The organism is Bacillus hominis, assembly GCF_018332515.1.
GTDB lineage: Bacteria > Bacillota > Bacilli > Bacillales > Bacillaceae_G > Bacillus_A > Bacillus_A hominis.
This window is the reverse complement of sequence record NZ_BOQD01000120.1, coordinates 1-57671: the sequence shown is the minus strand read 5'-3', so window position 1 is coordinate 57671 and position 57671 is coordinate 1. Positions and strand designations below refer to the sequence as shown.

Below are 57671 nucleotides of genomic sequence, written 5' to 3'. Positions count from 1 at the left end.
CCACTCAGCTAACGGTTCTAATCCCTTTTCTTTAGCAATTGTAGCTTTCGTTCTTCTTTTTTCTTTATATGGACGATATAAATCTTCTACTTCCTGAAGTTTTGTTGCAGCAACAATATGACGACGCAACTCTTCGGTTAGTTTACCCTTTTCACCAATAAGGCGAAGAACCTCTTCTTTCCTATCTTCTAGTTGCATCATATATTGCCATCTTTCTAAGATTGCACGAATTTGCACCTCATCTAAAGAGCCTGTCCATTCTTTTCGGTAACGAGCGATAAATGGAACTGTGTTACCTTCTTCTGTTAATTGAATAACATGACGAACTTGCTTTTCTGTAAAGCCTAATTCTTTCACTAACATTTTCATTAACCCTTGTCGATTATCTACCATTTCCATATCCAACCGTAACCTCCTCTATAATAAAAAAAAGTTGCCCTGTAAAGAGAGCAACTTAAACTGCCGATTTAAAAATCTATTAGTCCTAAACTAATTTGTAACGCTTCATCTACACGACTCATCATCACTTCATCCAAATGAGTGATTTTGTCCGTTAAGCGTTGCTTATCGATTGTTCGAATCTGCTCAAGTAAAATAACAGAATCTCTCTCAAAACCATACTTTTTCGCATCAATTTCCACATGAGTGGGTAATTTCGCTTTTTGAATCTGTGCAGTAATAGCCGCTACAATCACAGTCGGACTAAAACGATTTCCGATGTCATTTTGAATGACAAGAACCGGACGAACGCCTCCTTGCTCAGAACCAACAACTGGGGAAAGGTCTGCAAAATACACGTCGCCGCGTTTTACAATCAAAATATTACCCCCCGCTAACTAAGCGTTCTACTGTATGAGCTGCTTCATACTCTGCTAAGAAAGCTTCAGATGCAATACCAAGATTAATTTTTCCCATTTCAATGTACCCACGTCGCATTGATTCATGTTGGTAGCGTTTCTTCGTCTTATGTTGACGCAATAACAGTTGTGTTGCCTGGCAAATTAGTTCATGGCGATTCTTATTCTCTTGTTTTCCAATTCCGTCCAATTCCGTTACCATTTGCTTTGGTAACCGAACCACGATTTCAGTAGTTACACTTGATTCGGACACAAAAATACACCTCCACCGTCAACTACACACCCAAATATATATATGACACCTATTGTAATAATACCATTGTATGGAGCCTGTTGCAAAGACTTCCTTATTCCTTGCTTATGTTTTCCAATTCATAAACAAAACATTCATCTTCCTTTACTTTTTATCTCTTTCAAACAAGAAATACAGCAATCCTTTCAGCAACATTTCATTGTAATTTATATTAATAACAATTATAAAAAGAAGCTCCCTAGCAAAAAAGAACCTATTTTCCATTAGTGAAAATCCCCTAAATGGCGAGATGCTGAGCAATAATACCTTCTTCTATATATCGTTCAAATAATTGATTACTTCCACAACTTTACCATGCCGTATAAATATTCTCGGTACACGGAAACTTATCGTTGCGATAATTTCATAATTAATAGTCCCGGAATATTCAGCGACCTCGGTAGCACTAATATACTCATCACCTTGTCTCCCAATGAGTGTAACTTTCGTACCAAGCGGCACTTTACAAGGAAGATGTATCATGAATTGATCCATTGTTACTCGCCCTACAATCGGTACTCTTTCACCGTTTACAAGTACTTTAAACCCTTGCAATCTTCTAAGCCAGCCATCTGCATATCCAATTGCAACTGTCGCAATCCATTCTTCTGTTCTCGTTCGGTATGTGACATTGTAACTAATCCCATCCCCTTTAATCACTTGCTTAATATGAGCAACTTTCGTATGAAGTGACAACGCCGGTTCCAATTTAAATGGTAAAAAAGGACGTATTTCTACGGATGGGGATAATCCATACATCGCAATACCAACTCGCACCGCATTAAATGTAATCCCTTGAAACCTTAACGTTGCAGCGCTATTGGCTGTATGGACAAATTTAGGATTCACTCCAAATTCTTTCAACCAACTTAACTGCTGCAAGAATGTATTATATTGCTTATCAAAGTAAGAAGTCTCAACCTCATCCGCCGATGCAAAATGCGTATATACTCCTTCTAACTCTAAAAATGGCGCACCTTCTAAACTCTTTAAGAAGCCTTTTAATTCTTTTCGTTCACGTATCCCGATTCTCCCCATACCACTATCAAAATTAATATGGAATTTCATTATTGATGAACCATCCCAGAGCTTTATCGCTTCTTCCACCCATTCTTTTTGAAAAACAGTTAATGCTACATCATTTTCAGCAGCTACATTTACATCACGGGGCGGGGAAGGGCCTAACACTAAAATCGGTGCAGTAATACCAGCCCTCCGAAGCACTAAAGCTTCATCTAAAAAAGCAACTGCTAATCTTGTTGCTCCTGCTTCTAATGCAGTTTTAGCCACTGGTACATAATCGTGCCCATATGCATTCGCTTTAACTACAGCAAAAATCTCTACATCACTTGGAATGAACTCTTTAATATGTGTAACATTGTTATAGATCGCATCTAAATCCACTTCCACCCAAGTGTCACGGTAAAACGGCGCTTCTTCCATAAATACACTTCCTTATACACGATATGCGAAGCTTATTCTTTTATATGCTTCTTTTATGAAATCCACCTTCAAACTAAGAAAAGACGTGGTGCACATATATCACCACGTCTAAGAAGTTTACTTCACTTGCTTCGCTGTAACCGAACGAGCAACCATCAACAACTCATTCGGCTCTAAACCTTTAGACACGAGCATATATTCTACTCCGTTATGCGACCACGTTACAGAGTCTTTCGTCAATGCACCAATCGTGAAGCCAAGATCAACTGGCTCTCCACTTACACTTACCGCCGCTGAGGCCTCTGCAACTTTTGCCTTTTCTTGTATTAAAGTAAAGGATTTCTTATTTCCAGTGTATGTGAGTATCGTACGCTTGCCACTGTCTGTCTTCAACTCTTTTTCGTCTTTCAGAGTCATGCCTTGCGGCGTATCACGCGGATACAAAATAGCAAATGGTTTGTCTTCTTTTGCTGTCGTTTGAACGTCCACTTGTGCTCTAGACATGTTTTGTTTCGTATCAAATGCACCTTTATCAAACTTTGCATCGAACTTTACTTTAGTGAAATCTACTTTTACAAGGACATTTTGATCATTATCCATCAGTTTCACAGAGACTGGTGTTAAATCACTTTTATTCAACTTAATTTCTTGTTTCGGCAACATATTTTGATGTTGATAATTTGTTTTTGTTTTAAACACATAATATTTATCTGTTTTCTCGAAAGAGAGATTTTTCTTATCTTGCAAAATATCTCTTACAAGTGATTCATATAAATAAGCCTGGCTACTATTTTGCGGCCAATCACTTTGAAAACGGAAGCTTTTATTTAGTGCAGGTGTTAATACAAATACACCTTCATCATTTCTTAAAATAATTTGACTCTGATCCTTTTTCGCATTCTGCAAATTCACACGATAATACGAAGGTTCTTTATGCCAAATTTCTACGTTATACTCCTGAGGTTCATTTCCTGTTTTAATAGATAATTTCGCTTCAGCTTGATAACTCTTCATACTTTTAACTTTCGATTCTAAATCCCTCACAACATCTTCCTGTTTCTTTTCCACACAACCCGCCAACACAAAAACGGTCAATAAACCGACAAGAACTAAAAACAGACGCCTTTTCATCACTTCAGCCCCTTTGCCCCTATAAATGAATGGAAGATATGCCTTCCTTATCGCTACCTCAAATATATGAGACAAAGATATAAAATATGCAGACTAGCGTGACGAGCTTTCTAAAACAACTTGAGCAACAGCAAATTCTTTACTATGACTAATTGATAAATGAACAATATGCTCTGTATTTGTAATGATAATCGGCTTACCTCTATCATCATTCCTTACTTCAATATCTAAAAAACTCACTTCTTTCCCGATACCGGTCCCTACCGCTTTAGAATACGCCTCTTTTGCTGCAAATCTTCCAGCTACGAATTCTGTAAGACGACTTCCTTTCAGCCCCTCGGCAACACCACGTTCTCTTTCAGTTAAAATACGTTCCATAAATTTAAGCTTTCCATCTAGCATTTTTTCAATTCGATTTAACTCAATAATATCGATTCCAATCCCTACAATCATTTCAAAATCCCCTTCTTCTATTTAGCTTTCTTCATTCATATTGTAAGAATAACAGAGAATCTTTCTGATGCAAAAGGAGTGATACTAACAACATGCTAATACCATCCACTCGCATTTCCTTACAACCGATTATCATCTCTTTACTTCTTATACAATTAGTCATGATTATATTGAGCGACTTTTCCCTCTTTCACCTGGCAGCCTACAATGAATATATCGCTAAAGGAGAATGGTGGCGTGTCATAACTTCCTTACTTGTACACGTAGACTTACAACATTTTCTTTCTAATAGTATTTGTTTATTTGTACTTGGTTCTTCTATTGAAAAACAACTAGGACACTTTTCTTTCACCATTATTTTTTTCCTTTCCGGCATTCTCGGGAATATTTCTTCTTATATTATTATGCCTCTTGAATATATTCACGCCGGAGCATCTGGTGGTATTTTCGGATTACTAGGCGCCCAATTATTTTTATTGTATAGTCGATATCGTTCTTCAAAACCAAAAGACATCGCTATTTTTTCAATAATGATACTTATATTACTGCTATTTACTTTCTTTAATCCCTCTGCCAATCCTATAAGCCATTTAACAGGTTTGATAATCGGTGGTATTTGCACCCCTTTTTTAATAAAGCGAAACTTTAATCAGTGGGGGTTTGGTCCATCCCCCACTGATTATTAGCCCTCACCAATCGGGCTGCCCGCAAATAACGGGACAAAAAAACGATGGCGCAGAGCTTATTTAATATAGAAGCTCGCACCATCGACAATTTCCACATCTGTTTGTTTACTTAAATCTCTCATTAGTTGAAATAAAGACTCGTCCTTTTTCTTCGCCTCAATCATACAATCAATTTGCGGAACACTCCCCTTTATCTTTTTCAAAAAAGATACGAAGGTATCTACATCAATAAAATCCGCATGTGCTCTCGGGTCTTTTCCATCTCTAGGACTAGAGATGTGCATTTTAACTGGTAACAAAGACGATTCCCATGTATGTACAACACGCGCCCAATCTTCATGCCAATCTTCCTGGTCATTATTCATCATATGATGGTGCAAATCAAACACAACTGGAATGTCTAATTTTTCTCCTAAATACAATGTTTCTTCTAGGGTAAAGGTTGTATCATCATTTTCCAATATAATCATTTCTTGAATACCTCTTGGAACATTAGACCAATTCTCGATAAAGCGTTCTAATGCAAGTTCTTTATCCTTATATCCTCCGCCCACATGTAGTACACATCGTTGCTTGTGTTCAATTCCCATACCCGCAAGCAATTTTTTGTGCATCTGCAATGTCTTTACAGATTGTTTAAAGATACTTTCCTCAGGTGAATTTAGTACAACAAAATGATCTGGATGGAAATCAATTCGCATATTCATACGAATTGCATATTCACCTAATTCTTTCAGATTTTCTTTTAAAGGACGAATATAGTTCCACTCTAACAACTCCTCATGATTTGCTAAAGGAATAAGCTTGGAACTAAGTCGAAAGAAAGATATATCATGTCCTTTATTATGCTTTAATAACCGTAAGCAATTTTCCAAATTCGAATTAGCGATTCTTTCGAGTTTACGAATCGCAGCCTCTCGATTATCAATCCGCTGAAACTGTGCATATGTCATCGTTTGAGATGGAGATGCATTCTTCAAATGCACACTCATCGCAACATACCCAAGTCTTACAAGCATATAGCACCTCATTTCTATACGAGTTATTATGTAGTATGCACAATTACAGAAATAAAAAAAGAGAATGCCAGCAAAGGGCATTCTCTTTTTTATTAAGCTTGTGGACGGCTATGATGTTTTCTTTCGCCGCGTCCAGTTGAAGAAGATCCAGGGCGACCTTGACCTTCACCTCTACGACCACGGTTACCATCACGGCTACCACCATCACGATTGCGATCACGGTTACGACCATCGCCACTTCCGCGTCCATCACGATTGCGATCACGGTTACGACCATCGCCACCGCCGCGTCCATCACGACTACGATTACGGTTACCATCACGGTATCCGCCTCCGTTACCACCGCGTTTTTTAGAACCGCCACCTCTTGAAACAACTGGTGGTTCTGATGTTAAAGCGATTGGTGTTGTATCTGGCTCTTTTGTCATCATTTTTAAAGCAGCAGCTACTACTGTTACAGAGTCATTCTCTTCTAACATTTCTTCTGCAATACGCTTGTAGTATGATAAGTTATCATTTTCAATTGTGCTTTGAAGTTTTTCAGCGATTAAACGTTGTTGACCTTCTAATGCCTCGTCAAGTGTCGGTGCTTCCATACGATCAACTTTACGTTTTGTTGTACGCTCGATATTTTTTAATTGTCCTGATTCACGTGGTGTTACAAATAACATTGCAATACCTTTTTTACCTGCACGGCCAGTACGACCGATACGGTGAACATATGATTCTGGATCTTGTGGGATATCGAAGTTGTATACGTGTGTTACACCTGAAATATCAAGACCACGTGCAGCAACGTCTGTTGCAACAAGAACTTCAATAGCACCTTCTTTAAATTTACGTAATACAGACATACGCTTCGCTTGTGTTAAGTCACCGTGAATACCTTCTGCTGCATAACCACGTAAGTTTAATGCTTCTGATAATTCATCAACACGACGCTTTGTACGACCGAATACGATTGCAAGCTCTGGAGATTGAATATCTAGTAAGCGTGTTAACACGTCAAACTTTTTCTTTTCTTGCACTTCTAAATAGAACTGCTGAATGTTTGGCATTGTTACTTCTTTTGCTTTTACTTTAATGTGTTGAGGCTCAGTCATGAAACGCTCAGCAATACGACGGATTGGATCTGGCATTGTCGCTGAGAATAATAATGTTTGATGTGTTTCTGGCACATCTGTTAAAATCGCTTCAATATCTTCAATGAAGCCCATGTTTAACATTTCATCCGCTTCGTCAAGAACAACAGTCTCTACGTTTTGTAAGCGAAGTGTTTTACGGTTAATATGATCTAAAATACGACCCGGCGTACCAACAATAATGTGTGGGTATTTTTTTAGAGCACGAATTTGGCGGTTAATATCTTGACCACCATAAATTGGTAGGATACGAACACGTTTATGTTTACCAATTTTGTATAGCTCTTCTCCAACTTGAATTGCTAATTCACGCGTTGGCGCGATAACAATACCTTGAACTGCTTCTTTATTTGTATCCACTTTATCTAATAGTGGTAATCCGAATGCTGCTGTTTTCCCTGTACCTGTTTGCGCTTGTCCAATAATATCCTTACCTTGCAATGCATGTGGAATTGTTTCAGCTTGAATCGGCGTAGCCTCTTCAAAGCCCATACTTTCAACAGATTGCAGTAAAGACTCACTTAATCCTAATTCTCGAAATGTTGTCAATGTTACTTCTCCTTTTCTATCCTATACTTATCATTTAAAAAAAGGCGTTTTCCGAACTTGCGGAAAAGCCCTTTTCCTGAATACTCACGTATATAACCGGGCGTATATTCTTCACGAAAATACTTCTAAACGTTATTCACTTTATCAATTATATGTTTTGTATGTGTAAAAAGCAAACCCCAACTGTTACCTTATTTCATATTCAGAGCTTTTTTCTTTACTTTTATTTTTTTATCATTTACTGTAAGCGCTTATTATAAGTTTCCACTATTTTCGTGGCTATCATCCCTATTTATATACACCAATTATTTCAACATCGCTATAACTTCTTCTAATTTCATACCGCGAGACGCCTTTACTAGCACGACATCTTTTGCATCAACTACTGCTTGTAAGTCTTTTACAAGTTCTTCTTTGTTTTCATACGCTGTTACACGTTCTTTAGGGAAATTAATTTTTGCTCCTTCAGCAATTTGAGCCCCTAATTTACCATATGTGAATACATATGAAATTTTTGCTGGATCAATTAATTTACCTACTTCATAATGAAATTGCACTTCTTGATTACCAAGTTCTAACATATCACCAAGCACAACAATTTTTTTAGCAAATCCATCTAATCCATTCATTAGGTGGAACGCAGCTTCCATAGCCGTCGGACTTGCATTATAGGCATCATTGATAATTGTTAAACCACTATCTGTTTTTACAATTTCCATACGCATACCTGTCATTTGAAGTGTTACTAAACCTTTTTTCATTTCTTCCCACGTTACACCAAAATGTTTCGCAATTGCCATTGAAGCAAGTGTATTATATACATTATGCTTTCCTAGCACTGGTAGATAGAATGACAAAGTTTCATCCCTGTTCATCTTAAAGTGTGTTCCAGTTGCCTGTAATGTTACAGTAGTTGGATAGTAATCATTTGCTCTCGCATCACCAAATGTAACTGTTTCTGCTGCTAAATTCATTTCTGGAACACGATTCGTTAATAGCGGCTCATCTCCATTATATACGAACACGCCACCCTTTTGTAAACCTGTAACAATTTCTAACTTCGCTTCAGCAATCGCCTCACGAGAGCCTAAATCCATTAAGTGCGCCTCACCAATGTTCGTGATAATAGCTGCATTAGGACGAGCTAACTTAGATAGAAATTCAATTTCTCCTTGGCTTGACATGCCCATTTCTAATACAGCTACTTCTGTATTTTCCTCTAAATTTAAAATAGTAAGGGGTAAACCGATATGGTTATTGAAATTACCTTCTGTTTTTTGAACTTTAAATTTAGTCGCAAGAAGACTCGTTACAATATCTTTCGTAGATGTTTTACCATTACTACCCGTTACACCAACAACTTTTACATCCAATTGATCACGATAGTTTTTCGCTAACATTTGCAATGCTGCTAGTGTATCTTCTACAAAAATAACTGGAAGATTTTCAGGCGGATTTTCTACATCTTTCATCCATAATGTAGCAATCGCCCCGTTTTCAACAGCTTTATCTACAAAAGCATGTCCATCGAAACGTTCACCTTGAATCGGAACATATAAATTTCCTTTTTCAATTTTCCTCGTATCAATAGACACTCCTTGTATAGTAATTCCCTCATACTGCTCTGCTAATCCAGTACCATTTATCATCTGCTCTACTTGTTTTAACGTTCGATTTATCATGAAAACACTCCTTACATAGAGGAAGCACTATTCCTCCGAATAGTGCTTCCTCCTTTTTTGTTAGATTGTATATTTAATTTTTTGTTTTTCTTCGTGACGCTCAATCGCTAAACTAATTAGCTCTTCAATTAATTCCGGATACGGTAACCCTGTATGTTGCCATAATAGAGGGAACATACTAAACGGCGTGAATCCTGGCATTGTGTTCACTTCGTTAATATATACTTCTCCATCTTTCGTTAAGAAGAAATCAGCTCGTGTTAAGCCCGCACCATCTAATGATTGGAATGCAATAATTGCATCTCGCTTAATTACATTAGACTCTTCTTCTGTCATTTCAGCTGGGATAATTAATGCTGTATCGCCATCGATGTATTTCGATTTGTAATCATAAAAATCTTTTTTCGGTACAATTTCACCTACAACTGAACATTTCGGCTCATCATTACCTAATACACCAACTTCTACTTCACGACCTACAATATTTTCTTCTACAATAATTTTACGGTCAAATTGGAATGCCTCTTCGAATGCATTCTCAAGCTCTTCACGATCGTTACACTTATTAATACCAACACTTGAACCAAGGTTTGCTGGTTTTACGAAGCAAGGATATCCTAATACTTCTTCTACTTTTTCATACGCTGTTTCACGATCTTTTTCCCAGGCGCTACGAATGAAAGATGCATATTTCGCTTGTTTCAATCCAGCTTCTGCAAAGATGTTTTTCATAACAACTTTATCCATACCAGCAGATGATGCTAATACACCGTTACCTACATATGGAATGTTCAATAATTCTAATAATCCTTGTACTGTTCCATCTTCACCATTCGGTCCATGTAATAACGGGAAAATAACATCAATTGCATCTTCTTGTTTAGAATTTGCAGTTGGGATAATTTCTGTACTTAATGATACAGGAGAGATTGTATTTTCTTCTCCACTCATTTGTAATGCTTCAACAGTTGTTACTTCGCCTTCAATACGCTCACCGCGCATCCACTGACCTTGTTCTGTAATATAAATTGGATGAATCTCGAATTTATCTTGATTTAATGCTTTAATAGCAGCAAGAGCCGTCTGTAACGAAACTTGATGCTCAGCTGATTTTCCACCATATAATAAACCTAATTTAATTTTTGTCAATGAAATCACCCTAACCAATCGTTTTCATTTTTCTATTTTAGCACTTTTTATAAAAATAGGTAGTTCCTATTTGAAATAAAATGTAACTTTCACAAATAATTAAAAGACACCACTTATTGGTTTTCTACATGACTAAACAAAATTAAACTTTAAAGTAAGATTGCAATCTGATCTAGTTATGTACCTAAAATATGTAGAAATCCCCTTTTGGTGTATGTCACCTATATTATCCCACTATTTGCGAAGGATGAAAAAACAATGATTAGAGTTTCACTTTATCAAGAAGACTGTTTCGTAAGCGTATCCTTTTGCCTCTGCTCAACAAGACGGTCTAAAGAAATGTATATACAACCCGCAACTACACATCCCACACCTAAAATTGTAAATAAAATGTGCCCAAGTAATTGATCCAATAAAAAACCACCGAGAAGCGGACCGAATGCATTTCCTGTAATCCATTGTAAGCTTGCTGCCCCCATATAAGTTCCACGAAGATGTTCTGGTGCTAAATTCGCCACAAACGTCATCTGTACTGGAGACATAATCATTTCACCTAGCGTATATACCGCATATACGCTGAACAACGTTATGAGAGTAACTGTAGCGTTTGCTCCGCCCATCCCAAACCACTTCGGTAACCATCCGATAAAGAACAAGCCAATCCCAAATAAACAAGCGCCATATAACATCGTCTTTCCAACTGGTTTATCTGTTGCCCATTTTGAAATTTGAAATTGAAATAAAACAACTAACAAACCATTTAAGGCCATTAAATATGGATACGGATTATTTTCCCCAAATATATCTTTCATTTCATTATCAAAGTGAAGCGGCAACATCCCCTCTGTTTGAGAAAATCCCATCGAGATAATGATACCTGCTAATAAATAAATCATTAATGCTTTGTCTCGAAATACAATTTTCCAAACTGCTCCTGTTTTTTCATCTTTATTCTCCGGATTTTCATCGGTAACTTTCGGCATTGTTTCTTGAATAAAAACTAGCACAATTAGTGCATAAAATAGCATTGTGGATGAAGCAATAATAAACACAAGATTTTTTGAAAGCACAACTACCGATGCCCCCATTATCGGCCCAATTGCAGCGCCAATATTATGTCCCATCCGCAATAAACCGTATGCCTCGGTTCTTTTTTCAGGTGCTGTTACATCCGCAACCATCGCTGATGCAGCGGGATGAAATAATGAATTACTGAGTCCTAAAAAAATAGATAAAATAGCATAAGGAATAAATCCTTCTATAAATAAAAAACCTAGCATTAACAACGCATTACTCACCATTGAAAAGATCATTATGGGCTTTCTTCCATATATATCAGCAATTCTCCCTCCAAGAAGGGAACCGAAACTTGCCGCAATTGGAGAAAGTGCCATAATAACGCCTACTTCCAATAACGAATCCACCTTATCTTTTAAATATAGTGCAAAAAAAGGCATCAACATCATCATTGCAATTCCATTTAACGTTTCGCCAATAAACCGAATCCATATGTTTCGGTCCATTTCTCGTAACTCTCGCCACGTATTTCTCATATCTTCCCCCCTAATTCACCACACATTATTCTATAACATTTTTAGAAAAGTGTAAATTTTCAAAATAAAAGATCCGTTCTAATCCCATTAGAACGGATCTTTTCCTTATAAATTCGCTACATCTTCCTCTTTTTTACTACTATTTAAAACGCTACGCTTTCTACTATATGCGAAATAAACTACTACACCGATAACCATCCAAACACCAAAACTAATCCAAGCTGTTGCTGATAATTGAAGCATCAAATATAAGCAAAAGATAACTGTTAACGCTGGTAAAAATGGTACGAGCGGCGCCTTAAACGCCCTTGGTAAATCAGGATGAGTTCTTCTCATCACAATGACAGCAACAGCAACAAGTGCAAAGGCTGACAAAGTCCCCATATTTACAAGGTGTGCTAAAACATTTAAATCTATTAATCCTGAAATAAGTGCTGCAATAATACCAGTTGTCCATGTATTTAAAAATGGTGTTTTAAATTTCGGATGAACTTTAGCAAGACGTTTCGGCAACAATCCATCTCTGCTCATTGCATATGAAACACGAACTTGCCCATACATCATAACTAGCATTACAGTTGTAATTCCTGTAATTGCCCCTACTGAGATCACTCCCGCCAAACTATCTTGTCCAATAAATTGAAGTGCGAAAGCAACTGGATCTGATATATTCAACTGACCGTATGGAACAATCCCTGTCAAAATAAGTGAAACAACAATGTAAAGAACCGTACAAACTAGTAACGATGCAATAATTCCAATCGGCAAATCGCGTTGTGGACGCTTCACTTCTTCTGCGGCTGTTGATACAGCATCAAATCCAATGAATGCGAAGAAAACTGTAGCTGCTCCAGCCATTACACCATCTAATCCAAATGGCATAAAAGGTGTCCAATTTTCAGGTTTTACATAATTAAATCCAGCGAAGATAAAAATGAGAACAACTGCTAGTTTAATAAATACCATTATATTATTTACACGTGCACTTTCACGAACACCTCTAGATAAAAGAACCGTCATAACTAAAATAATTAGAACTGCAGGTAAATCAATTATTCCACCCTTTCCTGTACCAGGGGCCGAGGAGAGAATGGTCGGAATATGAATCCCAAATCCCTTTAATAACGATTGAAAATACGCTGACCATCCATTTGCTACAGCTGATGTAGCTAATAAATACTCGAGCATTAAATCCCATCCAATTAAGAATGCAAATACTTCTCCCATCGTCGCATACGTGTACGTGTAAACACTCCCTGAGACAGGAACTGAAGAAGCAAATTCAGCGTAACAAAATGCAGCAAAAGCGCAGGCTAATGCAGCTATAGCAAATGATAATATAATAGCTGGTCCAGAATGTTTCGCTGCTACAACGCCAGTAAGAACAAAAATACCAGTTCCAACAATTGCTCCGATTCCAAGCATTGTTAAATCAAGTGCCCCTAACGTTCTCGATAATGTCTTTTGTTTACTTTCTTGCAGTAACGTTGAAATCGGCTTCTTTTGAAAAATTTGCTTCATACTGTGCTCCTCCATGTTTTTAGTTTTCTGAAAATTTAATTTACTTTTCTCATTTTACCCACGACACGTTTCTTAGTCAATACTTTTGTCGAAATAAACAGAAAACTATCGAGATACGCACTATACCCTTTCTTTCTACAAAAAGATTCACACAATCATATCTATATATCTTTTCATAACTGTGTTTGGTATTATTATACATGTCGATTCCATAAAAGAGGCATGCTCCTTAATTGAGCATGCCTCTTTTACTTATTTCACAGTATATGAATCCTCTTCAATCCAGCTATACATATACTTCTCATCTTCCGTCTCATGTGCTTGTTTTACAATACGCAGCGGTCGGAAAGTGTCTATCATAACAGCTAATTCCAGTGTTTCTTTCTTCCCTATGCTCGCTTCTGTTTTTCCAGGATGCGGTCCATGAGGAATACCACTCGGGTGAAGTGTAACAGAACCTTCTTCCACACCTTTTCGGCTCATAAAGTTACCTTCTACATAGTAAAGTACTTCATCACTATTCACATTACTATGATAATACGGTGCCGGAATTGATTCTGGATGATAATCATATAGACGTGGTACGAAGGAGCAAATAACAAAATTATGACCTTCAAATGTTTGATGTACTGGTGGTGGCTGATGAATACGACCTGTAATTGGTTCAAAATCCTCTACATTAAAGACCCATGGATATAAATATCCATCCCATCCAACAACATCTAACGGGTGGTGTCCTAAAACATGCTTATGCATATACCCTCTCGACTTTGTCATTACGACAAACTCACCTTTTTCATCATATGTCTCCAACTTCTCCGGACCACGAATATCTCTTTCACAAAACGGACTATGCTCTAATAATTGCCCATATTCATTGCGATAGCGACGCGGTGTTGTAATTTGACTATTTGCCTCTACAACAAGAAACTTAGTCTCTCCCTCATCTGGAATAACACGATAAATCGTTCCAATTGGAATCGTTACATAATCACCTTTTCTATAATGAATCGTTCCAAACATCGTCTCGATTTTTCCAGTTCCGTAATGAACAAATAGCATTTCATCGCCATCGCCGTTACGATAGAAATAATCCATTTTTTCTGTTGGATTTACTATACCGATTAAGAGGTCCTCATTTCCTAATATGAAAGTCCTGCCACTTACTGCATCACCAGTTTTTCTACTCTCTTTTGTGCGAAAATGGCGATGAGCAAGAGCAACACCTTCCTCATACTGTAACTGACAAGAATGCGACAATGCCGCATGTCCTACTTCAGTTGGCATATAATGATGATACAAAATAGATTGTGTACCTGAAAAACCTTTCGTTCCCATTACCTGTTCACGATAAAGCGATCCATCCTTTTTACGAAACTGCACATGTCGTTTATGAGGTAGCTCCCCCATGTGACGATAAAACATGCCCATCACCTGCTTTCGTCTCTTTTTTCACCGTATTACGTAATATACCTAAACCAGTAATTGTGAGCTCGACGACATCACCATCTTGCAACCATTCTTCCGTACCAAGCTCTAAAATACAGCCCGTACCTACCGTTCCAGAGCCGATGACATCTCCTGGGTATAACGTAACATCTTGCGAAGCACGCTCAATCATTTCAGCAAACGTATAATAAATATCTTGGAAGTTCCCCTTTGATAAAAGTTGGCCATTTACATGCGCAGTCATCTCTAAATTATAACGATCACCATTACGATAAACGTCTAATTCTTCTTTCGTAACGAGATACGCTCCTAATGAAGTTGCAAAGTCTTTCCCTTTCGCCGGACCGAGCCCTACTTTCATCTCTGTAGCCTGTAAATCCCTAGCACTCCAGTCATTCATAATGCAATAACCAAAAATATATTCTTCTGCTCGTTCACGAGAAATATTTCTTCCTTCTTTCCCGATTACGCAAGCTATCTCTAATTCATAATCAAGTTTTTGAGAATGTTTTGGACCAGTAATAGAAGCTTCTGGACCAATAACAGCACGATGATTTGTAAAATAAAAAACTGGGATATTATACCACTCAGACACAACCTCTAAACCACGGCGTCCACGAGCTGTTTTGACGTGCTGCTCAAATGCATAAAAATCCCGAATACTACTCGGATTTGGAATGGCAGCTAAGAGCTCCACATCCTCTAAAGGGTATACGCCATTTTCCGGATTTTGAATATTACGCACTATTTCTACATACTCATCCGCTTTCTCTAAAAATGCGAGCATAGATGAAGGTAACGTGCCATTACTAGCAAGATTCATATCAATTACTTTGTCACCTTGGACCCATCCTGCTCGCATTTCTTGTGAAGGAAGACGAAATGTAACAAATTTCATCAAAATTCCTCCCTATGAAAAATGAAATTTCCACCAGCAAAAAACTTAATTCTTACTGGTGGATATAAATTTTATAAATTACCGCGGCGCTCTTGTTCTCTTTCAATAGATTCAAATAATGCTTTAAAGTTTCCTTCTCCAAATCCACGGGAACCTTTACGCTGAATAATCTCAATGAACAATGTTGGACGATCTACAATTGGTTTCGTAAAGATTTGTAATAAATAACCCTCTTCGTCACGGTCTACTAGAATCTTCAATTCTTTTAATTTATCAATTTCTTCATCAATTTTCCCCACTCGTGCAGTTAACTCATCGTAATACGTATCTGGCGTATCTAAAAATTCAACACCGTTCGCACGAAGTACTTCAATTGTTTTTACAATGTCACTTGTTAATAAAGCGAGATGCTGTACACCCGCTCCGTTATAAAACTCTAGATATTCTTGAATTTGTGACTTTCTTTTTCCGTCTGCTGGTTCATTAATTGGAAACTTAATACGGCTTCCATTCGTCATAACTTTTGACATTAATGCCGAATACTCTGTGCTAATATCGTCATCATCAAAGTGAATCATTTGTTTAAATCCCATGACGTTCTCATAATAACTAACCCATTCTTCCATTTTCTCAACGTTACCAACGACATGGTCTACAGCAATTAAACCGGATTCTTCAAATGGAATATTGAACTCTACCTTTTGAAATCCTGGCATGAATGTCCCTTTATAATTTTTACGCTCTACGAGCGTATGAATTGTATCACCATACGTACCAATAACCGCTTTCTTCAAGGTACCTTCCTCATCTGTTAACTCTTCAGGAGGAGCAATCGCAACAGCGCCACGCTTCACCGCTTCAGAGTAAGCTTTATCAACGTCATCAACAAGTAAAGCCACATCTTTCACTCCATCACCATGAGTCTTTACAAACTCTGCAATACGGCTATCGCTACTTAAAGCTCCAGACACAACAAAACGCATATTCTTTTGCACAAGAACATAAGATACCTTTTCACGGTTTCCTGTTTCTAATCCCGAATAAGCTACAATTTTGAATCCAAACGCTCTCGCAAGATAATAGCTTGATTGCTTTGCATTTCCTACGTAAAATTCGATATGATCTACATCACGTACCGGAAAAAAATCCTCCATTTGTGCAGCTAGCGTATCCATAGATTTTTGTTTCATAATATCTTCATCCCCCTGTAAATAGATTAAATGGTTCATATTTAAACCTAACCGAAAACGCTTCCAACATAGATTAATAGAAATTAGTTAGCAGGCTAACAATTTCTGACCTTTAAAATTTTCTATCTTTTCTGTCAAATTCCTCTTTTTTTCTTATATATAAAATTCGACTTTTTTCTCTTTGAAGTAATGGGGAATATTAATACTTGGGGGGTATATATGAGAGGAAAATAAAAAAGACCCCAACATATTAACTACTTACTAATACGTTAGAGTCTTTATTTTTTTTGAATGATTGTATTTATATTTCTCATACTAATATGTTTGCAAGGAATAGAATAAATGATGTTAATACTATCGCTCCACCTAATGATCCTAATAAATCTGTTTTTGTTACTTGTAATACTTGTTCCTTGTTCATATTCCTCATTCTCCCTTCTTTTGTTTTTGTTACAAAACTTTTATTATACTAATACACTTGAAAGAAATACGATTAATGCTGTTAATACTACTGCTCCGCTTGCTGATCCTAAGAAGTCACCTTTTGTTACTTGTAATACTTGCTCGTTGTTCATAATTTTCATTCTCCCTTCTCTTATTTTTGTTACAAAACTTCTATTATACTAATACACTTGAAAGAAATACGATTAATGCTGTTAATACTACCGCTCCGCTTGCTGATCCTAAGAAGTCACCTTTTGTTACTTGTAATACTTGCTCGTTGTTCATAATTTTCATTCTCCCTTCTCTTATTTTTGTTACAAAACTTCTATTATACTAATACGCTTGAAAGAAATACGATTAATGCTGTTAATACTACCGCTCCGCTTGCTGATCCTAAGAAGTCACCTTTTGTTACGTTTAATACTTGCTCGTTGTTCATATCATTCATTCTCCTTTTTATAAGTTATCTATATGTAATTTCTAAGAAATGATTAATTCATAGTTTTCATGTTAACGTTACATTAAAATTAATTACGTAACGTTTGTAACATTAATGTAACATAACTATTATTACGTTGCAATATAATTACGTAAATTTTATTACACTTTTTTTACGTTTTTTTAAATAAACACTCAAAAACCTTATTTTAATGCGTTTTCTACTACACCCATGTTTGTAACACTAGTGTAATATTACGGTCATAAAGCAAATATAATATTATTCATCTCTATTTTGTTACAAAACAAAGTGAAACTTTAATCAGCAAGGATTCCATTCCCTACTAATTATTCCCCCTCACCAATCGAGCTTTTACTGGCAATTAATGCGGGATAAAATACTATCTTTCCAAGATAAGTTTATATGTTTCCTCTATATAACTATGTATAATGGAAACAAAGAGGTGGTCATTTTGAAATTAATCGCATTAGATATGGATGGTACACTACTATCATCTAATCTTGAAATCTCCAAAGAGAACTTACAAGCTATCCAAACCGCAAAAGAAGCTGGTCATATTGTAATGATTTGTTCTGGCCGCGCGAAAGAGGATGCTTTGAAATTATTGGAAGAATATAAACTATCTCTTCCAGTTGGAGCAAGCAATGGGGCAATTGTTTATGTGGACGGAAAAGTAATTAACTCGCGTTGTTTACAAAATGATAAAGTATACAAGCTTGCAAAATTACTAGAATCTGAAGGTTTCCCATATAAGTTGTACACAAATAAAGGTGTTTATTCTCCTTATACATGGCAAGATCAAGTCATGCAGGCATTCGAAGAAAACAAACATACACTAGATGTTACACTTGAGGAACTTGAAAGAATTACAGAAAAACAAAAAAAATCCAACTTAATTACTGATTTCCAAAAAATCGAAGATGTTGTAAACAATCCAGAACTAGAAGTATCTAAGTTCTTCATTTTAACATTTAATGCAGGGCATCGAGCACAGCTATTAAGCATGTTACAAGAGGATGCTGATATTATGGTTACAGCCTCAGCTCCTACTAATTTAGAAATCATGGACAAGAATGGACATAAGGGAAATGGCCTAAAGCAGATGGCAGCCCACTTTAATATCCCAATTGAAGATACAGTTGCTATTGGTGATAATTTTAATGATGTACCAATGTTAGAAGTTGCTGGCTTATCTATAGCAATGGGAAATGCCGAAGAAGATGTAAAAAAACTATGTGACGTTGTAACATTAACAAACAATGAACATGGTGTTGCTCATGCAATCGAGCAATTTGTACTGAAACAAACTTCATCTAGTAAATAAAATGAAACTTTAATCAGAGGTGGGAGTCTTACTGCCCACAAATAGCGGGATAAAAAAAGGACTCTTTCAATTTGAAAGAGTCCTTTTCTTTTATACATGATGACAAGCAACGAAGTGCTCTTCACCAACATTACGAAATTCTGGTACTGTTTTTTTACAAACATCTGTTGCAAATGGGCAACGTGTATGAAAGCGACAACCTGATGGTGGATTTGCAGGACTTGGAATATCACCCTCTAGTATAATTCGCTCTCGCTTCACTGTTGGATCCGGTATTGGCACAGCCGATAACAAAGCTTTTGTATACGGATGAAGTGGGTTCGCAAATAACTCATCACGCGGTGCAGTCTCCACAATCGTTCCTAAATACATAATCCCAATTTTTGTACATAAATGCTCCACTACACTTAAATCATGTGAAATGAATAAATAAGATAATCCCTTTTTCTCCTGTAACTCACTAAATAAATTAATGATTTGTGCTTGAATAGATACATCTAGTGCTGCCACAGGCTCATCAGCTACAATGAATTCTGGATTTAATACCATCGCTCTTGCGATAACGATACGCTGACGTTGCCCACCAGAAAACTCATGAGGATACCGGTCAATATGATACGGAGCTAAACCACATAACTCCAATATTTCTATCACCTTTGCACGAACATTTTCTTTCGTTGCTAGTCCGTGAGCCAACATCGGCTCACCAAGTGCTTCTCCAATTCTCATTCTTGGATTTAATGAGCTAAATGGATCTTGGAAAACGAGCTGCATATTAGGACGATGTTTTCTCAATTCCTCCTTGGATAAAGAATAAACATCGCGCCCTTTAAACTTCACTTCCCCCTCCGTTTTTTGGACGAGGCGTAAAATTGTTTTTCCTATCGTTGTTTTCCCGCTTCCTGATTCTCCAACGAGGCCAAATACTTCGCCTTTATTAATAGTAAAACTTACTCCATCAACTGCTTTTACATGTCCAATCGTTCTACTAAATACGCCGCCCTTAATCGGAAAATACGTCTTTAAGTTTTTCACTTCTAATAATGGTTCACTCATTGTTCCGCACGCTCCTCGTATAACCAGCAAGCTACTTTATGATTCTCATCATGTACATTCAGATTCGGTGCTTCTTCTTTACATATTTCCATACAATGCTCACAACGACCGCTAAAGTAGCAAAATTCCCCTAAGCCAACTAAATTAGGAACTTGCCCTGGAATAGAATAAAGTTTATCGATTCGTTTCCCCATTACTGGTTTTGATTTTAGCAACCCTTTCGTATACGGATGTTTCGGATTTTGGAATATTTCTAGTACTGGAGCTTCTTCAATAACTTTTCCGCCATACATAACGACAACGTAATCCGCCATTTCTGCTACAACGCCTAGATCATGTGTAATTAATAAGATTGATGTTTTGAATTCCTCTTTTATTTGTCTTAGTAAATCTAATATTTGTGCTTGAATCGTAACATCAAGAGCCGTTGTTGGCTCATCCGCAATTAATAACTTCGGATTACAGCTAAGTGCAACAGCAATCATAATACGCTGTAACATACCACCACTCAGTTCGTGCGGATAAGAATGGACAATTTCATCAGCGCGAGCTATACCAACTTTACGAATTAATTCAATTGCCTTCTTATATGCTTCATTTTTACTAAGTAATTCATGCTCTCTTAACGTTTCTACAATTTGCTCTCCTACAGTGAAGACAGGATTTAGCGATGTCATCGGTTCTTGGAAAATCATCGCAATGTCATTGCCTCTTAAACTACGAAGTTCTTTCTCCTTCATTTCTAAAAGACTTTTTCCTTCATATAAAATATCGCCACCTACTACACTGCCTGATTCAGCAATAAGCCCCATAATAGATAAAGCCGTTACACTCTTCCCGCACCCTGATTCACCTACAACACAAACTGTTTCACCTTCTCGAACTGCAAAACTAACATGATTAACAGCCTTTACTGTCCCTTCCTCTGTCTGAAAGTGTGTTTGTAAATCTTTCAGTTCTACTACCGCTCTACTCATATCTTCTCACCTACCGTCTCATCTTTGGATCTAACGCATCACGAAGTGCATCACCAAGTAAATTAATAGATACAACTGTTATAAAGATTGCAAAGCCAGGCGGAATCCATAACCACGGACGCTTTTGGAAGTCAATTAGTGAGTTAGCTGCGCTAATCATGTTCCCCCATGATGGTGTAGGCGGGACGACGCCGAGGCCTAAGTAGCTTAGTGCGGACTCCCCTAGAATGGAACCAGCAACACCTAATGTAGATACAACAATTAATATCGGTAAAACATTAGGGATTAAGTGATATATAATTTTTCGGTAATCTTTTATTCCTAACACATCAGCAGCTTGCATAAAAGCCTGCTCCCGAAGTGATAAAATTTGACCTCTTACAAGACGTGCAAGCCCTGGCCAACCTACTAAACTTAAAATAATCATAATGACATACAGACGATAATCAGACGGTACTTTCCACTCTGATAAAATCGCCCCCATTATAATAAGTAACGGTAATCCTGGCATCGACATTAAAATATCTGCAAGCCGCATAATAATATTATCAACGATACCACGATAAAAACCTGCAATAGCTCCTAATACAGCTCCTAGTATCACGGATAAAACCATTGAAGCTAAGCCAATTGTTAATGAAATCCGTCCCGCTTGCATGAGTCTTGTTAAAATATCTCTTCCTAATTGATCTGTACCAAGCCAATGAGAAAAACTAGGTGGTTTGTTAATTAACGCAACTTGTATTTTTCCTGATGCATATGGCGAAAAAAACGGTCCAATAAAGCAAAATAAAAACATAAAAATTAATGCATACAACCCTACTAGTGCCATCTTATTTCTCTTTATCTTTTTAAGAGCTTGTCGCCACGGTGATGATTCATTTTTTCTCTTTTTTCTCTTTTTTCCTTTTTTCTCTGTAATCGCTGTAACAGTTTCCATCTCGTTCCCCCCCCTTACTTCAACCGAATACGTGGATCAACAACTGCATATACAATGTCTGCGAAAAAGTTTGAAACGATTGTTAAACAAGAAAGAAACATCGTAAATGCCATTAATACTGTATAATCACGGAAATTAAGTGCTTCTAATTGAATATTACCGATACCTGGCCAGTTAAAAATTTGTTCAATAATAATTGCTCCTGAAAATAAACCGGGTAATTCAAATGCTAATAAAGTAATCGCCGGTAAAATTGCATTTTTTAATGCGTGCTTATAAATAACAGTCTTTTCCTTTAAACCTTTTGCTCGTGCTGTTCGTATGTAGTCTTGCCTTACAACCTCTAACATACTTGTTCTAAAATAACGAGTTAATGAACCCACTCCAAGAAGTGTCAAAATAAATACTGGTAAAACCATATGCTTTGCAACTTCTATCACATACGCAAACCCAGTAGAATTACTACCAACATCAATCATTCCACCTATCGGTAATAACTTAAAGTCAACCGCAAACACTTTAATTAAAAACAAACCGATAAAGAATGAAGGGAATGACATTGCTGCAAAGACACCAATTGTTACAAGCTTGTCAAACAAAGAATGTTGCTTTGTTGCTGAGAATACACCGATAATAAGTGCAATTAGCCAAATAAAAAATAACGCAATAATTGCTACACTAAAGGAATTCCAAATAAATTTATTTAATAATGACGTTACAGGCTCTTGATATTGAAGTGAAAAACCAAAATCCCCTTGCAAAGCATTACCTAACCAATGAAAATAACGCTCAACAATCGGCTTATTTAATCCATACAATTCCCTAAGTTCAGCTGCTCTTTCTGGTGTAATCTTTGGATTCGAATCAATATAATCCCCTGGAAGAAGCGCAAACAAGAAAAAAATAATAATTGATGTACCAAATAGTGTAGGAATCATTTGCAACAACCTACGAACGATATATGTTTTCACCCTTTTTCTCTCCAATCTTATGCTTAAAATAGAAGAACATTTTTTCAAAGCGGCACCTTACTAACCGAATGAAAAAATGTCTTCTACTTATACATTCTTATCGTTATTTTTCAAATGATAATGCTGGTAAGTTTGCGCTAATACTGTTGTATTTTTCAGGGTCAATCCCTTTTATATTCCCGTTGTATCCTGTAATTGTTCTACGATAGTTTAATAGAATTACTGGTGGATCATCACTTAATTCTTTATACAGTTCTTTATAGATTGGTTTACGTTTTTCAATATCTACTGTCTCAATACCTTTTTGAATTAACTCATCTACTTTCGCATTTTTATAACCTAGACTCTTCTCATTGACACCAGACAAATATTCACCAGCTGTTTCACTCGGATCACTTGTAATCGGTGTCGAAACAGAAGCTAAATCATAGTCACCTTTATTTACCTTCGAAAGCATAGTATTAAAGTCCATAAATTCAGGGTTAAATTCTACACCTATCTCTTTATAATTCTCTTTCGCAATTGGAATTAATAAATCACTATCTTTAGCCGAACTTGGGCCGAAATAAGAAAGCTTTAATTTTTGACCATCTTTTTCACGAATTCCGTCCGAACCAACTTTCCATCCTGCTTCATCTAATAATTTTTTCGCTTTTTCTTTGTCGTATTCATATTTATTAACGCCTTCTTCCGTATAAGCCCAAGAAGTTGGATGAATTGGTACATTAGCTACCGTACCGTATCCTTTCAATGCTGTATCAACATATTTTTTACGATCTAACCCGTAAATAAGTGCTTGGCGGACCTTCTTATCCTTTAAATACGGCTTATTATTATTCATATAAATATAACTAAATGACGCCGCTGTTTCGATTTGAATATTTGCAAATTCTAAAGCCTTAGCCTGTTCAAGAACTTCGTCACCAGTACCTAGGCCAGTGTAGTCAACTTCACCTGTTTGGAATAATTGAAGTTTCGTATCACCAGAAGTAATTTTATAAATGAAGTTTGGAATTTTTGGTTTACCCGCATAATAATTTTCATTTGCTACAAAGCGTACTTCTTGGCCTGGAATATATTTATCAAATTTATATGGACCCGCAGCTATCGGTTTTTCATATAACTCTTTTAAGTAATCTAAACTTGTATTTTGTTTATAATCTTTTCCATAATAAGCTTTTGATAACACCTCTCCACCTAAAGCTGTTAGTGCCTGTGAATTAACTTTTTCAGTCGTAATTTTAATTGTTTGTGGATCAACAACTTGAATACCTTCAATAGAAGTTGCCTTTCCTTCTTTATATTCTTTACCACCTTTAACCGCATATTGAGAGATGTCTACCTCACCTTCATATGCCTTATCATGTAAAAGCGTCAACGTGAACGCCACATCATCTGCTGTTAATGGCGACCCGTCACTAAATTTCAAGTCTTTACGTAAATGGAATGTATATGTTAACTGATCAGAAGAAACGTCCCACTTCTCAGCTAATTGCGGAATTGGTTTCCCTTGTTTATCGGTTGATACAAGAGATGCAAAAATAACAGAAGTCACGTTTCCATCCCATCCATTTTGTTGGAAATACGGTAAAAATACGCCGCCTGGTTTACTAATACCAACTACTAACGTATCTTTTCGATTCTTCGCTTTATCTGGCACTTTCGTTTTATCTGTCGCAGCGATTTTTTCAATTTTTATATTTTTTAAATCTTGCTGTTTAACTGGTTCTGTAGAAGCCGTATCTTCCTGTCCCCCGCAAGCAGATAACACAAACGAACTACTCAGTAATACTGAAAATAAACCAGCCCATTTTTTTGTCTTTTTCTTCATTGTCCCCACCCTAACTTTTTTTTAATAATTACACTTTATGAACTGCTTGCCTTATGTATGCCTCCCACAGCAACATTTATAGCCAATCGGAAAAGTCGGTTTTAAACGCAAAAAAAGATGTTTTTGAGGGGTAACAATCTTATCCCGACCTTTCCGGTAGACTTTATGGTTATTAGCTTATATCTTTCAATATATTTTGTCAATTCTTTCTATATAAAAATATTTCAAGAATTTTTTCAAAATTATTTATCAATCTTTAATTTAGGTAAACTTAGTAAAATTCCATTATAATTATCTTCTTGTAATCCTTGAATTCGCGAGTTATGAGCAGATACCACTTTACTATTATTTAAGAAAATCACTGGTGGATCTTCACTTAATTCTTGATACAATTGCTTATAAATCTCTTTCCGCTTCTCAATATCTAACGTTTGTAGCGCCTCTGTTGCTAGTTCATCCACTTTCGGATTATGATACCCATCGTAGTTTCGTTTACTTGTTGAAACAAATTCCTCAATTGTCCCACTCGGATCATCAATCATCGGTGTGGACACCATCGCTAAATCATAATCTCCTTTAATTACCTTGGAAATCATCGTATTAAAGTCCATATATTCTGGGTTAAAGTCTACACCAAGCTTTTTGTAATCCTCTTTCATAACAGGAATCATCACATCATTAATCTTACTTGCAGAAGAAGCAAAATAACTTACCTTCAATTTCTGCCCCTCTTTTTCACGAATCCCATCTGATCCAGCCTTCCATCCCGCTTCATCAAGTAGTTTCTTTGCTTTTTCTAAATTATATTCGTATTTATTAATCCCTTCTTCTGTATACGCCCAAGAAACTGGTGTAATTGGTACATTGACGAGTGAAGCATAACCTTGGAAATACGTATCAATTACCTTTTGGCGTTCTAATCCGTAAATAAATGCTTGGCGAACACGTTTATCTTTAAAGTATGGTTTCTTATAATTCATTTTAATGTAGCCGTAAGAACTTCCTGTATACACATTAATATTAGCGAAACCTAACTCTTTTAATTGCTCGATTGTCTCCGCATTTGTCGTAAATCCATCATAATCTACTTCTCCCGCTTGAAACTGTTGCAAATTCGTATCACCTTTTGTAATTTTATAAATAAAGTGCTCAATCTTCGGTTTACCCTCAAAATAATTTTCATTCGCTACAAATCGTACTTCTTGGCCTGGAATGTATTTATCTAGTTTATAAGCTCCAGATCCCATCGGCTTGCCATATAACTCTTTTAAATACGCTAAATTCCCTTGCTTATACTCTTTACCGTAATAAGCTTTTGATATAACTTCTCCACCAATTAACGATAATGTTTGGGCATTTACCTTCTCAGTTGTAATCGTAATTGTTTTCGGATTAACGACTTGAATGCCTTCAATAGCTGTTGCTTTTCCTTCTTTATATGCTTGGCCTCCTTTTATTGCTGTTTGGCTTATGTCCGTTGCACCACTATAAGTTGGATCATGTAGTAACGTTAATGTAAATGCTACGTCATCTGCTGTTAACGGTGAACCATCACTAAACTTTAAATCATCTTTCAAATGAAACGTATATGTAAGCTGATCCCCCGAAATATCCCACTTCTTCGCTAGAATTGGGATTGGTTTCCCTTCCTTATCCAATCCAACGAGAGGAGCAAAGATAGCTTGCGTTATATTACCATCCCACCCATTTTCCATAAAATGCGGAAGGAATATCCCGCCAGGGCTCGGCATTCCCGCTACAAAGGTATCTTTTCTTTCTTTTGCCTTTGCTGGACTTTTTGCTTTGTCACTTGCTTTAATAAATTCATCTTTCACTCTTGGTAATTTTGCAACTTCATTTGTACCTGCTTCTTCTTGACCACATCCGGCTAACAATACTGACACACTAAGACATGTAGCAAGTACTCCTTTAAAAGTCTTTCGCATCACTCTCACCTTTACTTTCTTTTTAAGTATGTAACAACATAACGCCCCTTTCTGTAACTATCTTTATTTTTCCTATAAAAATAGTATGAATTAATTTCAAGATTATTCCTTTTCAATAGTTATGTCAATCCTTGCTAATTGTTTTCTCTCAAAAAAACAAAAAGCACCTTCTATTACCTAATAGCCACGCATAGAATAATAACAATCCACTACCAAAAAGGGGGCGAAAGTATGGACAACCTATTCCAATATGTCCTGCACTATGTGCTATTAACAATCATAATAGTCGGGGCACTATTACTATTCCCGTTCTTCCCAAAGTTCGTCCTCTTTTTAGCTTTTTTTATTATGCTCGGGATCGCTATTATAATTTCAACGAGGGAAGATACCACACAAAAAGAAAGCAGAGTTCAGCGCGTAAAGCTGTAAATCTGCTTTCTTTTTTTCAGTCGTAACGTATTCTTGTTAAACCAATTACGAAAAATACTCCTGCAAATAAAATGAGTATACCAATATATCCTCCTATATCTGCTAATGTACCTCCCCTTACAATTAACTCCGTAAAGCCACGCATCGCCCAAGTTTGTGGAACAAAGTTTGCTGCCGTTTGCATCCATGCCGGTTCAATTTCAATCGGCCAATAAAGACCACTAATCATACATGTTGAAATTACAACGATATTACCTAATGCTGACTGCTGTTCTGTTGTTTTTACTATACTTGCCAATAATAAAGCTAGACCAATGACGGCTAATAACAATACTGAAACGAGTGTAATAACCCCTAATAAATTTCCCCACTGCACATCAAATAATGAATGCGTTAATATCATTAAAACACCAAATTGAATCCACCCTATTAAAAAGAAGGAAAGGATATAACCTGCTAGTATTTGAACTTTTGAAACTGGTGCCTCTAATAAACGAGACCAAACCCCAAGTTGTCTAGCTTTCAAAATAGTTCCTGTCGCACTTAACATGACAATCATGACGAATAAAATTGAAAAACCTGCCGCTCGACCTGTAACGTTATTTAACTTTTGATCATCATGTAAAATCGATTCTTTTTGAATCGAAACAGGTTCTACTTTTGTATAAATTGTTTCATACATCGTTTCCCACGAAGTGTTACTTTTCTTCTCAAAATCTCTTGCTGCACTAACTTCTATCTCCATCTTTTTTAATGCACTTGCTAATACTTGCTCTACAGAAGTTCCACCAGTGAAATCAGCACTGGCTTGAAATTGAATATTTTCTATCTTTCTATCTAGCATACTCTTTTGAAAATTTTTTGGAATGATGATTATACCAGATGATTTCTTGTTTTCGATCCTCTGTTTCCCTTCCTCATACGTTACCTTCTCTATAGAAATTAAATCACTTTTCTTTATTTCCTCATAATACTTGCTAGATAATACAGAACCATCTTTATCTACTAAACTAACATTTACTTTCTCATTCCCACTTCCACCTAAAAGCCCACCGAAAATAAGTGTGAAAATAATAGGCATTCCAAACATGAGTATATAACTTTGTGGCTTAATTAAGATTTGTTTTAATTCTAGCCAACAAAGTGCCCAAACCTTCTTCATCATTTCCCCTCCTATCTCGTACGTAAACGTAACGTTCCAATCATAACGGAGATAATTCCTGCACTACATAAACTTAAAATAATAGGGAGTAGCACATCCCAAGATGTTCCCGACATAATATTTAAGAAGCTTGTAAGTGCCCATTTATTTGGAACAATATTCGCAACTGTTTGAAGCGTATCGGGAAATACGTAAATCGGTAACATTGATCCACCTAATATAGCTAATATTTGAATGCCGATTCCCCCCATTAAATCTGCTGTTTTTTCCTCACGAATAAAGGCTGCAATTAGCATGGATAAACCAGAAACACAAATTGCATACGAAACCCCCAACACTACTATTTGAGACACGTCTTCGCCCCATTCCACATGAAACATAAAGTGTGAAGCAACTATAAACATTCCAAATTGTATACAAGCAAATAGTAATGTACCTAAAAATTTCCCGAATAAAATCGAAAATGAACTCGTCGGTGTACTGAACAACCGCGCCAACGTTTCGGTTCGTTGCTCTGTTACAACTGACTTCGCACCTACTGTTATGTTATATAGTAAAAACATGACTAACATCGCTGCTGCATAATATTGCATCGCTGCAACTGTTTTTTTACCAACTGTTCCTTTTTCGATATGATTCGCACTTGCAGTTGCTACCGTCTGTAGATTTCCACTTACATCTTTTGCAACTTGTGCCACATCACCCTGCTGGGATTTTACTAATTCTGTTACAACACTTTTAGTAGATACTGCGACTGTTTGAACACGTTCTGAAAAAGAACGAATCATTGATTCAGCAATTTTCGCTTGTATATCTTTTGATGGATCTATAAGCACCTTTGGTTCTTTTAACTTTCCATCTTGTACTTGTTCGCTCCATTTATTTGGGATGACAATTCCTACATCGATTTTCTTTTCCTTTAACATATCTTCAAGCTCTTCCTGAGAGTTAACTACCTTTACTTTCACGTCATCTTTTATTTCTTTAGATTGCAATACTTCTTTTCGAAAGACATCTGCGAACTCATCCGTCCCCCCTTGATAATAGCCAATTACTGTTTTAGGTAGTCCACCACTATCAAATACATTACTTAACGCTGAACCTAAAATCGCTGTTAATAAAAGCGGCATAATTAACATCATCATAAATCCGCGGCGATCAATTAAACGGATTTTTAAATCTTTCCATGCAATAATGAAACTTTTCATCTCGCACTAACCTCCTTAATCACGCAGTGAACGTCCTGTTAATTGTAAAAAGAGTGCTTCTAAATTCGGTTCTTGTACTTCCAGCTTTAAAATTTGCGCGTTGTTCTCAACAACTACTGAAACAACTGTACCAATTGCCTCGCCACCATTTAATCCAATGTCAATCGTGCTATTATCTTCGTCAAAAATAATACGCTCAACAACAGGTAGTGCTTTCAACTTTTGTAGCAGTTCCGTACTATAGCGATTTAATTGCAATTTCACTATAAATCCATCGGTCAGACGATTACATAACTCTCTTTTCGTTCCTAGTGCAATTACCTTTCCGTGATCAACGATAGCAATTCGCTCACATAAATACTCAACTTCTTCCATGTAATGACTCGTATAAATGACCGTCATGCCTTTTTCATTTAATTTTTTAACAGTCTCTAAAATATGGTTTCTCGATTGCGGATCAATCCCGACTGTCGGTTCATCCATAATTAATAACTCTGGTTCGTGCATAAGTGCTGCACCAATATTAATACGCCGTTTCATTCCACCTGAAAATGTTTCAATTTTATCCTTCCCTCGGTCCTGTAAACCGACGTAAGCCAACACTTTCTCTGCCCGCTCTTTTGCAACCTTTCCATTTAAACCATACATCTTTCCCCAGAAGATTAAATTTTCCTTTGCTGAAAGTGTCGGATACAGCGCAATGTCTTGAGGGACAATACCGATTTTCTTTTTCGCTTCTAGTGGATACTCTTTTACAGATTTTCCGCCTACTTTTATATCACCACTATCGTATGGAATTAGCCCGCAAATCATTGATATCGTCGTTGATTTCCCCGCCCCATTTGGACCAAGCAACCCAAATGTTTCACCTTTTTTCACTTCAAAAGAAACACTCTTTACAATTTCCTTCTTGCCAAATGATTTTGTAATATGATCTATGACTAACATATTGATTCAGCCCCTTTGTATTCATCTACACTTTCATTGTAGAAAATTTCCTTCTTCTCTCCATCGCTCTTGAGATAGAAATACAAAATAAAAAAGCAGCAAATTTTGCTGCTTTTTTACACTTATGTATGCCAAAAGTCATGTGTACATCGTGACGCCATACCTTACTGCATATATCGCTGCTTGCGTTCGATCTCTCAGTTCTAGCTTACTAATTAAATTAGAAACGTGATTCTTTACAGTTCCCTCTGTAATGAATAGCTTTTTGGCAATCTCTTTATTATTTAAACCAAGTCCAACTTCCCTTAAAACCTCTACTTCACGCTCAGTTAATTGTTCTAGTTGTCCTGGTGGGGTACGCTCTACTACTGTTTTTGTTTTTTTTAATTCCTTTACAATTTGCGCTGTTATATCTTGAGGAAGCACAGCCCCTCCACCATGTACCGTTAAAATTGCTTGAACAATGGCATCTGTCTCCATGTCTTTTAATAAATAACCACTCGCTCCTTGCTCTAATGCCTCAAAAATAAGCTCACTATCACTAAAAGTTGTTAACATAAGAACCTTTATATAAGGAAACTTTTCTCTAACTAAACGAGTTCCTTCAACACCATTCATACGAGGCATCCGAATATCCATCAAAATAATTTCAGGCTGTAATTGTTTCACCTTTTGTACGACTTCATCCCCATCACTAGCCGTCCCTACCACTTCCAGTTCCGGACGTAAATTTAATATCATTGCCAATCCATCACGAATCAGTGATTGATCATCAACAATCATAATTCGAATCATAACGCTCCCCCTATTACCCATGTTTTTTCTCTGAGTGGAAATTCGATTTTTAGGCGAAAACCTTTTTCTATTTCACTCTCAAATTGAATGATTCCACCATGCTCCTCTACACGTTCTTTCATATTAAGTAAGCCAAATCCAGGGCTTACTTCATTGACCCCCATACCATTATCCAAAATACATAACTTAACTTGTTCCACTGAACAAACTAAACTTACTTCACATAAACTAGCTTTTCCGTGACGTTTTGCATTCGTTAAAGACTCTTGCATAATACGAAGCAACGTAGGCTGTAGTGACAACGGAATCAAAACTGGATCTCCTTGTAATTGAAAAGATACTTGCACTTTCGTCACTTTAGAATATCCATGTAACATTTCACGCATATTCTCTATTATGTTCCCTAGTTTACTTTCCTCTTTTAAGGCATGCACAGAAGCTCTCACTTCTTGAAGTGATTTTCTAGCTAACCCATGGCATGTATGTAAAACCTCTTCTGTAGCATCCGATTTTTGTTTCCATAAAACCTCTGCCAGTTGTAACTGAACAAGTAATGCCGTCATATTATGACCAACAGTATCATGAATTTCTCGGGCAATATCATTTCGCTCCCGAACAGCTGTCAATTCTTCTACCTCTTTTGCATATAGCCTTAATTGTTCATGTGCTTCTTTTAAAGCTGTATGAGATAATGCTAATTCCCCATATTGCTCATCTACCATTTGCCGAGCAGCTGTAAGTTTTTTTATTAAGTTTCCAGCTAAAGCACTGAAAATGATAAACATAAAGTTAATTGCATTACTCTCCAATTCCAGACTCTCTGTATGTTGATACGTATGTAGTATATTTATAAACCAACAAAGAAAGAAAAAAGCGATAAAAAAATAAGTCATCCTTTTACGCCAATCATGAATAAATAATCCTACCGCATCAATTCCAAATATAATTAAATACAAACATGTCTCGGGAAATAAAAACCCTAATAACGCTGTGACAATACCGTTTGTGAGCAAGGTATAAAAAACAAGTTTCCTACTCCCTTTTGCTTTTACAAGCAAAATATGATTCACAATATAAATAAAAAGTGCAATACCGACAAAAATTTGTAAATTTTCTGTTTCACGTGAAACATGATTTGCGTAAACTAAACAAATCATGACGATTGTAGCAATCCGCGCATATCCTAACATAAAATTCTCCTCACGTTTTAGTAACATAAAGTTCATTCTCTTATCACAGTAACAAGAAAATTATACCAATTTTTCTACTTTCATTATACTAAAAAGAGCAAGCCCTCCCTCAAAATATGAGAAAACAACTTGCTCTTTTTCATTCTATTTTCTTTACTCCACAATATTCTCTAACTCATTATATAGCTCCGCTCGTAACAACTCTTTCTTCTTTTTTTCTTCATACAATTGTTCAAGCATTTCAACATCAACTACATGTTCCATTTTACATTCGAGTGCATATATATCTTCTTCTATATGCATTAACTCGTTTTCAACTTCCTCTAAATTCCTAGCTTCTTTCTTTTTAAGAGGGGCTGTTTCAATACTTGTTCTTCCTTGGCGTTTCTGTTTTATTACTTGCTTCTCAACCTTTTCTTCCCACTTTTGACGAGCCCATGCATAGTTCCCTGCAAACTCAAATAATTTGTGCTCATCAATCCAATATGTTTTTTCAAATAACTTATTTAAGAAATAACGATCATGTGAAACAGCTAAAATCGTCCCGTTATATTGTTCAAGGGCTTCCTCTAAAACTTCCCTTGATTCAATATCAAGATGATTCGTCGGTTCATCTAAAATAAGAAAGTTAACATCTTGATACATAAGTTGCGCGAGTCTTAACCTCATTTTTTCTCCACCGCTAAGTTGCGTTACTTTCTTAAAAACAGCTGGACCATAAAATAAAAATCGCGCTAATATATGTCTTGCTTCTCCCTCTGTTACAGCTACACAATCTCTGAAAGCTTCCAATACATTGTTCTTCATATTTGCGTACGCATGTTGCGATAAATAACCGATTTTTACACTACTACCAATCCGAATTTCACCAGTATCTTGCTTCATTTCTTCTAGTAGTAATTTTAATAACGTAGTCTTTCCTGTACCATTACGTCCAACGATAGCTGCACGCTCCTGAAAACGAATATGCAAATTTACTTTCTCGAATAAAGATCGGTCAGCAAACCCTTTACTCACTTCTTTCATTACAACAACATCTTTTCCGCTTCTCTCTTGCCCCTCAAACTGAAGTCCCATCTGTTTCCGTTCTAAAATTGGTCTCTTTAACTTCTCTATACGTTCTAACGCACGTTCCATATTTCTCGCTCTTTTATGCAATCCTTCATTCGGAGGATTCGCTTGATTTGCCCATTCACGTAGACGCTTAATTGCTTCTTTCATTTTTTTTATTTTCTTCTGCTGTTCTTGATAAGCCTGAAACTCCTGAAGCAGCCTTTCTTCCTTTTCCTCAACGAACTGAGAATAGTTCGTATGATACACGTGAATTTCTCCATCTTCTAAATCAAAAATTTTCGTTACAACTTCATCAAGGAAATAGCGATCATGCGAGATGACCATAACTGTTCCTGTATATTCTTTTAGAAATTGCTCTAACCACTCGACTGCAAATAAGTCCAAATGATTTGTTGGTTCATCTAGTAGAAGTAAATCCGGTTTCTGTAATAGCATGTACGCAAGGCTTACTTTTGTTTGTTCTCCGCCACTTAACTCCATAAATGATCGGGGAAATAGTTCCGTCACCTGTAGACCATTTGCTACCTTCATAATATTCGCTTCTATTTCATAACCACCGAGAAACGCGTACCTTTCTTGAATTACTCCGTATCTCTCCATCAATTTTTGTAAAGCAGATGATTCCTGTTCTTCCGCCATATTTTTTTCTAAAGCATGCATTTCTATCTCCAACTCTTTTTCCTTTTTAAAAGCGGAGCTTAATACATCATATACATTCATTTCATTATTGAATTTTGGAATTTGTGCTACATGACCGATTCGTGTACCTTTCTTCATATGAATGGCTCCTGCATCCAAACTCTCCATTCCTGTTAGAAGCTGAAAGATAGTTGTCTTCCCACTACCGTTACGACCAACTAATCCAATACGTTCTCCATTCTTTATTTCAAGCGATATATTTTCAAATATGATGTTTCCACCAAAAGATTTCTTTACATTATTTACACTACAAATTGTCATTTTCCGTACTCCTTTCAATATAAAAAACCATGGGAAAGAAACATTCCCCATGGTTTTTGGCATAGAAAAAGGAAGCCAAATAGCTCCCTTTTCACACGTTTATCAAAAATGGGTGAAGAGACTTCTATCGTTCAATAGCTACTATGCAATTGTTAAAAAAGGGCATACGTATCCCGTTAACAACTACATCATGAAAAATCGCACGACAAAAATAGATATAATCTAAAAATTTGGCACGCGCAGCTAAAGAACGTTTCATCTCATTCACCCCTTTCGTACGGAATTTAATACTTACTTCTTTATTATACTTTCCCATTTCATGTTTGAATAGTCATTTTTCTGAAAATAATGAAGATAGACTAAACATTTCAATAAGTGACATCCAATCTTACAAAACTGTTATGTTCACGTAATGGAAAGCGATAGTACGAAAAGATGCCTCCCTATACAATAAAGATATAAACAAGAGAGACAAAAACAAGGAGGAAACAATCATGATGAAAGAAATCGTAAAAGCAATCTTCGAGGTATTAGTGAACGGACAAGCAGTTGTAAAAGAACTAAACGAATTATAAAAAGGAGTGAAGGAATAATGATGAACATGGTAAAAATGGTTTTACACGCTTTAATCGATGCAAAAGCAGTTAGCCAAGAATTAAACCAACAATAAAAAGGGGTATATGAATATGAAGAAAGCCATTATTGTAATCGCAAGTACAGCAATTGCCTTATACACAATGAAAAATAGAAAAAAGAAACAAAATGAAAATACTCTATATTATCCATACACATTATTAAAGAAAAAATAAAAGACAAGGTACCCTATTGTAATGAGGATATCTTGTCTTTTATTTTTTGCTCTGTTTCCTTTAAAGGATTTCCTCTTCCCTTTCCCGAATGTATTAGACGGCAGTTTTACACACATTTTAAAGGGGTATAGAGAAATGGATACACAACAACTTTATTTTTTGAATGATATTGGCAAACAAAAACCAGAGAGTATTCGTAACCGAAGCGCTACTTGTCCTTTTTGCGACAGAGAAAATTTAACTGATATTTTAGCAACCGAAGGCTCAATTATTTGGTTGAAAAATAAATTCCCTACATTAAAAGATACATTTCAGACTGTGCTAATCGAAACCGATAATTGTGATGATCATATCGCAACATACACAGAAGAACATATGAGATTACTAATTCGTTTCTCCATTAAACATTGGTTAGACTTACAGAAAAGTGATGAATTTACATCTGTTATCTTATATAAAAATCACGGCCCATTTTCAGGCGGAAGTTTGCATCATGCACATATGCAAATTATCGGAATGAAATATGTAGACTATCTCGAAAACGTAGAAAAGGAAAATTTCCAAGGAGTAATTGTACAAAAAAACGAACGCATTGAACTCAATATTTCAGATCGCCCGATTATCGGCTTTACTGAATTTAATATCATCATTGAAGATATTTCATTTATAGATGAAATGGCAAATTACATTCAGCAAACTGTACGTTACATACTGACAGATTTCCATAAGGGATGTAGTAGTTATAACTTATTCTTCTATCACCTAAATGGAAAAATCATTTGTAAAGTTGTTCCTAGGTTTGTAGTTTCACCGTTGTATGTAGGATATAAAATACCGCAAGTTTCTACAAAACTAGAAGATGTGAAAATACAACTAGCGCAGTATTTCACGAGAGAAAAGGATGAAATTATTCATAAAAAAACAGAGTAGGTATAGAAAACCTACTCTTTAATCCCGCATTAACGGGCAGTAAAACTCCCACCTCAAAACTCGATGAATCCGAGAAAGTTAGGTGGAAGATCAACTGCCCGTAAAAGCCCGATTGGTGAAGGCTAATAATCAGCGGGGGATGAACAAACTCCCCCGCTGATTAAAGTTTCACTTTATCACACCTTTATTTCGATAGTATACATCCTCTAATCCGATGTTATACTTCATATTGTTATCCGTCCACTCTGGTCCTAAATTCCCGGGCCATCCAGATGTATTCGCTATATATTTCAGTAATGCAAAATCAGTCAAACCTTTTTGCACCCCACGCTTATATCCTTTCATTAAATGCGGCATTGCAATTTGCGCATTTGTACGCGGATCTTTCAACTCTTCATCAGTTAAATGATCTGGTGCAAGCCCACCACCGCGGTGCAATTGAAACAATCCGAATGAAGTTCCGTTATCTCCAACACTTCTTGGATTTAACCTACTTTCATGTTCAGCAATTGTAAGAGGTATCCATTCCGGAAGGTTTACTTTCTTTGCTTCCTCTATAATAATTTGTTTCATTTGTTTTGCTTCCTCTGAATCAACATAGCTTGTCTCATTCATTAGTTTATCCATTCCTTCAGACTTATCTTGGAAATATAAATAGACTCCAAGAACAACTAAAAATCCTACAAAGAATTTCTTCACTACCTCTACCTCTTTCTCCGCTGAAATTTGTCCCCTTTCAGCCTTCCCTTTACAATTACCTGCACTCTATCATTCTCTTACCCTTCAATCATAGCAAATAACTATACATATTATCATCATGCTTTAGACCGATTTTGCGAAAAAACAGTTGGTAAATACGTGCAAAAATGTAACTTCCATAGACTATAATTTATTTTTTGTATATAATTGTAAATTGAATTATATACATATAGAATAGGAGCATAAATAAATGAAAAGAACTCTACTAATCTTTTTCAGCATTTTACTACTCATTCCTATACATACCTCTGCGCAAACATCATCAAAACCAAAAGTACTTATTTTGTATAGTACCGAAGACAACAAAATTACAAACAATGTACAAATCCTGAATACTCAGTTAGGACACTTTACAAATGATATAACAGTAAAAAGTTTGAACGAAGTAAAGGAAAGTACTGAATCATCCCCTTATACACATATTGTTTATATCGGAGAGAAAAAAGAAGATTTTTCTATTGCAGCAAAACAATTTCTAGAAAACTTCTCAGGTCCAGTATTAGTTTTAGGGCAAAATGTTGAACAATTATCTAATCGTTTTTCTTTCATTACCTCGGATGAAACTGATATACGAACTCATACTATAGAATATCCGACACACAAATTAAAAAATGAATTACAAGAAGAACGCTTAATGAAGAAAATTGAAGCAAAAGGAACAACTCTTGCTTACGCCTTGAGTGCCGATGGAAACCATCCGTTAATCGTTCACCAAGGAACATCCTACTATGTTGCAACTCCAAATCTTTTTGATTGGATGTCTCATTACGTCGGTGAGATGCTATTTTCTTATTTCGGGCAACAACCTGAAACAACTAAAACTTCAGCTTATTTACGTCTTGAAGACGTTCATCCAGCTGTAGATGTGAAGCAATTAAAGGAAATCGCTGAATTACTAAAAGAGAAAAAGCTTCCTTATATGATTACCGTTATCCCTGTTTACAAAGATCCAAACACAGGGAAAACAGTACATTTAAAGGATAACTCTGAATTAATTGATGTTTTACGCTTTATGCAAGATAATGGTGGCTCTATCGTTATGCATGGTTACACCCATCAATTTTATGATAGTGAAACTGGCGAAGGTTTTGAATTTTGGGATGTAAAAACTGATCAACCAATTCGTCAACCGAACCATGAAAAACCAAAAACAAAAGACGATTTCCAATCTACAGAAGACTATAATAAATACGTAGAAAACGGAAAAGCCTTCGAAGAAAAATATACTAAAGATCATATTGAAAAAGGGATTGCAGAGCTTGTAGGAGCAAAATTATATCCAGTTGCCTTTGAAGCTCCGCACTATACAATGTCTCAAAAAGGATATGAAATACTATCACAATATTTTTCAACTTATGTAGGACAACTACAACTAAACGATACAACTTGGAAATCAATGCACTCACCGGCTTATATAAGTACACCGTCATTTTTACATGGGATGAAATTAATTCCTGAAACTGTTGGCTTTATTGAAGAAGATAAGCCACAAGCTATAGCAAAAATGAAAGAACGTGCTTTATCTGTCGAAAAATTATCCGATGGAATTATCGGTGCATTTTATCATCCTTACTTGGGCGTTAAACCATTAAAAGAAGTATTAAAGGAACTAGAAAGTATTCCAAACATAGAGTGGATTGATTTACAAAAAGAAACGAATGAAGTAAAAATGAAAGATATTCATATTACTACTAATAAAGACGGCATTCACGTTGAAAAACCAACAAGTGCGAATGACATAATTGATTATATAAAACAATATGGGTTCTTCCTTATAATTGGGTTCATTATAATTGTCTTTCTTTTATTATTAAAACGTGCGAAAAAATTAGAATCATAATAAAAACACCAAGCGAGATGCTTGGTGTTTTTTATTATGATTCACTAACTTTATAAAATCGCACCGTATTCTCATATATTTGCTCAGTAACTTTCTCTACTGATATTTTTTTTAGTATACTAATTTCTTGTAACACATCTTTTATCATATAAGGATGTGTCATCGTATCCTTCTGAAATTCCCATGGCCCATCTGTTTCTACCATCATATATTCAAGTGGATAATACGAAACGATTTTTCTAATTTTCTCCTTATGTAAAACATCCGGCGTGATAGAAATATAATAACCGTTTCTCATCATCCGTTTCATTGTCTCTTCACTTCCTTTAAACCAGTGGAAGTGTGCACGTGACACTTTATATTCCTCAAGTAAATCACATACGATGTCAGCATCTTCATACACTGCGTGTAATACAATCGGCAAATCATACTCACTAGCTAGTTCTATAAATCTTTTCAATACCGCTATGTATGAATGTACAGTAATACCTTCATCTTCTGTCCTTAAATAATATGGGAGTCCCACTTCACCAATCGCAACGATTTCCTCTACATGATCTTCAATTAATTTATAAATTTGCTCACATTCTTCTTTATGAATCGGTTGCTCCGGATGAAAACCTATTGCTGGATGTATAAAAGGATATCGCTTTGCTAAAGATAAAGTTTCTAGGCATGATTGATAATTCATAGATACTGCAATAAGCCCTTGTATCTCTTTACTGTTTTCCATATCTATAAGTAATCTACTTTTCTCTTCATCCTCATATTGATCAACATGTATATGGCTATCAATCCATTTCATCTTTATGCCCCCATAAAAAAAACAAGAAAGGATCTCCCTTCTTGTTTTATCATCTATATTATTTAACAATTAAATTTGTTATTATATCAAATAATCCAATACATACTACGGCAACAGTAAAGTAGCTACAGAAATCTTTAATTGGAAACTTCACTACTTCTTCTTTACGCATCCCAGTTTTCTCCCTTCTTACTATATCCCTAATTAATTTTTCTATTTGTATCTATTATGCAAAAAATATGACAAAATTACTATCGAATTAACTTACGTAAACCTTACAATATTGTAAGGTTTATAAAAAGAGCCCCATCTAAATAGAGATGAGGGCTATTAAAAAGTAGTTGGTTTTTCATTCTTCATTAACATTACAAACAGAAAGTAATACAGTGAGACTTTCTAATTACACTATATGAAATTCACTATCTTTTAACCATCGAATTACATTACAGAAGGCTTACATGTTTGTAAGCTATGTGTAATGTAATTCGATAGTTTCCCTTACCTACATCTCGTACAATAAAGTTAGAAAGTAAGCCAAATAAGAAGAACACTCACATAACCAAATTACATTGCTAGTAGCTACTCTTCTTATACCTTTCACTCATGCTACTACAATGTACCCCCTTCCCCTTTATATAATAAAAAGAGCCTTAGTCCATATGGACTAAGGCTTTTGTATGCACTTCAAAATACCCATACCTAGTATTTTTATTTTCGACAAAAAATAGGTGGGGGTATAATTCACTATCTCATCGTTAAAAGTTTACTCTTCGCATTAATAGGAATATTTACAGCTTCAATTTCTTCAATTGCCTCGCCGTAGCGTCCTTTTGCGTACACCTTTAATGCTTCATCTCTCTTTAACATATACTTAACAGTCTTCTTTATTTTTTGCTCTCTTCCACGTTCGTCAAATGCAATAAATTCATATTCATACCACTCATCACCAATATGCTGACCAATTGTATTCACAACCGTATAATATTCTTTCGTCTTATAAAGTGGATTATATTTATCGATAACTGGTCCAAGTTTCGTAGGCAGTAACATTACTACTATCACTATCATCGCTATTATAGTAGTGATCATTTTTTTCTTCATAATAAACATTCCTCCTCTGCAGGATATATATACATCCATTTTAAGAAGAAGGAATAAAATCTACTATTGAATCTCATTACATTACACTTACATTTTTGTAAGAATTAAAAAAGGCGAACGAATTTACTCGTTCACCTTTTAGCTCGCTTTAAAGCCACCACCAAGTACATCACGTACATCATGAATAACAACGAAAGCATCTTCATCTACTCGGCTAATAACTTGCTTTAACTTAACAAGCTCTTGTTTATTAATAACAACATATAACACTTCTTTATTTTTACCAGTATATCCGCCGCGTCCTTCTAATACAGTGACACCGCGTGTCATGTTTTTCGTAATAGTTTCACGTATTAAATCCGGTTGATTTGAAATGATTGTAACAGCTGTTTTTGTATCCATTCCTTCTACAATGAAATCAATCACTTTCGCTCCGATGAATACTGCAACAAGTGTGTACATTGCTTTTTCTTGTCCTATTATAAATACAGAACCAGCAATTACAACGATATCAATAATAAGTACGCCTTTTCCGACGCTCCAACCTAAATATTGATTTGCTAACTGTGCTAAAATGGCTGATCCTCCTGATGTACCTCCAGCTTTGAACATACACCCTAATCCGATACCTACAAATACACCCGCGAATAAAGCAGCTAATAGCGTATCACTGTTTACTTGATACTGAATATGTTCTGTAACATATAAAAACAAAGATGTTTCTACAATCCCTAAAATTGTATAAACCATCGTTTTCTTGTCAAAAAATTTATAACCAATAGCTAATAAAATTGCATTCAAAACAAGGTTCGTAATTCCTGGTGACCATCCAAATAAATAATAAGTAACAACCGTTAGACCGATGATTCCACCTTCTGATAAACGGTTTGGAATTGCGAAGTAATTAATACCAATTGCAAATAGTAATGAACCGATTGTAATTAATGCGATTTCCTTCATACGTTGATTAACCATAGTTCATACCTCCCCCCATTTGACATTGTATCACTATCTCCTAGAGGTTTAGAAGTTGTTTTTATTCCGCATTTCCCCTCACAAAGACCAAGATATTATGTTTAAACAAAGGGGTGATTAATTATTCATATTCGCTCTAACTATACGGACAAATCGCTCCACATTTCCTTTCTGAATATACTTAGCTGTTACCGTTTCCTGATTACAAGTAAACACTAATTGCGGATGAAAATTTATGTCATCTATATGCAAATACGAATACGCTTCAAATGTTGATGGATAGTACGGAAATTCTCCATAAAAGAGGAGACGTCTAGTAGTAGCAACGAAAATCCCATGCCGATATGATAAGGTAAAATCATCTTTCTCAAATATCCCTATCACAAACGCTAAAATTTGTTCATCATTTTCTACATATTTTTTCATACTTAATAAAAGTTCATTCATACATATCCCCCCAAATTCTATTCATTGCTTTAACACTTGAAAAGAATCCATGGATTATCACAGACCGGTGTAACTCTTTTATAAAGTATGAAACGCGTTTCCTGTCAAAGACATTTCAAAAAAATAATCCGTTATGCGACTATACACATAACGGATTAAGGCTAAACTGTAGAACGCTCCACAAGTTCATACGGAATTTCCACCTTTTCTTGTTTAGAACCCTCATCACTTACTTGCCTGTAAAACATTTCAAAAGCTTTTTTACCTATCTCCTTTAAATTTTGATCAATAGTTGTCAACTGTAACACTTGTGAAATGGGTTGATTATCAAAACCAATAATCGCCAAATCCTCAGGAACTTGAATGCCTAATTTTTCAACTTCTGTCATAATCCCAATCGCAACTTCATCTCCTGCTACTATTAACGCTTCAGGGATATCTTGCATCCCCTTTAACTTATGAGCCACACTCACACCATCTTCTAATGTAAAACATTCTGTAAAAATCCATTCTTCATTAACTTCTTCATCTATAGATTGCAATTGCTGTTTATAAACATCAAAACGCTTTTGACTACTTGGCCCTAACTTTCTTCCCGTACAATAACCGATTTTTTTATAACTTTTTTCAATAAGATAATTCATTCCTAATTGAAAAGCTGCTGAATGATTTGTATATACACTTGAGATATTTGAAATATCATTATCTTCACAAGCAACAATTGTCCCATAGGAAGCATAGGGCTCGATCGTTTCCCAATCATTCGCACGAGAACAAATAATAAGACCGTCCAGTTGTTTTGTTTTTAGCATATGTAAACTTTTCATTTCTTCTTTTTTATTGTAATTCGTTTGACAAAGTAGCACCCTGTAATTATGAGCTAATGCGACCTCCATCATTCCACCTACCATTGCATCAAAACACGGATGATTAATATACGGTAAAATCACACCAACAATATTCGTTTTCCCTTTTGATAAATGAACAGCATTTGCATTTTGTGAGTAATTCAATTTCTCAACTATTTCTAAAACAACTTTCCTTTTTTCTTCACTTACATATGGGTGATCATTTAATACCCTCGAAACAGTCGTAACTGAAACCCCAGCCATCTTTGCAATATCTTTAATATTAGCCATACACTCACCTCTACTTTTAACTTAATAAATCACATGAACATATGTCAAATCTTCTTATCATGACACTTTCACTCGTTTTTCTTACAAAAGTGTAATTTTCCTGTAAGCTAATTCGATAGTGACTCTACGCAACATTTCATATAATTAAGTCAGAAACAAGGCAACAACCATTTGAAAAGGAGCGGATCTATATGATGAACAAAATGAAAACGAACAATTTCTTAAATACAATGGGCATGGTATTATCCGCTCTTATCGATGCAAAATCTGTTGCTTATACATTAAACAAGTAAGGAGAATGTATTATGAATAACATCACTTTTAACAAATTAGATTTTTTAGGACTAGCTAGCGGCTCGGTTCTTCTTACTGCTTTTATTTACGCTGCTACGCTTATATAAACTTTGTGTCCCCTTTCCCCTTTATATAGAAAAAGACGACCGTCTATGCCTGGTCGTCTTTTCTTATTTTAGATTTGGTTGTAAAGCTTCCTTTAGCTCTTCAAATTTTTCATTTAATTCATCTGTCATCATTTTCATAGCCGTTTTTCGGTCTACTTGTTCTCCAGCGTCAATTTGAATCGGATCTCCAAAAATCAATCGTGCCTTTTTCCCTTTTATTAATTCTTTTACACTTGATGGCCCAACATAAGCTGCCGGTATTAAGGGAACGTTAGAACGCATTGCAATTGTAACAGCACCAGCTTTTAATGAAACGTCTTCTGATGATCTCGTTCCACTTGGAAAAATCCCTACTACTTTTCCTTGTTTTAATAAGCGTGATGGAATTTTCAACGTACTTGGCCCCGGATTTTCACGGTCTACAGGGAACGCATTTACATTTTTAAAAAACCAATTTTTAAATTTCCCTTCAAACAATTCTTTTTTTGCCATGTAATGAATTTGGGTTGGATACATTCCTGTTGCTAACATTAAAACATCCATAAAACTTGTATGTGTGCACGCAACAACGTAAGGGCCACCTTCCGGTAATTTTTCTCTCCCTTGTACTTCTACCTTCCCAGCCATTTTAAACATATATTTCAACGAAAATGTAATTGGTTTATACATTTGTTTCGTTCCTTTCTGAATATCCGAAGTATAATTATTTTCTTACAACGATTATAACACTAAGTTTTAGGAGTTGGTAATAAAAATAAGTATTTATTGTTAAATTTCAATTCTTACAAAAGTGTAATTTTCTTGTAAGCTAATTCGATAGTGACTCTACGCAACATTTCATATAATTAAGTCAGAAACAGGGCAACAACCATTTGAAAAGGAGCGGATCTATATGATGAACAAAATGAAATCAAACAATTTCTTAAATACAATGGGCATGGTATTATCCGCTCTTATCGATGCAAAATCTGTTGCTTCTACATTAAACAAGTAAGGAGAATGTATTATGAATAACATCACTTTTAACAAATTAGATTTTTTAGGACTAGCTAGCGGCTCGGTTCTTCTTACTGCTTTTATTTACGCTGCTACGCTTATATAACTTTGTGTCCCCTTTCCCCTTTATATAGAAAAAGACGACCGTCTATGCCCGGTCGTCTTTTTAAATTCCTCTTTCCTTTAACTCTTTTAAAAGCTGTATCAGTTCCGCTTGTTGTTTTATATTCTTACGACCGTTTCGATTAATTGCTGCAAGCTCGCAAGCAACTCCGACGGCGAAGAAAAACAATAAACTTTCTAACATATCAAATCCTCCAGTTGCCTATTAAACAGCTTGACGCAATTGCTTTTCTTGCAACATTTGTTTATTTATACTGTCTTCTTTTCTCTGACAAACGTTATTACGAATAAGCGCTGCAATAACAAATAATGTTCCTACAATATCAAAAGTTGTTATTTTATACCCTTGCATCATCATAATAACTAAAGTAGTAATTGGCACAAAGTTAATAAATAAAATGCCATTAATTGATGATAAGATTTTCACACCGTAGTTCCAAGCAAGTAGTGCTACGATACCTGGTAATGTCATCATAAATAACAAGTCATACTTCACAATAGAGATCGTTTCCATACTTGGAGTTGATACATATCCAAGCGCCGTAATGATTACCGTTATAATCCCTGTGACAGTTGTACCAAATACACACGTCAACGTAGAATAACGTAATGTTGACCAATCGCTACACGTTTGACCACCCATCGTATAAATAGCCCATCCTACAACACCAACAAATATAAATGCTAGTGAAAACATGTTATCTTTCAATGTTAAAAAGAAACTCATATCACCTTTCGTAATAACAAATACAGCTCCTACAAATGCGATAATCATGCTCGTTATCATATACTTCTTCGGCTTTATATGTTTATATCCCCATAAAATACAAATTGAAATCATCGGCATAAGCGCCTCCATAATAGAAGCTACCATTACACCTGATTTTCCCATTAACATTTGTCCTAGAAAAATTAATACATTATATACGGTAAACGCCATCGTTCCAAAAAAGACGAGTAACTTTCCTCTTCCTTCTAAGCGAAATGCTTTCTTTCCTTCTTTCATTAACAATAATACAATCAGTACAATTGCTACCGCCCCATAACGAATAAACGAAAAATAAAACGGATCTATGTATTCTAGCGCATGATCAGCAACCGGAAACATCGCTCCCCATGACATACTTGCAATTAAACAAGCTAAAGCACCTATTATCATTTGACCTTTTCTCACCACAATCCCTCGCTTCTTTCTATTTGCACAAAGAGAATTGTAAAAGAAAAAATATATCACGTAAAATGATTCAAAATGATGTTAACTATCATTTATAATGATAGTTAACATCAAGGGGGAGCATAAAATGGAATTAAGAGACTTACAAATCTTCCAAAGCGTTGCCGACCGCGGTAGTGTAAGTGGCGCAGCAAAAGAATTAAATTACGTACAATCAAATGTAACCGCACGTATTAAACAGTTAGAAAACGAGCTAAAAACACCACTCTTTTACCGTCATAAACGAGGTATGACTTTAACAGCTGAAGGAAGAAAAATGCTCGTTTATGTTAATAAAATTTTGCAAGACGTTGAAGAATTAAAACAAGTATTTTTAGATAGTGAAACACCATCTGGCATATTAAAAATCGGTACAGTCGAAACAGTCAGTACATTACCTACCATCTTGTCTTCTTACTATAAAAGCTATCCAAATGTCGATTTATCACTACAAGCTGGTCTAACGGAAGGACTTATTAGAGAAGTGCTTGATCATCAATTAGATGGTGCCTTTATATCAGGTCCTATTAAACATCCACTTATTGAACAGTACAATGTTAGTACAGAAAAATTAATGCTTGTAACACAAAATAAAGCTTTTCATATAGAAGAATTCACAACGACGCCCCTACTCGTTTTTAATCAAGGATGCGGATACCGTTCCAAACTAGAACGATGGCTTAAAGATGAAGGTTTACTACCAAAAAGAATTATGGAATTTAACATATTAGAAACAATATTAAACAGTGTTGCACTCGGCCTTGGAATTACACTCGTACCACAGTCTGCGGTGCAGCATCTTTCTACAGCAGGTAAAGTGCACTGTCATCCGATTCCCGAAAAATACGGCAGTATTTCAACTGTTTTCATACGCCGGAAAGATAGCTATATGACCAATTCAATGCGTAGCTTTTTAAAAACAATTGAAGAGCATCATCATATCAATATGCTTTAAAAGACATTCTTACACGAGTGTCTTTTTTTCTTACAAAAGTGTAAGTCTTCCGTAAGCTAATTCGATAGTTGTAACTGATTATATTTCCTATAATTAAGACATAAAGCAGGGCAACAACAACTCGAAAAGGAGCGGATACGCATGATGAACAAAATGAAATCAAATAAATTTTTAAATACAATGGGCATGGTGCTATCCGCACTTGTCGATGCAAAAGCAGTTGCAACTACATTAAACAAATAAGGAGAGATTATAATGAACAACATTACTTTCAACAAATCAGACTTTATCGGACTTGCAAGTGGAGCGACTCTTCTTACAGCTTTCATTTACACACTTGCTCAAAGTCTCATTTAACACTTTGTTTCCCCAAACCCCTTTATATATAGAGAAAGCTGCTCGTCTTATAGACAAGCAGCTTTTTCTATATAACAGTTAAAATTTTTGATTTAAATTATTACTAATTACATTATCAGGATTAGAACGAGCGTATCCCCCACCCATTTCAACAGTCCTATCTACTTGTGCATTCCCATCACCATCTCGCCAATATCCTTCTACATATGTCCCATCCTGCCTCATGTAACCATCAACATGATGAGGTTTAACGAAATGTAACGGTTGCATTTGAAATTGATTTACATGCTGTAACGGATCTGCATATTGAAAAATATCGATTGAATCCGATGCAGGATTATCATGCACACTAAAGGACCCTGTATCTATTTGGTGTGATAGCACACTGTGTGTCCCATCAATTGCGTCATTAGAATGTGAAAACTGTTTATCAAATGCATCTGATATATTTAAATCATGATTGTGAGAAAAGTCGTTCATTTCTTTCCACCTCTTTTATAAAATAATTATATTGTGCCACTATCGCTTTCTGTACTTTTTCAACTTTCTCTTGCTCATTGAACTTATTGTGATAAACTAATTTTTTCTGTTTTATTTCTTCCCCTAGTAAATGACGTCCCGCATCTACTTTATCTTGAAATACACACATTGTGTGTCTCTTAATTTCTAAAATTCCTTCAGAGACATATTGCGCAATATGCTTCATAAAGTCTTCCATAACTTGTGAAACAACATGATCGACTTCCACTAATAACTTCGGCTTAATCTCATCTAATTGTTTCTGAATCATTTTCTTTTGTATATACGGTAATCCTGCTAAACCAATAATTGGAATAAACATTGGTCCTCCAAATACCATCGCTATCGTACTAGCCCCTCCTACAATTGCTCCTGAAGCAATCAAAGGATTCATTTTATTAGGGGCATGCATTTCTACATCAACATCGTATGTTAAACGATCTGCAACCTGTTTTTGCATTAGAATTTTCATATCAAATATTTGACTTAACCCTTTTGAAAGCTCTATTTCAAGTTTTCTTAATAATTCTTGTATATACCCTGAATACTGATCAATCCATCGTTTTAATCTATTTTTTATAATTAGTGGTATTTGAGTTTCGATGAAATTTCCCATGTCGTGTCCGTTATATAATTGGATACGGTCTTTTACTTCATCCCTTATGCTTTCACCTAAAAAATCAACTGATTTATAGATGATAAGCTGTATTTCATTTTCACGTGCTTGCACATACTCATTAATTTTCTGTTCCCTCGACAATCTCTCCGTATCCCATTGATTCAATGAATCATAGGATTTCTCTAACTCTTCAAGAGACTGCGTATTAACAGATGATAGAACTTGAATTTCTTCTAATGCATCATACAAAATATGTGTAACTCGATTATAATAGCGCATTAATTTTTCTTCGCTGCAAGAACCATTTTGAATTATATCCCATATATTCTTCTCTACGTCCCCTAGACCAGAATACTCCCAAAGTTCCTCGTCTTTCGTTTGCTTTGCCTCCAGTCCTTCTCGAGCTGAAATTGGAAATACCCTCGGACACTCAATTTCAGTCACACGTTGAATACGATGTGAAATAAATTCACTAAGTTCTTCTACTTCTTCCTCATCGACACGATCAGCAAAGTTTGCCACAAATATAAGGCGATCTAACCCTTTTCCTAGTAAACTATTATTAATAAATTGTTCCTCTGTTCTCTTTAATGGCGCTGTCATATCTAGCATGAACAATACTACGTCTGCACGCGGAATAAATTCATATGTAATATTTGAACGATGTTTATTTAAATCATTAACACCTGGTGTATCAACAAGAACTACTTTATTCTTCAAAAGTGGCGCTGGCATACATAATTTTAAATAGTTTACTTCATCTGGGTTAAAATCTGCTGTCGCTACATATTTCTGCAATGTTTCAGCTTGCAAGCCACTTCTTTCTACCGTTCCATCACTTTTATGCACCTCAAAACTTCTTTCACTTCCCCATACTAAAGCATGGATAGCCGCCGTCGTAGGTGTTACATCTACAGGCAACAATGGTTCTCCTAACAATGCATTTACAAAAGTAGATTTTCCATTCTTGAACTCACCAACGACAACAACTGTGTATAAATCTTCTTTTAAATCCAAGAGCACTCCATCAAATTTACGAATTTGAGGGCTTTGAGGTAATATGTCACAAACTTGATTTCGCAGTACTTGAATTTTATTAAATAAATCTGTTTTTCTTTCTTCGTAATTCATTATTTCACACCCACTTTATTCGAAATGATTTTATCCATTTCTTGAATTACACGCTCTACTTGTTGCTCTTGGCGATTTAATACTTGCAATCTTTCTTCTGCTACATACTGTTCCATTTGACGGTTTTGTAGTAATGTTTCCATTTTCATATTTAATATATTTACTTGTTCCTGCACTTTTTGATTATACAGATCCATAACAACCTTAATTTTCCCGCGCCATCCTTCTTTAAATCTATTCAATTTCGTTGGGATGTTCTTATCAAATCTCTCATCTATCCCTTTCATTAACTGTTCGTATTCTTGATCTCTCCCACTGAAAAAGTGAAATATAGATTGTATTCCCTTTCCAATTACTCCAGTAAACAAAGTTAGTCCCTTTAAAACTCCAGAATACCAGCGGCCTCGAGGGATTTGTTCCCATATACTACCTACAATGTCATCTACTATATCAATAGGGGCATAATTGCTATACTTTTCATCTGATTTAACAGGTATAATATTATGCTCTATCTCACCCTGCACTAAATGTTCTAACTGCCCTTGGATTGATTGGATATGCTTTTCTACCTTTTGACTGGCAGTTGTTAATATTTCCTTCAACGTCTTCTCTTGTATTTTTTTCATTTTCTCATGTAAAGCCCTCTCTAATGGAGCAACTTTGGTTTCTACATTTGTTACCACTTCTTCTGTAGACATCCTCTTATATAAAGAATCTGCTGTCTCCTTTGCTTGTGTTGCAATCTCATTCAACCCTTTGCCATACTCTCCTTGGATTACTTTCTCTTTCTTCTTCAAAGTTATTTCAATATAATTAGCTGCTTCTTTTCCGATTCGCTTTAGCTCGCTAATTTGTTCACGTAACTTTTCTAATTTCTTATCTAAATCTTTAATATCATTATTTAAACTTTTTTTATCGAATGTAATTTGCTCTTGTAGTGTTTTATTCGCCAATCGTTTTGCTGTTTGAATTGGTTTTTGTAGTTTAATCATCCCACGTTCATATTGTAAGAAATGTGCCAATTCCTGCTCCAATTGAGGTATTCCAGTCTCTTCAATATCCATAATTGGACCACGCATACGTATAGTTTCTCCATTTTGTTTTCGTCGATATGCCAAAGCATGCTTTGCTGAAACAAAAAAGATTCTAGGATTTTCTACTACCTTACTTAATTTCTCTTGCGCATAAGAGTATACTTTTTTAATTCCCTCTTCATCTAGAGCATCCTTAAAATTAATGACAAAGAAAACTTTCTGAATATCTTGTGATAAAATACGATCACGTAAAAAGCTCATCTCAGATTCAGATAAGATTTTCACACCAGATAATAGTAATATAGCTGCATCAGATGTTGGAATAAATGTATTTGTAATTTCCTCACGTGCTTCATCTAAGTCGTTTGTTCCTGGCGTGTCAATAATTTCTACTCCATCCGAGCAAAATGAAAGTGGATAGCCAACTTCAGCATAAGCAACTTCTGAGATCTTCTTTAACGCTTCTTCATATTCTTTTTCTGATTGCTCATCCCCTACAATTGGTTCTCTAGGTGCAACAATTTTTTTAAATTCCTCTTCCGAAATTGCACGGGATTTTTCCTTTTCATCACGATAATGCAATGTAATATTTGGATGTTCTTTGTACGTAATTTTATTTAAAATAGTTGTAGTTGGCTTTACTGAGGATGGAAGTATGCGCTTTCCAAGAAAACTATTAATAAATGTCGACTTTCCTCGCGAGAATTCACCTACTACTACAATAACAAACTCTTCATTCATTACATTTTGAATTAATTTTTCTATAGTTTTCACGTAATCTACTTGCTTACGCTCCACAAATATATTCCGCAAATTTTGAAGTTGTTCCAATGTATCTAATTTCTTTTCTTTAAATTGTGATAATGAAAATGTCATATAGCTCTCCTTCACCTAATATTAAAATTTATCTCTTTACTAACAAGTGAATCTATGTGATCAATGGAATAAAAATACCATTGACCACAGTTTCACCCTACTTATCAATTTTTATGATTTGGTAATGTTCGTACCCGTTTTCCTTCAGAGTATAATAGAATGTCATTTTTTTATGGTCATCTCTTCCATCTGGATAATGGAATGTATATTCCTCTTGTACCTCTACCTTATATTGCTGTCCCCCTATTTTTTGAATGTTTTTAATGACCGGAGGATACGTTCTTTGCTGTATACGCTTCTCTTCCATCGTTTTGAAATACTTCTGTACATCTTGATATTCACTACCACTTGGATCGTAGAAAGATGCAATTCGACTAAAATTATATTGATTAAATGCTGTTTCAAACTCACGGTAGAATCGATTCATAAATTGCTGAATATTTTGCTCTTCTTTCACCACACCAACCGTTTGCGACTTACCTTGTTCAAGGGTTTTCTTATCTAATTGAATAGTGGATATATCATATACCTTCCATTCATCACCACTATAATTTCGCTTCATAACATACGTAGTTTTCACTTTCAAATACTCTTTTTTGCCGTTTTCATATGTAGTGATAATTTCATTCGCTGCAATAACTTGATACATGTTATCCGCTTCCAATGTTGCATCCTCTATATAAAACGATTTTGAATCAAGAGAAAAACGTTCTGTTCTAGCATTATTTACATCCCTTTTTACATCCTCGTAAGCTTTACCGCTCATATCTATATACGGGGATACAATTGAAAAGTTCTTCTCTTTTATTGCTCTCTGATACGCGCGATTATAGTCCTGAACCTGATTCGAAACTGTTATAACTTCTGTATTTTGAGATTCTCGATTTACTTCTACACTTTCTTCTTCTACTTCTTTTTGTTTCTCTGAATCACTTATATAACTTGGTTCCTCCTCTTCTACGTTTTGATTCATAGAATCCCCAGATTGCTTAGCCGCTGCTAATATTGCAGTCAATCCAAAGACAAAAACTGCGACTATTATTAACGCCCGGCATGCATTGAGAAATTGTCTTTCCTCTTTCAAATTAATAGATAAATCTATTTCCTGCAGACTCCCTAAACTTTTACTTCCTTTTGCAATGGTAACCTGATGCCTATATTCTTTCTGATATAAAGAATACATTGGTAACATATTATTTAGGGTTCTCTGTGCCTCTATATATCTCTCGTATTCAAAATTCCCTCCTTCACGCTCCAATAATATAAATGCTGTACTCAATTGTTTCGCTTCTTCATATAAGTCTTTATGAAAAATGTATTCCCGCTTTAATAAATCTGTATCTGATAAAATTCTGACTATACTTTCCTTTTTCAGCTGTAAGGTATTTAATTTTGAAACACTACTATAATCTATTTTTTCAAAGTGCGACTTTACAGCATTATATTCTTTTTTATACGATTCCCATTCTTTCTTTGCGTAATTGTTCACCGCTGTTTCTAACTTATTAAGGAAAGATTTAATATTATGAAGTATATGTTCCCCTACTTGTTGAAATAAATTTTTGTATTCCTTAAACGTCTGGGCTTCATTATTAAAATTAACTATATTTCTATTTAACTCATCCTGCCTCTTTAAAAATCCTTTGAGATTTTCCAAACGTCCCCAAAAAGGAGTCTTACCAAATATATTTGATTTCCCATATTCCTTATAATCATCTAACAACTGATTTCTTTCGTTGCTTAATCCCACTTTCAACTGTTTTAATTCTTCTTCACCTATATTATTAATCAGATAAAATAATTCTTTACCTACATTTATTTTTTCTTCATTAAACCTATTAAACTTATTTACCTCTTCAACGAGATTCAGTTCTGAAATAAGTTCCGATTGTTGATTTAATAGAGCACTAATTTTTTGTGAACTCTCCACTATCTCCCCAACAGAATATTTTTTATTATTAAGTATATTAATAGTATGAGCAAAATCTTTTACTTTATTTAGGGACTGTATCCCATTATCATATTTCCTATCTAGGTTAGGAATCATTTCAAAAATTAATTGATTTATCTTCCCTTGCGATTCTACAAAGTCTAGTTTTTGCTTTTCATTTTCTATACAATGTTGTATTTCTTTTAAAGTATTGGCTAGCCCTACATAAGCCTTCTTCTCCTTCAAATAAGGATCAAATTGTAAATTGTCCAACCAATTCTCTAATTCCCTCCAATTGCTCCAATTCATCTGCTCAGCATCATTTTCTACTTTTCCTTTTAATGCGTTACGCGCTGAAACTCCTATTAAATTTTGAAGCATCGGTAACCGTCTCTTTGTATCCATGATAAAGTCTTCTAATGGTTCCTCTTCATCATCATGATGATCAATTTGATTAATAATCCCTGTCGTTTGTAGTCCGTAGTCTTTTAATTTATTTATTTGATTAATCTCTGTAGAAGATCCAACATTTAAATATGAGAATAACCAAATTACTAAATCAGCCCGTCGCATAAACATCTCTGTAGCTTCTGTATGTAATAAATTTGACGAGTTTAATCCCGGAGTATCAACTAACGTAACCTGTTTTAGAATCTCACTTGGCAGTGTTATCTCCAAAAAGTTTAGACTCTTACGGATAAATGTACCATTTTCTTCCCCTTCAGATGAAATAGTAGCTAATTTCTCAATACTATATGTTTTACAATCTCCATTTTTAAAATACGCAGTTATTCCTTTAACTTCTCCGTATTTTAAAACTGTTACAACTGCTGTTGCTGGTGTTATCTCCGAAGTTAAAATCTCCTCACCTAATAAAGCATTAATAAAGGTGGATTTTCCCGCATTAAACTCCCCAGCAATCATAATGATAGGATTACTATTTATGTCGCTTTTTAATTCTCTAATTTGTCGAAGGTTTTTCTGAAATGTCTTGTCATCTACTAATTCATTTTCTATTTGATCTAATTCATCATTTAGTTTTGACAACCATTGTGGTAACTCACTTTCCATTACTTATCCCCTTTTAACATTTATTTTTCCAAATTATTCTTACCAATCTATTATAAACAAGAATCAACTTATGTAGTAATGTTACTAACAATTTTTTCTAAATCCACTACTGATTTTTGTAATCACACAAAAGCATGATCCTTCTGTAAGCTGCTTCAATAGCTGCAATTAATATTTATTATCCTCGGACTTGCAAGTGGAGCGACTCTTCTTACGACTTTCATTTACACACTTGCTCAAAGTTTCGTTTAACAATTTGTTTCCCCAAACCCCTTTCTATATAGAGAAAGCTGCTCGTCTTATAGACAAGCAGCTTTTTAGTTTGTTTCATATATAATTTGGCCTGTTTTACTTATATCATATCCACCAATTGCTTTTAATTCATTGCGAAACTCTTCAGATTGCAAAATCCCTTTTATAACCTCAATAAGTTCCTCATTTTCTTTATTCTTCAGAAGTACTAAATCATACTGCTCTTTCATGATTGGAATAAAGTCTACATTTACAATTTGTGAAAACTTTTCTGATCCTACTCCCACATCAGCTTTCCCATTCGCAACTTGCGTAGCAACGCCAAGATGATTTGATTCTTCCCGTTCATATCCGCTAATATGTTCTTTATTTAATTTTTGAATTCGCAATTGCTCATCCACTAACACCCTAATACCAGAACCTTTTTCTCGATTTATAAATCGTATAGATGACTGAGATAAATCAGCCCACGTTTTTATTCCTTTCGGATTCCCTTTTTGCACATAAAACCCAACATTTCTTGCCAATAAATTAATCATAATACATGGTTGTCCAACTAAAATACGCTTTACGTAAGGAACATTGTATGTACCCGTTTCACCATCAAACAAATGCAGACTAACGATACTTCCTTCTCCCTGGTACATCTTCACTAAACTCGTTAAACTCCCTTGATATGCTCTTAATATATTAGAATTGTGCAAACGATTTTCTATATGTTTTGCCAACATATCTAACGTGAGTTCTTGACCACTAATGATGCGTGTATTCGAGGTACTATTTTCGTCCTTCTTTACAGGAGTAACTTGCATCTTCCCTGTTTTCATTTGCTTTATATATTGTTCTAGATCCGTTGCATCAATGCGCATTTGTCTACCAACCCTATAAGAAGGAAGTTCTCCCTTTTTAATTAAGTCGTATACAGTTAATTTTGATACTTTTAATCGCTTTGCTACTTCTTCCGTTGTGTAGGAATGATGATCCATAGACGATTCCTCACTTTCTTCCTTCATTGTAACAAAGAAAAGAATATTTCTCCTATTTTTTAAAAACAACCATATCGTTCAAATTATATTCAATTATAACTAGTTATATTTAGTTATATTTAGTTATAATTAAATATGTCAAAACGAAAGGGGATTTTTTTATGAACAAATTCACATTACGATCTATTGGGGCACTTATACTTTCTTTCCTTCTTATATTTAGTGCTGCTTGTTCAAGCGGAGAAAAGAAAGAAAAATCAGCTGCTAAAGAGGGAACAACAGTCGAACTGACTATATCAGCTGCTGCTAGCTTGCAAGATGCATTAAAAGAAATTGAAAAACAATATAAAAAGACAGAGCCCAATATTAAACTTTCTTTTAATTTTGGTGCTTCTGGTGCACTTCAACAACAAATTGAGCAAGGTGCACCTGCTGATTTATTCTTCTCTGCAGCAGAGGATAAATTCCAAACTCTTGTTAAAAAAGGATTCATTAATGAAAAAGAAGGGAAAAATCTTCTTGGAAATGAGCTAGTTCTAGTCGTTCCAAAAGATAGTTCTCTTACAAAATTTCAAGATTTAAAAGATGAGAAAATCAAAAAAATTGCGCTTGGTACACCCGAATCTGTACCTGCAGGAAAATATGCAAAAGCTTCTCTCACACATGAAAATCTTTGGAATGACGTTCAAAATAAAATCGTATTTACAAAAGATGTTCGCCAAGTGTTAACATATGTAGAAACAGGTAATGTCGATGCTGGTATTGTATACAAAACAGATGCTCTCATTTCTGACAAAGTAAAGATTGGTGAGACAGCAGCAGCTACTTCTCATGAGCCAATCCACTATCCTTTAGGTGTTATAAAAGAATCAAAGCATAAGAAAGAGGCGACTTCATTCTATGAGTATTTGCAATCAAAAGATGCACAATCTATCTTTAAGAAATATGGATTTACAATCCTGCCATAATTACTATGAGCTTTGATACAATTTTGTCACCTGTCTTTCTATCTTTGCGAGTAGCTGCGTGCGCCACCATTATCGTTACGATTTTAGGAACGATTATTGGACGAGCATTAGCGCGCTCCTCGTGGCGATATAAAGTACTACTAGAAACTATTTTCTTATTACCAATGGTGCTTCCACCAACTGTTATCGGCTTTTTTCTAATTATCATTTTCGGAAATAACAGTCCCATTGGAAAGTGGATTGAATCATTATTTCAGCAGTCCATTATGTTTACATCTACTGCTGCTATCATTGCTTCTACAGTCGTTGCATTTCCGCTCATGTATCAATCAGCAAAAACAGGATTTTCTATCGCAAATGTACAAATTGAAGATGGCGCGCGCGATCTTGGTGCAAGTGAATATCAAGTGTTTCTACATGTTACACTCCCGCTTGCATTTCCTGCGTTACTAAGTGGTATGATTTTAAGCTTCGTTCGCGCACTCGGTGAATTTGGTGCAACTTTAATGTTTGCAGGAAATATACCTGGCAAAACTCAGACGATTCCAACGGCGATTTATATGGCTATTGATGCAAGTAATATGCAACTAGCTTGGACACTTGTAATCATAACGATTAGTATGTCCCTTCTATTCTTACTATGTATTCAACTCATTAATAAAAGAATTACTACTTCTTAAAGCAACTTTCGACAAAAGTTGCTTTT

58 protein-coding genes and 1 pseudogene (1 of these 59 running past the window's edge) are annotated in these 57671 nt (G+C 35.4%); 13 read left to right on the top strand and 46 right to left on the bottom strand.

Annotated features, from left to right (window positions below):
• The 6 genes from KI356_RS13645 to acpS form a co-directional block, all read right to left on the bottom strand.
• On the bottom strand, positions 1-399 hold the beginning of the coding sequence (locus KI356_RS13645) for a Tex family protein (RefSeq protein ID WP_128283273.1). Its footprint begins 1770 nt before the window's first position; the window shows 399 of its 2169 coding nt (coding positions 1-399); it begins with the start codon at positions 397-399; its stop codon lies off the left edge, out of view.
• Between the two features lie 68 nt (positions 400-467).
• Positions 468-818, bottom strand: a complete 351-nt coding sequence (gene ndoA / locus KI356_RS13640; RefSeq protein ID WP_000635965.1) for a type II toxin-antitoxin system endoribonuclease NdoA — start codon at positions 816-818, stop codon at positions 468-470.
• Positions 819-822: 4 nt separating this feature from the next.
• Positions 823-1110, bottom strand: a complete 288-nt coding sequence (locus KI356_RS13635) for an antitoxin EndoAI (RefSeq protein ID WP_000004570.1) — start codon at positions 1108-1110, stop codon at positions 823-825.
• A gap of 312 nt (positions 1111-1422) precedes the next feature.
• Positions 1423-2592: an alanine racemase gene (gene alr / locus KI356_RS13630; protein WP_212935675.1), complete on the bottom strand. Its 1170-nt coding sequence runs from the start codon at positions 2590-2592 to the stop codon at positions 1423-1425.
• Between the two features lie 117 nt (positions 2593-2709).
• Positions 2710-3723, bottom strand: a complete 1014-nt coding sequence (locus tag KI356_RS13625; protein WP_489752773.1) for a LolA family protein — start codon at positions 3721-3723, stop codon at positions 2710-2712.
• Between the two features lie 93 nt (positions 3724-3816).
• The gene (gene acpS / locus KI356_RS13620) at positions 3817-4176 is read right to left on the bottom strand and encodes a holo-ACP synthase (RefSeq protein WP_002009969.1); all 360 of its coding nucleotides are present in this window, start codon (positions 4174-4176) and stop codon (positions 3817-3819) included.
• Positions 4177-4268: 92 nt separating this feature from the next.
• Between acpS and KI356_RS13615 the strand changes: the two genes are divergently transcribed.
• Entirely contained in the window at positions 4269-4862 is a 594-nt protein-coding gene (locus KI356_RS13615; protein WP_128283265.1) for a rhomboid family intramembrane serine protease, read from the top strand.
• 56 nt (positions 4863-4918) lie between these two features.
• On the opposite strand, the gene uvsE is transcribed toward KI356_RS13615, so the two are convergent.
• The 13 genes from uvsE to KI356_RS13550 all read right to left on the bottom strand — a co-directional run bounded on the left by uvsE (position 4919) and on the right by KI356_RS13550 (position 17897).
• On the bottom strand, positions 4919-5881 hold the full coding sequence (gene uvsE / locus KI356_RS13610; RefSeq protein WP_128283264.1) for a UV DNA damage repair endonuclease UvsE: 963 nt from the start codon (positions 5879-5881) through the stop codon (positions 4919-4921).
• Positions 5882-5973: 92 nt separating this feature from the next.
• Entirely contained in the window at positions 5974-7572 is a 1599-nt protein-coding gene (gene cshA / locus KI356_RS13605) for a degradosome RNA helicase CshA (RefSeq protein WP_128283263.1), read from the bottom strand.
• Between the two features lie 305 nt (positions 7573-7877).
• A complete protein-coding gene (murF, locus tag KI356_RS13600) occupies positions 7878-9254 on the bottom strand; it encodes a UDP-N-acetylmuramoyl-tripeptide--D-alanyl-D-alanine ligase (RefSeq protein ID WP_212935674.1) in 1377 nt (458 codons plus the stop codon).
• 60 nt (positions 9255-9314) lie between these two features.
• Positions 9315-10403 (bottom strand): D-alanine--D-alanine ligase, encoded by a 1089-nt coding sequence (locus KI356_RS13595; RefSeq protein ID WP_002115491.1) that lies wholly within the window; start codon positions 10401-10403, stop codon positions 9315-9317.
• A gap of 278 nt (positions 10404-10681) precedes the next feature.
• Entirely contained in the window at positions 10682-11956 is a 1275-nt protein-coding gene (locus KI356_RS13590) for an MDR family MFS transporter (RefSeq protein ID WP_128283260.1), read from the bottom strand.
• 105 nt (positions 11957-12061) lie between these two features.
• Entirely contained in the window at positions 12062-13477 is a 1416-nt protein-coding gene (bcaP, locus tag KI356_RS13585; protein WP_128283259.1) for a branched-chain amino acid transporter BcaP, read from the bottom strand.
• 252 nt (positions 13478-13729) lie between these two features.
• On the bottom strand, positions 13730-14902 hold the full coding sequence (locus KI356_RS13580; RefSeq protein WP_212935673.1) for a homogentisate 1,2-dioxygenase: 1173 nt from the start codon (positions 14900-14902) through the stop codon (positions 13730-13732).
• The gene (locus tag KI356_RS13575) at positions 14868-15824 is read right to left on the bottom strand and encodes a fumarylacetoacetate hydrolase family protein (RefSeq protein ID WP_212935672.1); all 957 of its coding nucleotides are present in this window, start codon (positions 15822-15824) and stop codon (positions 14868-14870) included. The genes KI356_RS13580 and KI356_RS13575 overlap by 35 nt, the downstream gene beginning before the upstream one ends.
• Positions 15825-15895: 71 nt before the next feature.
• A complete protein-coding gene (gene hppD, locus KI356_RS13570; RefSeq protein WP_088057331.1) occupies positions 15896-17014 on the bottom strand; it encodes a 4-hydroxyphenylpyruvate dioxygenase in 1119 nt (372 codons plus the stop codon).
• A gap of 310 nt (positions 17015-17324) precedes the next feature.
• Positions 17325-17435, bottom strand: a complete 111-nt coding sequence (locus tag KI356_RS13565) for a DUF3948 family protein (protein ID WP_205685986.1) — start codon at positions 17433-17435, stop codon at positions 17325-17327.
• A gap of 43 nt (positions 17436-17478) precedes the next feature.
• The gene (locus KI356_RS13560; RefSeq protein ID WP_085308673.1) at positions 17479-17589 is read right to left on the bottom strand and encodes a DUF3948 family protein; all 111 of its coding nucleotides are present in this window, start codon (positions 17587-17589) and stop codon (positions 17479-17481) included.
• A gap of 43 nt (positions 17590-17632) precedes the next feature.
• Positions 17633-17752 (bottom strand): DUF3948 family protein, encoded by a 120-nt coding sequence (locus KI356_RS13555; RefSeq protein ID WP_128283254.1) that lies wholly within the window; start codon positions 17750-17752, stop codon positions 17633-17635.
• Between the two features lie 34 nt (positions 17753-17786).
• Positions 17787-17897 carry a DUF3948 family protein gene (locus tag KI356_RS13550; protein WP_001058532.1) on the bottom strand — a complete coding sequence of 37 codons (111 nt, stop codon included), beginning with the start codon at positions 17895-17897 and terminating at the stop codon, positions 17787-17789.
• Between the two features lie 472 nt (positions 17898-18369).
• Between KI356_RS13550 and KI356_RS13545 the strand changes: the two genes are divergently transcribed.
• Positions 18370-19242 carry a Cof-type HAD-IIB family hydrolase gene (locus KI356_RS13545; protein WP_212935671.1) on the top strand — a complete coding sequence of 291 codons (873 nt, stop codon included), beginning with the start codon at positions 18370-18372 and terminating at the stop codon, positions 19240-19242.
• A 90-nt stretch (positions 19243-19332) separates the two neighbouring features.
• Here KI356_RS13545 and KI356_RS13540 read toward each other — a convergent pair whose 3' ends face one another.
• From KI356_RS13540 to KI356_RS13515, 6 genes are all read right to left on the bottom strand, one after another.
• Positions 19333-20298, bottom strand: coding sequence for an ABC transporter ATP-binding protein (locus KI356_RS13540; RefSeq protein WP_212935670.1), 966 nt, complete (start codon positions 20296-20298; stop codon positions 19333-19335).
• On the bottom strand, positions 20295-21275 hold the full coding sequence (locus KI356_RS13535) for an ABC transporter ATP-binding protein (protein ID WP_128283251.1): 981 nt from the start codon (positions 21273-21275) through the stop codon (positions 20295-20297). Before KI356_RS13535 ends, KI356_RS13540 begins: the two co-directional genes overlap by 4 nt.
• A 10-nt stretch (positions 21276-21285) precedes the next feature.
• Positions 21286-22215, bottom strand: a complete 930-nt coding sequence (gene opp4C / locus KI356_RS13530; RefSeq protein WP_212935669.1) for an oligopeptide ABC transporter permease — start codon at positions 22213-22215, stop codon at positions 21286-21288.
• Between the two features lie 14 nt (positions 22216-22229).
• The gene (locus tag KI356_RS13525; RefSeq protein ID WP_000860734.1) at positions 22230-23186 is read right to left on the bottom strand and encodes an ABC transporter permease; all 957 of its coding nucleotides are present in this window, start codon (positions 23184-23186) and stop codon (positions 22230-22232) included.
• Positions 23187-23289: 103 nt separating this feature from the next.
• Positions 23290-25017 (bottom strand): ABC transporter substrate-binding protein, encoded by a 1728-nt coding sequence (locus tag KI356_RS13520; RefSeq protein ID WP_212935668.1) that lies wholly within the window; start codon positions 25015-25017, stop codon positions 23290-23292.
• Between the two features lie 242 nt (positions 25018-25259).
• Positions 25260-26963 (bottom strand): ABC transporter substrate-binding protein, encoded by a 1704-nt coding sequence (locus tag KI356_RS13515; protein ID WP_212935667.1) that lies wholly within the window; start codon positions 26961-26963, stop codon positions 25260-25262.
• 231 nt (positions 26964-27194) lie between these two features.
• Between KI356_RS13515 and KI356_RS13510 the strand changes: the two genes are divergently transcribed.
• Positions 27195-27392, top strand: coding sequence for a hypothetical protein (locus KI356_RS13510; RefSeq protein ID WP_002115459.1), 198 nt, complete (start codon positions 27195-27197; stop codon positions 27390-27392).
• Positions 27393-27408: 16 nt separating this feature from the next.
• Here KI356_RS13510 and KI356_RS13505 read toward each other — a convergent pair whose 3' ends face one another.
• The 7 genes from KI356_RS13505 to KI356_RS13475 all read right to left on the bottom strand — a co-directional run bounded on the left by KI356_RS13505 (position 27409) and on the right by KI356_RS13475 (position 34988).
• Positions 27409-28554, bottom strand: coding sequence for an ABC transporter permease (locus KI356_RS13505; protein ID WP_128283247.1), 1146 nt, complete (start codon positions 28552-28554; stop codon positions 27409-27411).
• 11 nt (positions 28555-28565) lie between these two features.
• Positions 28566-29762 carry an ABC transporter permease gene (locus KI356_RS13500; RefSeq protein WP_212935666.1) on the bottom strand — a complete coding sequence of 399 codons (1197 nt, stop codon included), beginning with the start codon at positions 29760-29762 and terminating at the stop codon, positions 28566-28568.
• 15 nt (positions 29763-29777) lie between these two features.
• Positions 29778-30710, bottom strand: a complete 933-nt coding sequence (locus tag KI356_RS13495; protein ID WP_128283245.1) for an ABC transporter ATP-binding protein — start codon at positions 30708-30710, stop codon at positions 29778-29780.
• Between the two features lie 138 nt (positions 30711-30848).
• Positions 30849-31505: a response regulator gene (locus tag KI356_RS13490; RefSeq protein WP_128283244.1), complete on the bottom strand. Its 657-nt coding sequence runs from the start codon at positions 31503-31505 to the stop codon at positions 30849-30851.
• Positions 31502-32695, bottom strand: a complete 1194-nt coding sequence (locus tag KI356_RS13485; protein ID WP_000902013.1) for a sensor histidine kinase — start codon at positions 32693-32695, stop codon at positions 31502-31504. Before KI356_RS13485 ends, KI356_RS13490 begins: the two co-directional genes overlap by 4 nt.
• A 153-nt stretch (positions 32696-32848) precedes the next feature.
• Entirely contained in the window at positions 32849-34729 is a 1881-nt protein-coding gene (gene abc-f, locus KI356_RS13480) for a ribosomal protection-like ABC-F family protein (RefSeq protein ID WP_212935665.1), read from the bottom strand.
• A gap of 124 nt (positions 34730-34853) precedes the next feature.
• On the bottom strand, positions 34854-34988 hold the full coding sequence (locus KI356_RS13475) for an RAxF-45 family protein (protein WP_079999070.1): 135 nt from the start codon (positions 34986-34988) through the stop codon (positions 34854-34856).
• Between the two features lie 421 nt (positions 34989-35409).
• Between KI356_RS13475 and KI356_RS13470 the strand changes: the two genes are divergently transcribed.
• Together KI356_RS13470 and KI356_RS13465 are read left to right on the top strand one after the other, a co-directional pair.
• Positions 35410-35538: a hypothetical protein gene (locus tag KI356_RS13470; protein ID WP_002175366.1), complete on the top strand. Its 129-nt coding sequence runs from the start codon at positions 35410-35412 to the stop codon at positions 35536-35538.
• Positions 35539-35673: 135 nt separating this feature from the next.
• A complete protein-coding gene (locus tag KI356_RS13465; protein WP_238486192.1) occupies positions 35674-36468 on the top strand; it encodes a DUF4931 domain-containing protein in 795 nt (264 codons plus the stop codon).
• Positions 36469-36636: 168 nt separating this feature from the next.
• Here the strand turns inward: KI356_RS13465 and KI356_RS13460 are convergent, their stop codons facing one another.
• Complete coding sequence (locus KI356_RS13460; protein WP_128283241.1) at positions 36637-37167, bottom strand: transglycosylase SLT domain-containing protein; 531 nt, start codon at positions 37165-37167, stop codon at positions 36637-36639.
• A gap of 250 nt (positions 37168-37417) precedes the next feature.
• On the opposite strand from KI356_RS13460, the gene KI356_RS13455 reads away from it, so the two are divergent.
• Positions 37418-39067: a DUF2334 domain-containing protein gene (locus tag KI356_RS13455; RefSeq protein ID WP_128283240.1), complete on the top strand. Its 1650-nt coding sequence runs from the start codon at positions 37418-37420 to the stop codon at positions 39065-39067.
• A 34-nt stretch (positions 39068-39101) separates the two neighbouring features.
• Here KI356_RS13455 and KI356_RS13450 read toward each other — a convergent pair whose 3' ends face one another.
• The 5 genes from KI356_RS13450 to KI356_RS13430 all read right to left on the bottom strand — a co-directional run bounded on the left by KI356_RS13450 (position 39102) and on the right by KI356_RS13430 (position 43534).
• Complete coding sequence (locus KI356_RS13450) at positions 39102-39872, bottom strand: TatD family hydrolase (protein WP_212935663.1); 771 nt, start codon at positions 39870-39872, stop codon at positions 39102-39104.
• 744 nt (positions 39873-40616) lie between these two features.
• Positions 40617-40973 carry a YxeA family protein gene (locus tag KI356_RS13445; RefSeq protein ID WP_149214268.1) on the bottom strand — a complete coding sequence of 119 codons (357 nt, stop codon included), beginning with the start codon at positions 40971-40973 and terminating at the stop codon, positions 40617-40619.
• A 138-nt stretch (positions 40974-41111) separates the two neighbouring features.
• The gene (locus KI356_RS13440) at positions 41112-41948 is read right to left on the bottom strand and encodes a YitT family protein (RefSeq protein WP_128283238.1); all 837 of its coding nucleotides are present in this window, start codon (positions 41946-41948) and stop codon (positions 41112-41114) included.
• 117 nt (positions 41949-42065) lie between these two features.
• Complete coding sequence (locus tag KI356_RS13435) at positions 42066-42395, bottom strand: PH domain-containing protein (RefSeq protein ID WP_212935662.1); 330 nt, start codon at positions 42393-42395, stop codon at positions 42066-42068.
• A gap of 161 nt (positions 42396-42556) precedes the next feature.
• Entirely contained in the window at positions 42557-43534 is a 978-nt protein-coding gene (locus KI356_RS13430) for a LacI family DNA-binding transcriptional regulator (RefSeq protein ID WP_212935661.1), read from the bottom strand.
• A gap of 305 nt (positions 43535-43839) precedes the next feature.
• Between KI356_RS13430 and KI356_RS13425 the strand changes: the two genes are divergently transcribed.
• The gene (locus KI356_RS13425) at positions 43840-43935 is read left to right on the top strand and encodes a DUF3948 family protein (protein WP_070127837.1); all 96 of its coding nucleotides are present in this window, start codon (positions 43840-43842) and stop codon (positions 43933-43935) included.
• 63 nt (positions 43936-43998) lie between these two features.
• On the opposite strand, the gene KI356_RS13420 is transcribed toward KI356_RS13425, so the two are convergent.
• The gene (locus KI356_RS13420) at positions 43999-44604 is read right to left on the bottom strand and encodes a lysophospholipid acyltransferase family protein (protein ID WP_128283235.1); all 606 of its coding nucleotides are present in this window, start codon (positions 44602-44604) and stop codon (positions 43999-44001) included.
• A gap of 337 nt (positions 44605-44941) precedes the next feature.
• On the opposite strand from KI356_RS13420, the gene KI356_RS13415 reads away from it, so the two are divergent.
• Positions 44942-45037: a DUF3948 family protein gene (locus KI356_RS13415; RefSeq protein WP_070127837.1), complete on the top strand. Its 96-nt coding sequence runs from the start codon at positions 44942-44944 to the stop codon at positions 45035-45037.
• A gap of 60 nt (positions 45038-45097) precedes the next feature.
• Here the strand turns inward: KI356_RS13415 and KI356_RS13410 are convergent, their stop codons facing one another.
• Together KI356_RS13410 and KI356_RS13405 are read right to left on the bottom strand one after the other, a co-directional pair.
• On the bottom strand, positions 45098-45238 hold the full coding sequence (locus KI356_RS13410; protein ID WP_212935660.1) for a YrzO family protein: 141 nt from the start codon (positions 45236-45238) through the stop codon (positions 45098-45100).
• 21 nt (positions 45239-45259) lie between these two features.
• Positions 45260-46228, bottom strand: a complete 969-nt coding sequence (locus tag KI356_RS13405; protein WP_212935659.1) for a DMT family transporter — start codon at positions 46226-46228, stop codon at positions 45260-45262.
• A gap of 127 nt (positions 46229-46355) precedes the next feature.
• Between KI356_RS13405 and KI356_RS13400 the strand changes: the two genes are divergently transcribed.
• Both KI356_RS13400 and KI356_RS13395 read left to right on the top strand, forming a co-directional pair.
• Positions 46356-47222: a LysR family transcriptional regulator gene (locus KI356_RS13400; RefSeq protein WP_212935658.1), complete on the top strand. Its 867-nt coding sequence runs from the start codon at positions 46356-46358 to the stop codon at positions 47220-47222.
• A gap of 255 nt (positions 47223-47477) precedes the next feature.
• Positions 47478-47579 carry a DUF3948 family protein gene (locus KI356_RS13395; RefSeq protein WP_001060019.1) on the top strand — a complete coding sequence of 34 codons (102 nt, stop codon included), beginning with the start codon at positions 47478-47480 and terminating at the stop codon, positions 47577-47579.
• 78 nt (positions 47580-47657) lie between these two features.
• On the opposite strand, the gene KI356_RS13390 is transcribed toward KI356_RS13395, so the two are convergent.
• The 4 genes from KI356_RS13390 to KI356_RS13375 form a co-directional block, all read right to left on the bottom strand.
• Entirely contained in the window at positions 47658-48059 is a 402-nt protein-coding gene (locus KI356_RS13390; RefSeq protein WP_212935657.1) for a hypothetical protein, read from the bottom strand.
• Positions 48034-49848: a dynamin family protein gene (locus KI356_RS13385; protein WP_212935656.1), complete on the bottom strand. Its 1815-nt coding sequence runs from the start codon at positions 49846-49848 to the stop codon at positions 48034-48036. The genes KI356_RS13390 and KI356_RS13385 overlap by 26 nt, the downstream gene beginning before the upstream one ends.
• Complete coding sequence (locus KI356_RS13380; RefSeq protein ID WP_212935655.1) at positions 49848-51758, bottom strand: dynamin family protein; 1911 nt, start codon at positions 51756-51758, stop codon at positions 49848-49850. The genes KI356_RS13385 and KI356_RS13380 overlap by 1 nt, the downstream gene beginning before the upstream one ends.
• Before the next feature lie 97 nt (positions 51759-51855).
• The gene (locus KI356_RS13375; protein WP_212935654.1) at positions 51856-54759 is read right to left on the bottom strand and encodes a dynamin family protein; all 2904 of its coding nucleotides are present in this window, start codon (positions 54757-54759) and stop codon (positions 51856-51858) included.
• Positions 54760-54942: 183 nt separating this feature from the next.
• Here KI356_RS13375 and KI356_RS13370 point away from each other — a divergent pair.
• A pseudogene (locus KI356_RS13370) lies at positions 54943-55011 on the top strand (DUF3948 family protein); the annotation flags it as partial.
• 65 nt (positions 55012-55076) lie between these two features.
• On the opposite strand, the gene KI356_RS13365 reads toward KI356_RS13370, so the two are convergent.
• On the bottom strand, positions 55077-56024 hold the full coding sequence (locus KI356_RS13365; RefSeq protein ID WP_212935677.1) for a substrate-binding domain-containing protein: 948 nt from the start codon (positions 56022-56024) through the stop codon (positions 55077-55079).
• A gap of 134 nt (positions 56025-56158) precedes the next feature.
• Between KI356_RS13365 and modA the strand changes: the two genes are divergently transcribed.
• Positions 56159-56965 (top strand): molybdate ABC transporter substrate-binding protein, encoded by an 807-nt coding sequence (gene modA, locus KI356_RS13360; RefSeq protein WP_212935653.1) that lies wholly within the window; start codon positions 56159-56161, stop codon positions 56963-56965.
• A gap of 5 nt (positions 56966-56970) precedes the next feature.
• On the top strand, positions 56971-57645 hold the full coding sequence (gene modB / locus KI356_RS13355) for a molybdate ABC transporter permease subunit (RefSeq protein ID WP_128283231.1): 675 nt from the start codon (positions 56971-56973) through the stop codon (positions 57643-57645).
• Positions 57646-57671 lie beyond the last annotated feature (26 nt).

Excerpts from the sequence above, each read along its gene's own strand:
- alr (WP_212935675.1), bottom strand. The coding sequence starts at position 2,592 with ATGGAAGAAGCGCCGTTTTACCGTGACACTTGGGTGGAAGTGGATTTA.
- KI356_RS13625 (WP_489752773.1), bottom strand. The coding sequence starts at position 3,723 with ATGAAAAGGCGTCTGTTTTTAGTTCTTGTCGGTTTATTGACCGTTTTT.
- acpS (WP_002009969.1), bottom strand. The coding sequence starts at position 4,176 with ATGATTGTAGGGATTGGAATCGATATTATTGAGTTAAATCGAATTGAA.
- KI356_RS13615 (WP_128283265.1), top strand. The coding sequence starts at position 4,269 with ATGCTAATACCATCCACTCGCATTTCCTTACAACCGATTATCATCTCT.
- uvsE (WP_128283264.1), bottom strand. The coding sequence starts at position 5,881 with ATGCTTGTAAGACTTGGGTATGTTGCGATGAGTGTGCATTTGAAGAAT.
- murF (WP_212935674.1), bottom strand. The coding sequence starts at position 9,254 with ATGATAAATCGAACGTTAAAACAAGTAGAGCAGATGATAAATGGTACT.
- KI356_RS13590 (WP_128283260.1), bottom strand. The coding sequence starts at position 11,956 with ATGAGAAATACGTGGCGAGAGTTACGAGAAATGGACCGAAACATATGG.
- bcaP (WP_128283259.1), bottom strand. The coding sequence starts at position 13,477 with ATGAAGCAAATTTTTCAAAAGAAGCCGATTTCAACGTTACTGCAAGAA.
- KI356_RS13580 (WP_212935673.1), bottom strand. The coding sequence starts at position 14,902 with ATGTTTTATCGTCACATGGGGGAGCTACCTCATAAACGACATGTGCAG.
- KI356_RS13575 (WP_212935672.1), bottom strand. The coding sequence starts at position 15,824 with ATGAAATTTGTTACATTTCGTCTTCCTTCACAAGAAATGCGAGCAGGA.
- hppD (WP_088057331.1), bottom strand. The coding sequence starts at position 17,014 with ATGAAACAAAAATCTATGGATACGCTAGCTGCACAAATGGAGGATTTT.
- KI356_RS13565 (WP_205685986.1), bottom strand. The coding sequence starts at position 17,435 with ATGAACAAGGAACAAGTATTACAAGTAACAAAAACAGATTTATTAGGA.
- KI356_RS13560 (WP_085308673.1), bottom strand. The coding sequence starts at position 17,589 with ATGAACAACGAGCAAGTATTACAAGTAACAAAAGGTGACTTCTTAGGA.
- KI356_RS13555 (WP_128283254.1), bottom strand. The coding sequence starts at position 17,752 with ATGAAAATTATGAACAACGAGCAAGTATTACAAGTAACAAAAGGTGAC.
- KI356_RS13550 (WP_001058532.1), bottom strand. The coding sequence starts at position 17,897 with ATGAACAACGAGCAAGTATTAAACGTAACAAAAGGTGACTTCTTAGGA.
- KI356_RS13540 (WP_212935670.1), bottom strand. The coding sequence starts at position 20,298 with ATGAGTGAACCATTATTAGAAGTGAAAAACTTAAAGACGTATTTTCCG.
- KI356_RS13535 (WP_128283251.1), bottom strand. The coding sequence starts at position 21,275 with ATGAGTAGAGCGGTAGTAGAACTGAAAGATTTACAAACACACTTTCAG.
- opp4C (WP_212935669.1), bottom strand. The coding sequence starts at position 22,215 with ATGGAAACTGTTACAGCGATTACAGAGAAAAAAGGAAAAAAGAGAAAA.
- KI356_RS13520 (WP_212935668.1), bottom strand. The coding sequence starts at position 25,017 with ATGAAGAAAAAGACAAAAAAATGGGCTGGTTTATTTTCAGTATTACTG.
- KI356_RS13515 (WP_212935667.1), bottom strand. The coding sequence starts at position 26,963 with ATGCGAAAGACTTTTAAAGGAGTACTTGCTACATGTCTTAGTGTGTCA.
- KI356_RS13510 (WP_002115459.1), top strand. The coding sequence starts at position 27,195 with ATGGACAACCTATTCCAATATGTCCTGCACTATGTGCTATTAACAATC.
- KI356_RS13505 (WP_128283247.1), bottom strand. The coding sequence starts at position 28,554 with ATGAAGAAGGTTTGGGCACTTTGTTGGCTAGAATTAAAACAAATCTTA.
- KI356_RS13500 (WP_212935666.1), bottom strand. The coding sequence starts at position 29,762 with ATGAAAAGTTTCATTATTGCATGGAAAGATTTAAAAATCCGTTTAATT.
- KI356_RS13495 (WP_128283245.1), bottom strand. The coding sequence starts at position 30,710 with ATGTTAGTCATAGATCATATTACAAAATCATTTGGCAAGAAGGAAATT.
- KI356_RS13490 (WP_128283244.1), bottom strand. The coding sequence starts at position 31,505 with ATGATTCGAATTATGATTGTTGATGATCAATCACTGATTCGTGATGGA.
- KI356_RS13485 (WP_000902013.1), bottom strand. The coding sequence starts at position 32,695 with ATGTTAGGATATGCGCGGATTGCTACAATCGTCATGATTTGTTTAGTT.
- abc-f (WP_212935665.1), bottom strand. The coding sequence starts at position 34,729 with ATGACAATTTGTAGTGTAAATAATGTAAAGAAATCTTTTGGTGGAAAC.
- KI356_RS13475 (WP_079999070.1), bottom strand. The coding sequence starts at position 34,988 with ATGAAACGTTCTTTAGCTGCGCGTGCCAAATTTTTAGATTATATCTAT.
- KI356_RS13470 (WP_002175366.1), top strand. The coding sequence starts at position 35,410 with ATGAATATGAAGAAAGCCATTATTGTAATCGCAAGTACAGCAATTGCC.
- KI356_RS13465 (WP_238486192.1), top strand. The coding sequence starts at position 35,674 with ATGGATACACAACAACTTTATTTTTTGAATGATATTGGCAAACAAAAA.
- KI356_RS13455 (WP_128283240.1), top strand. The coding sequence starts at position 37,418 with ATGAAAAGAACTCTACTAATCTTTTTCAGCATTTTACTACTCATTCCT.
- KI356_RS13450 (WP_212935663.1), bottom strand. The coding sequence starts at position 39,872 with ATGAAATGGATTGATAGCCATATACATGTTGATCAATATGAGGATGAA.
- KI356_RS13445 (WP_149214268.1), bottom strand. The coding sequence starts at position 40,973 with ATGAAGAAAAAAATGATCACTACTATAATAGCGATGATAGTGATAGTA.
- KI356_RS13440 (WP_128283238.1), bottom strand. The coding sequence starts at position 41,948 with ATGGTTAATCAACGTATGAAGGAAATCGCATTAATTACAATCGGTTCA.
- KI356_RS13435 (WP_212935662.1), bottom strand. The coding sequence starts at position 42,395 with ATGAATGAACTTTTATTAAGTATGAAAAAATATGTAGAAAATGATGAA.
- KI356_RS13430 (WP_212935661.1), bottom strand. The coding sequence starts at position 43,534 with ATGGCTAATATTAAAGATATTGCAAAGATGGCTGGGGTTTCAGTTACG.
- KI356_RS13425 (WP_070127837.1), top strand. The coding sequence starts at position 43,840 with ATGAATAACATCACTTTTAACAAATTAGATTTTTTAGGACTAGCTAGC.
- KI356_RS13420 (WP_128283235.1), bottom strand. The coding sequence starts at position 44,604 with ATGTATAAACCAATTACATTTTCGTTGAAATATATGTTTAAAATGGCT.
- KI356_RS13415 (WP_070127837.1), top strand. The coding sequence starts at position 44,942 with ATGAATAACATCACTTTTAACAAATTAGATTTTTTAGGACTAGCTAGC.
- KI356_RS13410 (WP_212935660.1), bottom strand. The coding sequence starts at position 45,238 with ATGTTAGAAAGTTTATTGTTTTTCTTCGCCGTCGGAGTTGCTTGCGAG.
- KI356_RS13400 (WP_212935658.1), top strand. The coding sequence starts at position 46,356 with ATGGAATTAAGAGACTTACAAATCTTCCAAAGCGTTGCCGACCGCGGT.
- KI356_RS13395 (WP_001060019.1), top strand. The coding sequence starts at position 47,478 with ATGAACAACATTACTTTCAACAAATCAGACTTTATCGGACTTGCAAGT.
- KI356_RS13390 (WP_212935657.1), bottom strand. The coding sequence starts at position 48,059 with ATGAACGACTTTTCTCACAATCATGATTTAAATATATCAGATGCATTT.
- KI356_RS13385 (WP_212935656.1), bottom strand. The coding sequence starts at position 49,848 with ATGAATTACGAAGAAAGAAAAACAGATTTATTTAATAAAATTCAAGTA.
- KI356_RS13380 (WP_212935655.1), bottom strand. The coding sequence starts at position 51,758 with ATGACATTTTCATTATCACAATTTAAAGAAAAGAAATTAGATACATTG.
- KI356_RS13375 (WP_212935654.1), bottom strand. The coding sequence starts at position 54,759 with ATGGAAAGTGAGTTACCACAATGGTTGTCAAAACTAAATGATGAATTA.
- KI356_RS13365 (WP_212935677.1), bottom strand. The coding sequence starts at position 56,024 with ATGAAGGAAGAAAGTGAGGAATCGTCTATGGATCATCATTCCTACACA.
- modA (WP_212935653.1), top strand. The coding sequence starts at position 56,159 with ATGAACAAATTCACATTACGATCTATTGGGGCACTTATACTTTCTTTC.
- modB (WP_128283231.1), top strand. The coding sequence starts at position 56,971 with ATGAGCTTTGATACAATTTTGTCACCTGTCTTTCTATCTTTGCGAGTA.